The 41,249-nt window shown below is 61.5% G+C and carries 42 protein-coding genes; 6 read left to right on the top strand and 36 right to left on the bottom strand.

From position 1 onward, the window contains the following. Positions 1 to 418: GCN5 family acetyltransferase (locus tag AAF184_11860; GenBank protein MEO0423027.1), on the bottom strand; the 418-nt coding region annotated here is incomplete at its 3' end. 117 nt (positions 419 to 535) lie between these two features. Between AAF184_11860 and AAF184_11855 the strand changes: the two genes are divergently transcribed. Next, positions 536 to 1,270, top strand: a complete 735-nt coding sequence (locus tag AAF184_11855) for a hypothetical protein (protein ID MEO0423026.1) — start codon at positions 536 to 538, stop codon at positions 1,268 to 1,270. A gap of 55 nt (positions 1,271 to 1,325) precedes the next feature. On the opposite strand, the gene AAF184_11850 is transcribed toward AAF184_11855, so the two are convergent. From AAF184_11850 to AAF184_11730, 25 genes are all read right to left on the bottom strand, one after another. Continuing rightward, a complete protein-coding gene (locus AAF184_11850) occupies positions 1,326 to 1,802 on the bottom strand; it encodes a hypothetical protein (GenBank protein MEO0423025.1) in 477 nt (158 codons plus the stop codon). 219 nt (positions 1,803 to 2,021) lie between these two features. Beyond that, a complete protein-coding gene (locus AAF184_11845) occupies positions 2,022 to 2,531 on the bottom strand; it encodes a hypothetical protein (protein MEO0423024.1) in 510 nt (169 codons plus the stop codon). Between the two features lie 334 nt (positions 2,532 to 2,865). Beyond that, positions 2,866 to 3,759 carry a hypothetical protein gene (locus AAF184_11840; protein ID MEO0423023.1) on the bottom strand — a complete coding sequence of 298 codons (894 nt, stop codon included), beginning with the start codon at positions 3,757 to 3,759 and terminating at the stop codon, positions 2,866 to 2,868. 238 nt (positions 3,760 to 3,997) lie between these two features. Then, complete coding sequence (locus AAF184_11835) at positions 3,998 to 4,927, bottom strand: hypothetical protein (GenBank protein ID MEO0423022.1); 930 nt, start codon at positions 4,925 to 4,927, stop codon at positions 3,998 to 4,000. 167 nt (positions 4,928 to 5,094) lie between these two features. After that, complete coding sequence (locus tag AAF184_11830; protein MEO0423021.1) at positions 5,095 to 5,787, bottom strand: AraC family transcriptional regulator; 693 nt, start codon at positions 5,785 to 5,787, stop codon at positions 5,095 to 5,097. A gap of 57 nt (positions 5,788 to 5,844) precedes the next feature. Further along, the gene (locus AAF184_11825) at positions 5,845 to 6,297 is read right to left on the bottom strand and encodes a hypothetical protein (GenBank protein MEO0423020.1); all 453 of its coding nucleotides are present in this window, start codon (positions 6,295 to 6,297) and stop codon (positions 5,845 to 5,847) included. A 243-nt stretch (positions 6,298 to 6,540) separates the two neighbouring features. Further along, complete coding sequence (locus AAF184_11820; GenBank protein MEO0423019.1) at positions 6,541 to 7,050, bottom strand: hypothetical protein; 510 nt, start codon at positions 7,048 to 7,050, stop codon at positions 6,541 to 6,543. 77 nt (positions 7,051 to 7,127) lie between these two features. Then, positions 7,128 to 7,577 carry a hypothetical protein gene (locus AAF184_11815; GenBank protein ID MEO0423018.1) on the bottom strand — a complete coding sequence of 150 codons (450 nt, stop codon included), beginning with the start codon at positions 7,575 to 7,577 and terminating at the stop codon, positions 7,128 to 7,130. A 251-nt stretch (positions 7,578 to 7,828) separates the two neighbouring features. Then, complete coding sequence (locus tag AAF184_11810) at positions 7,829 to 8,230, bottom strand: hypothetical protein (protein ID MEO0423017.1); 402 nt, start codon at positions 8,228 to 8,230, stop codon at positions 7,829 to 7,831. 1,385 nt (positions 8,231 to 9,615) lie between these two features. Continuing rightward, positions 9,616 to 10,098: a YfbM family protein gene (locus tag AAF184_11805; protein MEO0423016.1), complete on the bottom strand. Its 483-nt coding sequence runs from the start codon at positions 10,096 to 10,098 to the stop codon at positions 9,616 to 9,618. Between the two features lie 172 nt (positions 10,099 to 10,270). Continuing rightward, complete coding sequence (locus tag AAF184_11800) at positions 10,271 to 10,798, bottom strand: hypothetical protein (GenBank protein ID MEO0423015.1); 528 nt, start codon at positions 10,796 to 10,798, stop codon at positions 10,271 to 10,273. 28 nt (positions 10,799 to 10,826) lie between these two features. Further along, positions 10,827 to 11,276 carry a hypothetical protein gene (locus AAF184_11795; GenBank protein MEO0423014.1) on the bottom strand — a complete coding sequence of 150 codons (450 nt, stop codon included), beginning with the start codon at positions 11,274 to 11,276 and terminating at the stop codon, positions 10,827 to 10,829. A gap of 32 nt (positions 11,277 to 11,308) precedes the next feature. After that, entirely contained in the window at positions 11,309 to 11,758 is a 450-nt protein-coding gene (locus AAF184_11790) for a hypothetical protein (protein MEO0423013.1), read from the bottom strand. A gap of 86 nt (positions 11,759 to 11,844) precedes the next feature. Then, on the bottom strand, positions 11,845 to 12,171 hold the full coding sequence (locus AAF184_11785; protein ID MEO0423012.1) for a hypothetical protein: 327 nt from the start codon (positions 12,169 to 12,171) through the stop codon (positions 11,845 to 11,847). A 126-nt stretch (positions 12,172 to 12,297) separates the two neighbouring features. Beyond that, positions 12,298 to 12,750 (bottom strand): hypothetical protein, encoded by a 453-nt coding sequence (locus AAF184_11780; protein MEO0423011.1) that lies wholly within the window; start codon positions 12,748 to 12,750, stop codon positions 12,298 to 12,300. A gap of 52 nt (positions 12,751 to 12,802) precedes the next feature. Next, positions 12,803 to 13,387 carry a hypothetical protein gene (locus AAF184_11775; protein MEO0423010.1) on the bottom strand — a complete coding sequence of 195 codons (585 nt, stop codon included), beginning with the start codon at positions 13,385 to 13,387 and terminating at the stop codon, positions 12,803 to 12,805. A 128-nt stretch (positions 13,388 to 13,515) separates the two neighbouring features. Next, positions 13,516 to 13,899, bottom strand: coding sequence for an ankyrin repeat domain-containing protein (locus AAF184_11770; GenBank protein MEO0423009.1), 384 nt, complete (start codon positions 13,897 to 13,899; stop codon positions 13,516 to 13,518). Between the two features lie 4 nt (positions 13,900 to 13,903). Then, positions 13,904 to 14,710, bottom strand: coding sequence for a hypothetical protein (locus AAF184_11765; protein MEO0423008.1), 807 nt, complete (start codon positions 14,708 to 14,710; stop codon positions 13,904 to 13,906). Positions 14,711 to 14,718: 8 nt separating this feature from the next. After that, positions 14,719 to 15,204 (bottom strand): hypothetical protein, encoded by a 486-nt coding sequence (locus tag AAF184_11760; protein ID MEO0423007.1) that lies wholly within the window; start codon positions 15,202 to 15,204, stop codon positions 14,719 to 14,721. 935 nt (positions 15,205 to 16,139) lie between these two features. Beyond that, positions 16,140 to 16,727, bottom strand: coding sequence for a hypothetical protein (locus tag AAF184_11755; protein MEO0423006.1), 588 nt, complete (start codon positions 16,725 to 16,727; stop codon positions 16,140 to 16,142). A 330-nt stretch (positions 16,728 to 17,057) separates the two neighbouring features. Further along, a complete protein-coding gene (locus AAF184_11750) occupies positions 17,058 to 17,471 on the bottom strand; it encodes a hypothetical protein (GenBank protein MEO0423005.1) in 414 nt (137 codons plus the stop codon). 734 nt (positions 17,472 to 18,205) lie between these two features. Then, on the bottom strand, positions 18,206 to 18,640 hold the full coding sequence (locus AAF184_11745; GenBank protein MEO0423004.1) for a hypothetical protein: 435 nt from the start codon (positions 18,638 to 18,640) through the stop codon (positions 18,206 to 18,208). 856 nt (positions 18,641 to 19,496) lie between these two features. Beyond that, the gene (locus tag AAF184_11740; protein ID MEO0423003.1) at positions 19,497 to 19,796 is read right to left on the bottom strand and encodes an integrin alpha; all 300 of its coding nucleotides are present in this window, start codon (positions 19,794 to 19,796) and stop codon (positions 19,497 to 19,499) included. Continuing rightward, a complete protein-coding gene (locus tag AAF184_11735; GenBank protein ID MEO0423002.1) occupies positions 19,771 to 20,298 on the bottom strand; it encodes a hypothetical protein in 528 nt (175 codons plus the stop codon). The genes AAF184_11740 and AAF184_11735 overlap by 26 nt, the downstream gene beginning before the upstream one ends. Positions 20,299 to 20,663: 365 nt before the next feature. Next, the gene (locus tag AAF184_11730; protein MEO0423001.1) at positions 20,664 to 21,086 is read right to left on the bottom strand and encodes a hypothetical protein; all 423 of its coding nucleotides are present in this window, start codon (positions 21,084 to 21,086) and stop codon (positions 20,664 to 20,666) included. A gap of 652 nt (positions 21,087 to 21,738) precedes the next feature. On the opposite strand from AAF184_11730, the gene AAF184_11725 reads away from it, so the two are divergent. Continuing rightward, the gene (locus AAF184_11725; GenBank protein MEO0423000.1) at positions 21,739 to 26,145 is read left to right on the top strand and encodes a VCBS repeat-containing protein; all 4,407 of its coding nucleotides are present in this window, start codon (positions 21,739 to 21,741) and stop codon (positions 26,143 to 26,145) included. 108 nt (positions 26,146 to 26,253) lie between these two features. On the opposite strand, the gene AAF184_11720 is transcribed toward AAF184_11725, so the two are convergent. The 9 genes from AAF184_11720 to AAF184_11680 all read right to left on the bottom strand — a co-directional run bounded on the left by AAF184_11720 (position 26,254) and on the right by AAF184_11680 (position 35,114). Beyond that, positions 26,254 to 26,697 (bottom strand): GNAT family N-acetyltransferase, encoded by a 444-nt coding sequence (locus AAF184_11720; protein MEO0422999.1) that lies wholly within the window; start codon positions 26,695 to 26,697, stop codon positions 26,254 to 26,256. Positions 26,698 to 27,272: 575 nt separating this feature from the next. Further along, on the bottom strand, positions 27,273 to 27,572 hold the full coding sequence (locus AAF184_11715; GenBank protein ID MEO0422998.1) for a hypothetical protein: 300 nt from the start codon (positions 27,570 to 27,572) through the stop codon (positions 27,273 to 27,275). A 126-nt stretch (positions 27,573 to 27,698) separates the two neighbouring features. After that, positions 27,699 to 28,253 carry a hypothetical protein gene (locus AAF184_11710; protein ID MEO0422997.1) on the bottom strand — a complete coding sequence of 185 codons (555 nt, stop codon included), beginning with the start codon at positions 28,251 to 28,253 and terminating at the stop codon, positions 27,699 to 27,701. 68 nt (positions 28,254 to 28,321) lie between these two features. After that, positions 28,322 to 29,065 (bottom strand): AAA family ATPase, encoded by a 744-nt coding sequence (locus AAF184_11705; protein ID MEO0422996.1) that lies wholly within the window; start codon positions 29,063 to 29,065, stop codon positions 28,322 to 28,324. A gap of 58 nt (positions 29,066 to 29,123) precedes the next feature. Next, complete coding sequence (locus AAF184_11700; protein MEO0422995.1) at positions 29,124 to 30,275, bottom strand: hypothetical protein; 1,152 nt, start codon at positions 30,273 to 30,275, stop codon at positions 29,124 to 29,126. Between the two features lie 562 nt (positions 30,276 to 30,837). After that, positions 30,838 to 31,092, bottom strand: a complete 255-nt coding sequence (locus AAF184_11695) for a hypothetical protein (protein ID MEO0422994.1) — start codon at positions 31,090 to 31,092, stop codon at positions 30,838 to 30,840. A gap of 341 nt (positions 31,093 to 31,433) precedes the next feature. After that, positions 31,434 to 31,835, bottom strand: coding sequence for a barstar family protein (locus AAF184_11690; GenBank protein ID MEO0422993.1), 402 nt, complete (start codon positions 31,833 to 31,835; stop codon positions 31,434 to 31,436). Between the two features lie 1,800 nt (positions 31,836 to 33,635). Beyond that, entirely contained in the window at positions 33,636 to 34,340 is a 705-nt protein-coding gene (locus tag AAF184_11685; GenBank protein MEO0422992.1) for a hypothetical protein, read from the bottom strand. A gap of 315 nt (positions 34,341 to 34,655) precedes the next feature. Beyond that, positions 34,656 to 35,114, bottom strand: a complete 459-nt coding sequence (locus AAF184_11680; protein MEO0422991.1) for a hypothetical protein — start codon at positions 35,112 to 35,114, stop codon at positions 34,656 to 34,658. Between the two features lie 961 nt (positions 35,115 to 36,075). Here AAF184_11680 and AAF184_11675 point away from each other — a divergent pair. The 3 genes from AAF184_11675 (at position 36,076) to pckA (ending at position 39,736) form a co-directional block, all read left to right on the top strand. Then, on the top strand, positions 36,076 to 37,332 hold the full coding sequence (locus AAF184_11675) for an MFS transporter (protein ID MEO0422990.1): 1,257 nt from the start codon (positions 36,076 to 36,078) through the stop codon (positions 37,330 to 37,332). 78 nt (positions 37,333 to 37,410) lie between these two features. Beyond that, positions 37,411 to 37,983: an NnrU family protein gene (locus AAF184_11670; protein ID MEO0422989.1), complete on the top strand. Its 573-nt coding sequence runs from the start codon at positions 37,411 to 37,413 to the stop codon at positions 37,981 to 37,983. 169 nt (positions 37,984 to 38,152) lie between these two features. Further along, positions 38,153 to 39,736: a phosphoenolpyruvate carboxykinase (ATP) gene (gene pckA / locus AAF184_11665; protein ID MEO0422988.1), complete on the top strand. Its 1,584-nt coding sequence runs from the start codon at positions 38,153 to 38,155 to the stop codon at positions 39,734 to 39,736. 49 nt (positions 39,737 to 39,785) lie between these two features. Here pckA and AAF184_11660 read toward each other — a convergent pair whose 3' ends face one another. After that, positions 39,786 to 40,058, bottom strand: a complete 273-nt coding sequence (locus AAF184_11660; GenBank protein MEO0422987.1) for a metal-sensitive transcriptional regulator — start codon at positions 40,056 to 40,058, stop codon at positions 39,786 to 39,788. Positions 40,059 to 40,132: 74 nt separating this feature from the next. Here AAF184_11660 and AAF184_11655 point away from each other — a divergent pair. Beyond that, on the top strand, positions 40,133 to 41,249 hold a 1,117-nt coding region (locus AAF184_11655; GenBank protein ID MEO0422986.1), incomplete at its 3' end, for a copper resistance system multicopper oxidase.

The following is a 41,249-nucleotide window of genomic DNA, read 5'->3' as shown; positions in this document are numbered from 1 at the left end:
GCGCCAGGCCGCGCAAGATGTCGAGGCGGTTGGCCGGCGCGTTCGGGCTCAAGAAATCTGGGATGGTCGATGGGGTGCGGCGGGGTCGTGACAGGAACTCTACGGGCCATTCGGTGATGCGCTCGGCGCGCACATGTTCGTACTGGCCGGGCGTTGGTTCATCGATGTACTCGCGCTGTAACACCAGTGCAAGGGGGGCGTCCGCGCCGGCGTTCTGATTGGCGAAGGCCTCTGCCTCGGGATACGACGGGAAGGCGTAGTAGTAGTCGCAACCCTCTTCCAGGTCATCGGCGCCCCTCGTGGGAGACATCCACACGCGGTACTCGAGCACCTCATCCCAGACGTAGCCGCCCCCGCTCTTGGTTAGGGCGGGATACTCGCCGACGCGAGCGGCGTCATGTACTGCGGGGTAGTCCATCGTGGCGACCAAGGCTCCGGTGGCATCGATCGTACCGCGTTCAAGCCGTTGAGCCAGCATGCATGTTGGGGCGATGCCTCCACGGCATCGAGCGTCCACACAGGCTACACTTCGATCATGAGCGTTGCCTACCCAGCACCCGTCTATCGGCGTGCCCACTGGTATGTCCTTGCCGTGGCGATTCCGACCTTGGCCGGTTTCCTACCCACCTACTTTGGACTGTTTCCCCGGATGCAACTGGCCCACCACGTGCACTTCTGGGCCGCGACGCTGTGGTTGGTCTTGCTCTTCGCCCAGCCGATGCTGATCGCCAGAGGAAACCTGTCTCTCCATCGTACGATGGGGATGGTGGGGATAGGCGTGGTCATCGTCTTCTATGCGACCAGCATGTACGTCGCGTGGTACTCCGCAGGTGACGCGGCCGCCAAGGGGCTTCCCCAGCAGTTGTTGCACTGGGTAGATATTCTCGCGGTCAACTTCGCGCTGATCGCTGTCGTTCTGGCCGTCGTGTGGAGAAAGACCGTTGCCGTCCACCAACGGCTGATGCTCGCGACGCTCTTCGCCGGCATCGTGCCCGGTGTGGGGCGAGCACTTGGTCAGTTCGTGCTTGCGCCCGCTGGTCTCCCAGGTGCCGTCTTTCCGATCGTCATCTTCGGCGGAATGATCCTTGCGGCTTTAGCCTGGGCCTGGGCCGACCGATTCAAGCACCCCGTCACGTTGGGCGTTCTTGCCACGGTCCTCGTGCTGAGCGTATCCACCTTCACGATCGGGGCCAGCGAGTGGTGGAGAGAGGTGCTGGCGACGTTCGGTATCCCTCAGGAGCTCTACACGCCCTTTCGCTTGGATCCTTGAGGGTGGGTTCCGCTCCCGGCGGGGTGGCTCGCAAGCGCGTACGCATCGGCGATCTCTAGTTCGATCCGCTCTGCCAGTTCGGTCGCGTCCAGGCCTTGTGGTACGAGATCGTTCGCTGCACCAGCCAACTGCTCTCTTGCAGATCGTAGATCTCCTCGGTGCCCACCACGTGTCCGAGGTTTTGGTTCAGCAGCAGGATGTCCTCCCCGAACCAACTCACCTCGAGGCTTCTGAAATCCTGCGTCTTCAGGCAGACGGTGCGACCGTCGAATGCACGGACGCGCAGCCGCGCTTGCGCTCTTTCGTAGGGGACGATCGAGCCGACGGTTCGCGTCAGCTCGGCCACCCAGGCACCTTGCGGTGATTCGTACTGGCGTACTTGCTCGGTGGGTTCGTCCTCGGGGATTTGGTCTGAGCAAGACGCCTCAAACCAATAGCGCTCCGCGAAGTTCGACCCGTAGCTCACGGGGCCCAAAGAGGGCGCCAGCCCGACGCCGATCACCCAAACGAGGGTGAGTGCGCTAGTTTCCATGTCGTTCCACTCCTGGCCTAGGGGGTTACGGCCGCTCGCGGGTTCAGGTCGTCACCCTTGAACTTCGATGGGTCCGGCGCGCCCCCATGCACGTCCTTCGTCGTCAGCGAAGATGCGAGCGGCATCTTCATTTCCATGAGCTCGACCGTCTACCTAGTACCCACCATGCCGCGACTGCTCATCCTGCGGTGTGTCTGCTATGGGGAACGATCCGTCGTGTTACTTGCGGTGCGGATCGCCCGGAAGTTGTACACCGAGTCGACTGGAAGTTTCTTCTCCATCACCGCTCTGCGCTTGTACGCGGTTTCGTCTCTCCAGCAGTTCCCGCAGGGCGCCCCCATCATTGTGGGCTTTGAGCGCGTTGGCCCACGGGGCGAGTTGACGATCGAACCTACTCAGCTCTCCGCTCCTAAGGTAGATGTCTAGCAACCTGACCCGAAACTCCATGCAGTTCGGTTCCGCTATGATCGCGGCACGTAGGTGGTCCTCGGCTCCGCGGAAATGCCCAAGCGCAAGCCGATGCTCCACCTCCTCCAGTACTTGTTCAGCGCTCCGCTGCGTGCCGAGACGGCGCTCGTAGCGAAGCTCGGAGAGGTTGGCTGTGAGCGCCTCCAGGGGGAGGTAGACGATCTCCGCTAGCAACAGCATCAGCGACAAATGAAAAGCAAGGCTTAGCGGCGGCAGCAGGATGGAGCCAGCTACTATTGCAGCGTAGACTGCCCCAGCCACTACCGCTATCCGGGGCCATTGCCGGAGCCAGCGCAATCTGGATTGGCACTTGTTGCAGTCTGTGTACAGAGCCCTGCGGCCACTAATGGGCCGCAGCAGGTCGAGAACAAATGGAGGGCGGGTATTGCCAAGGCGGGATCCGCACCGTGGGCATCTGTATGACCTCAGCAACGGCGCGCTCAAGCGATCGACGCCGATCCATAGCGCGATCGTGAGTAGAAGTGTGACGAGGAGTACTACTATGTGCACCGAATGTCGGAGTTCTCGTGAGCGATCGATGGGCGACTTACCGCTGGACCCGGCGGCTGGTGGAGCAAATCGAAATTATTAGCGATCATAGCCATGTGGCCTGAGCGTAAATAGCCTTATAGGACATCTCACGCACTGGCGTCACTCCCACGCCCTTTAGAAAGAACTCCTTGCCTTTGCTCAGTGGGTCACCCGAGTAGACATACCAAGCGTCCCGCCTTCTATCGGGGAACTTCTTGAAATAGCGAGCGCGCTCAATGAGAAGCCAGCGAAGGAATACTTCAGTTTCGTCAAGGCTCAGGCCGAATATGAGTAGGGAGCAGTTGAACACTGCGTTGAGCCATGTTCTGTAGCCCTTCCAACGAGACTGATTTTTGCCCACGAAGATGCGTCGTTCGTTCCCCTTGTGAATCCAGCTACGAGCCCTTTCTACCGAGCCCATATAGTGAGACAGCCCAAGGCGGATGCTCCGCTTGTAGTGCTGCATGCCATTGATGTGCCAGATGCCGAACTCATCAGCAGGGTTGGAGAGCGGGCCGTTCGCGTAATAGGACTCCCAAGGGTAGTAGTCGGTAAACCCGCCTTCCTTTGACCGATGCAGGCTGCAATCGCCAGCGGCGGACAGCGTTTCCTCAAAATTGGTGGTCAGGATCGGCCTATCCGCGCGTTGCGCCCACTCTACGATCCAGCCGTGATGGTCGTAGTGTCTCCAGGCCGACATCAGTTTGCAGAACTCCTTCTGCAAAGAGCTGCTAGTAATCGATGACGCTGATTTGAGGGCCAGTACGTCGTAGAACTCCGTCAGAGCAATGCCAGGGGGCACGGATCTTAGCGGCGCGGGGAGATGTGCTTTCGCCAGTTGAACTAGGAGTTCGTCCCATGAGTTTGTTGTGCGGGCTGTTCCATAGCGGTTGATGCCGTTACCGATGACGAGTGCAAGATCGGAGCTGTGGTGCTTAATGATCGATTTGGTGTTCATTACGGACTTACGCCCTGCGTGAGGAGGAACGGGTTGAGCGATAGATCCAATGCAGTGTTGAGCTGCCCTGCCAGGCGCTGATGTGGTCGTTGCAATCGAGCATACAGGGCGATCCCTGCGGTCACTAGCTCCCCAAGATACGACTCAACTCAGCGAATCCGGAAAGTACATTGCTCGATCTCAAGGAGATCGCTCCTCTGTGCGGCTCCAGGGATCCAACTTCTAGATCGGGGCGTGCCTACCGATCCCGCCTGGCCGTGTCTGCCAGAAACAACGAGTAGGCAGCTCCACGCACTACGTCACCCTCTGCCGATTCGATGGAATCCACGCCAAGGGAAGACAACTCCTCCGAGAGCCCCTCAAGGACTTTGCGATTCGCATAGGAGTGCGGTGACGTCGGATCATCCCCCTGATCTTCAATGAACTTCTGAAGCACCCTAAAACGAGTACTGTCCGCCATCGCTAGCTCCATCAGCTTGGCGCGGTACTCCAGCTCCCAAGGCGCCATGTCGGGGAATGCGTCGAGGTCGAGAAAGTGCTGCGTCTCATGGCCGAGGAAGGTCACCCGAAACTCTTCGCCTTCGAGATCGTCGTAGATGGGCACCACGGCGTACAGGGTTCGGTCCGCTACCCAGCCGCCAGCGCCTCGCATCTCGCAGGTGGCGTACTGGCCCCAGCCGAAGATCATGAAGTCATCGAGGAACGCGACGTTGGTGCGGTAGGTGCCGTGAGGCATCTCGACGGTTTCGGCCCTGCGCGTCTCTTGCCGCCAGATCATGAGCTCACGAAGGACACCGGTTTGGCCAAGCAGCACATGTAGTCCTTGGGCTTCGAGCTTGTCGCGCACGGCGTGCTCGATGGCGACACTGTCGGTCTTGTCGGGTAGTTCCAGGCGTGTGCGTAGCGTGTGTTCGAGTGCCCTGGTGTGGTCCTCCCGGCGCTCGGGAGCCCTCAAAGACGCGTGCCAGTAGTGGCGGTAGATCTCGATGATCTCAGCCGCGAAGGTATCGGCGCGCGGGGGCGCCGGCGGGACTGGTGTCGACCCGTCGCCAAAGCGCTCCAACATACAAGTTCGGTAGTCCCGGTCCTTCTCGCTCAGTGTGGTCGAGTCGACTGCCCGCAGCAGCTCAACGGCCCGACGGGCATCGCCCTGAAGCCCAGCACCCATGGCGTTGGATATGTCCTCAGCGGAGGAGGGGGTAGCCCCATGGGGTGTAGGCGGCGCGGAGGAGGGTGTGTGACCCGGAGGCGAGCAGGCCCCCACCGCTAGCAGGGCCAGGCTTAAGACGAGCAAACGCATGCGAGCAGACTCCAGAGGATGATCTGCCTGGAGTTCTAATGCGCGGTCGCCGCTGCGTCTTGAAGATTTTTGACCCGTCGCCAATGGCTAGGGGGCACCCCCGTCAAGGCGCGGATAGCGCGGGTGAAGTGCGCTTGGTCAGAAAACCGGTATTGATCTGCGATGTCGATAAGCGCGCGATCGCTGTGAAGCAGAGCCTCGTAGGCCTGCCGTGCGCGAGCCGTGGCGCGGTACTTCGCAGCGGATACGCCAAACGCACGCTTAAATCCGCGGCTCACGGTGCCGGGGGCCAGCCCGAGCGATTGACCCCAATAGCTCACCGGCTTGGCAGGGTCATCTCGAATGGCGCTGGCGATGATGTCCGGCCAGTCCGTGAGCGGTGGTGTCTTGGGCGTCATCGCGTTGAGCAGCGCAGTCTTCGCCGCGGTGCGATCCGAGACGGAGAGTCGCACCACTTCGTCCACATCGGTCGTTGTGCTCAGGGGTGGGGCATGAGGTGTCTCGCTTACCTCGAAGTTGAGCGTCTCGACGTCGCTTTGTGCGTGTGTCCAGTTTGCGTGGGACGCGTACTGCCCGTGAACGAGCACATCGCCCGGGCCGACGACAAAACGTCCATGGTCGCCCGCTTCCACGTAGGTGCCGCGCAGGATGAGCGTTACGTAGGGGGTGGCATGTTGATGGCGGGGCAGTACCGCGCCGGCGGGCAGCATTGCGGCGATGGAGGTCAAGGCGCTGCGGCTCCAGGTGACGTCTCGCAGCAGGATAGCGCTATAGTTGCGCCTACGTTACTGGAGGCCATGAGCCCTGTTCGCGCCATCCGACAGTGATTCGCCGGGCGCCTTCGGTGACACGTTGAGGCCGACGAGTCCCTTGTAGCTGCCGTCGTCAGGGAAGTTCAAGACGTAGAAGACCTCGGTGTTTTCGTGGATAGCGATTTTCGTCGACACCACGATGTTTGGAAGCTCGCCGAACGTGGAGAAGCCCCACTGCATGGGTTTGAATTCAACGAGAGGGCCGATGTTGCCGGAGATTCGCTCCATGAACGCCGTCAGCTCCTCCATGCTGAACACCTGCTGTAATCTGGGATCGAGCAGGGCGTAGACCGCCTCGGCGTCACCGCTGCCAAAGGACTCGACGAACTGGTTCGACACCTCGAGGGCAGTGGCGTACTTGCGTGCTGGGCCCGATAGGGGTTCCTCGAAGTAGTCGTTGTCGCCTTCGCTTGAGTTGAGGGTCATGTGCAAGTCGAACTCGCAGCTGGTCGTTAGTAGGAGTGTGGCGAGTACTCCGGCCGCTGCGGGTAGGCGCTGATGCTTTAGGGCGTGGCGTCTATCGGTGTTCAGTTGATCGATCGCTCGTGCTTGTGGTTTGACCATTCGTCTCATCGAGGCCTATCTGCGACTCGCCATGTTACCTCTCCACGAGGTGTTGGGCGTTGGAACGCGCCACCCGATGGAATACCGCGGTCGCAGCCATCCCCTTCAAGTCGCAGGTACTTGCCTACGGCGAATGGGCAAATCCGCCTCGCCTCTCAGTCCGCTCCATCGCCGCGTAAGGTAAACCAGCGCAGCGACACCGACCACGTTGGCGCCCAAGACTGACAGCTCCATCGCCTCTACGTCGGGTGTTGTATCAAGCGAGAAGTTTAGGTTACCGACTCCAATTCTGAACATGAGCTGCAGCTCCCACGGGAAATCCCAGGCGAGACCCGCCATGGCGCCAAGGGCGAAGTCATACTGGAACCACGGCAATGCCACGATGGGGATTTGAAGCCCCCAGACCCACTGCGCCCAGTACACCCCTCGACGTTCCTGGTTCCAAAGCCAGATTCCGCAGATCCAGATGGAGACTAGGCCAACAGACACGACCGCCATGAAGATCCCCGAGGACCATGTGAGACCCGGAAGGGCGCCGATCAGTGACTGCATGATGATGATGGCGAAGACTATCTGCAGAGCAGACAGGATGCGGGTAGCAATTAGTTGAAGCATCAGTTTTCCGCTGCGTCACGGGAATTCAGAGTTGGCTCGGACCAATGATAGCGAACTCGGTGATGGGTTCACCGAGATCAGTTCTCACCGCGTTCGACGGAAGCGCAGATCGCCCCGCAGAAGGCCCATAGACCTCCTGTGTCAAAGATCGCGAATGCACCATACTCAACGGTGATCGCAATTGCTTTCTCTGATGAGCCTGCAGCGACGGTAACTCGCAACTTGGTGGAGGCAGGTTTGTAGAGTGAATCCGCGATCCAAACGCCGCGTTCGAGCACAACTTCGGAGCTCCTTAGCTGGGCGCGGCTGAATCCTTCTGACTCAAGTGTCGATGCTAGCGCTGCTATCGCCTCGGAACCCTTCGCCGAAGCGGCTGCGGTCACTTCTCGACGGTACTTCGGAAACCAAGCCACTAGCGGTTTTCGAGCGGGATGGTCTTGGGGTGACTGCAGCTTGTAGAAGCCGAGGCACGCCAGCCAGGCAAGCGCCGCCACGGCTAGGCTTATGCCGAAAAACACCCAGAACATCAAGCGTTCCCGCGTCGACGAACGTCGCGACTGGAGTGCATACCGTTGCGCCTCTTTGTGCTGGGGCAAAGGTGTCCAAGGTCGTCACGACGCGCGACCTCGCGGAAGAAGTGGGATAGCCTCTCACGCGGGCTCGTCGAGTGGGTCACGCGCTTTCCCAGACGGAGCGAAGGCTGAGCGACGGTTTATGCGAGGCCGGAGACCTCCCAAGAGGTGGTGGCAGAATCGAAGTGCTACCAGCAGAAGTCCCGCTAGCAGTCAACGCTCAGGTACCATCGCAAACGTTCGTTTTCCAGGCGCTCCAGAACGCGTTCGAACTCCTCCAGGTCCTCTATGATCTTCTCTACGTTAGCGAACGGAGCTTCACCCGCTCTCAGCTTGCCCAAAAGCGCACGGACAGAGGTGAGACCCGTAGAGGCGTCGAACCACTGCAGGTCTGGCAAGTCGTCCGGGACATCCTCTCCAGCGTCCTCCAACATCTCGGCGAGATCCTCTGGGTCTATGCTGCAGAAACTGTAGAGGGGAGTGACCCCAATGGCCTCGCAGTACTTGTCGAGTACCTCAGCGTCGATGCCCCCCAACGACTTCCCGTTCACAAAGGTATCGAAGCCTGCGATCTCTCGCTCAGGAACGATGAAGAGTGCTGCTCCCATGTAAATCTCCTAGGTAGTATCGTGCTGCGTCGGTCTTACGTTGACCTCGCGGGGTTGGCATGGTCCCGGAGGGGCCCGTAGGCTTCGCGGCTGCAGGTCATCTGGGCTCCGGCGTGTCGAAGGGCTTCGAGCCGAAGCTCGCCGAGGCCTCACCCCACGCAGGCGGTCACGCTACCTAGTCCCACATCCGTGCCAGAGTATTCCGGGCAGCATCTCCGCTCGTCGCCCGCATTGTGGCGATCAGATAACCGTATCGTTCCGTTCGGTCGTGTAACCCGATCGCCTGAGGCGTAGCGCGCGACACGAACGTCTACGACACGAGTGTGATGTGTCGACATACTAGCTACCAAGCCGCATCAAATACACAGCTGGTTCGTGCGCTATGGGCCAGCTGTTTAGCGTAAGTCCCTCGAAAAAATGGTGATCTCAATCCTCGAGTTGCTCCACGACTGCGTTATGGAGCGTGAACAGCAGCTCACCCGCTGAGAATCCACCACCCGCGTCGGTCGTGAGGTCTGCGGCCCTTTCCATCTCAAATGGATGCGGCGCGTACACTACTCTGACGCGGAGAACGGGCAAGACGATAATCGAAGGATCCCAGCTATCGTTCCCCGAGATTTCCAGCTGCTCTTCTCTTACGTCAGCAAGAAAGTCCTTTCACTCGTGGCAATGCCGCCGGAAAACGCCCAGCTGACGCCTTCAAGCACCTTCTCGGGTAGCTCCATACCTCAAACCTCGCGAAAAAGTACACTGCATTGCCTCTGCGGCAAGTGCTTGACGGCGCGGACACAAGCCATTAGCCGGAATGCCGGTGTAGCGTCCGGCATAGACGTCTAGGCTCACGGGCCCGGGGCCCCGTGACAATGCCGGATCGCTACGGGCAGTCTCTAGACGCATTAGCTGAATTCCCATTGGCACAAGCCATCTAAGTACTCCGAAAACGAGGGATACCTTGTGATCGGCCGAGCAGAGCTCGGGTAGTGCAGTTCATCAGGGGACCAGAACTGAACCGGTAATGGACTGAGCGTATCGGCGATGTCGAAACACCAGCAGTGTTCATCGTGACCGTTCCTGAACATGACGAGATGCCTGGGAAGGCGGCGGGTTACGCGCCGGCGCCGCCAGAAGCTATTGACGCGGATGATGTGATCCGGGTCCGCGTAGTCAGGTCCGAGGCTAACAAACATCGCCCGATACGACTTGCAGTGCTGCGCCAAGTAGATAAGTTCATCGGGGATGGCAATCGAGAAATGGTGGTTGATACGACGAATGCTCTCCTCCGTTGGAGGCGCGTTCTGCGGGCATGAAGCCACGCCGCAATAGGCATCTAGTCGTGCTATGAAGTCTCTCATGGCGTCCGCGCGGTAGCACCCGCGCCACCAGCGCTACACCAGATAGGCCAATACGGCCGTTCCGTCAGCGGCAGCCGTGGAATAGACCTCAAGAAGCGTATCGAAGTATCCACGCAGGTACTCTTGCTCATCCTGAGAGAACTCGAACCCGCAATACAGCTTGGCTGCGGATGCAGCAGCCCGATCGAGGTTGGCGTATGCTGCGGCCAAATCCGCCTCCTGCAGGGCGGCGGCGACCCGAAGCACCTGCTGGTGATCAATCAGCCTGGCGGGGCCATAGCCGAGGTCGCCGCCGACCGGCGTACCACCGAGAATAGCGTCTCCGGCGGGAGTGCCGTCGGGCTCGGCTGAACCGGTCAGGAGATAATGGAGTGAGTGCCACGACTTATCCAGACCGTGCTGTCCTTCGAACGGATCGTCGACATCCTCGGGGAAGAGCAATTCTTCCACCGCATCTGCATCGCTTTTGATCATCTCGAGTTCGTCTTCGTCGAGGATCTTGAACATTGCAACCATGCCCACGTGAAGGACTCCTTTGTGTTGGCGAACTAAGAGACTGATTGGCTACCACGAAATAGATTGCGGGTAGAGAGACGCAAGCAGACTGAATTTTCCTTGCTCGTGAAGCGGGACGTTGGGACGTCTTACTCAGGTACGACAAGCTGCATGTTGCACTCCGCATGGACCCCTAGTTCTTGTGCGCGTGCCAATAGGCGGCCTGGTCACTCGTCTGCTGCAGAATAGTATCTGGCTTGTGATGTCCTGGCCAAAACTGGATCAAGTATCGCTGGCCCGGAATCGGGATGCGCTCGTGTTCCCACACTACCCCCTCATCGTACTCCTTCTCCAATCCGTCGATGCAGTAGCGTACGCGGTACGGCCCCGCCGGCAGGTCCAGGGGATACGTGTCTTCGTGTGCCCATTGGCATAGTAGGACAGGTTGGCTATCGCGACAGAAGGAAACCTCCACGATCTCGGAATAGCTCGAGTCAATCGGGGGCTCTGTCGAGAAGAGCACGACCTCGAGGGCGATCACCGCATCCTTCGGCCTTGCAGTGAAGAACAAACTCCCGGGTTGCGCCGCGCCGCAGAGCCCGTTGACCTGGTTAGCAAAGGCGCTATCGATGTCACTGTATTCATCCTCAGCCTCGATGTAGAACTGGCTGAATTCGATATCGATACGCCCGGAAAAGAGCGTCTTGGAGCTAGGGGGCATGTCAAGTCCTCGGAGTGATGCCAGATGCCTACACTGACGGCACACGAGTGCCGCGGATCGGGGAACGATTCACGCAGAAGCAGACCCCAGCTTCCCCTTCGATGGTGGGGCGCATCCGCGCGATGAAGGGCCATTCAAGCTCAGGGCCGTCGTCGCCGCCTACCCAGATCCACCGATCCTGCCACCAGACGGTGATCTCGCCGAGGTCATCGGTTGGGGTAGGAACGAGCGGTTCGGGATCGGCGCGCGTCGTGTAGAGGCCGACACCCATCAAATCGGTTCCGACGATATCGAATGGCACGAACACAGCTGCCATCCTGGCTTCGACATCTTTGGCGTACCACAGGGGCCTGCGCCAGGTCTCATCCTGGCCAGCCACCCCTTTCTCGTCTACAGCCATTTCCCAGATAGGGAAAAAGTCGTAGTCGTGGGGCGTGAGCGACTCGTACGGCTGCGCCTTTCCACGGATGAAACCCATCTCTTTCTCCTAACCGGGTTCGAGGCGAATCGCTAAAAGACCAGTCGCCACAGGAAGCGCACCGCCACGAGAAAACCAACGCATGCAAAACCTGCGAACCCCGAGAGAAGCACGCCGAGGATCAGCGAATCGCGACGGTCCTTCTCGTCCTGCTGATCTGCCGTAGGGGCAACCCGATACTTCAGCTCATCGTCGACGAGTAGCCCTCCGAGTCGTTCGCAGTCCCCACCGGCCAGGTACGCGAGGGCCGGTGTCGGAGCGCGGGAGAGCGCTTCCCGGTAGCTGGTTGACGGACCGGACGATGCCTTCAGGCACTCTAGTCCCAGAGCGAGCATGCCTGCTCGATTCGCCATCACGTAGCGGCTTGGATCATGGTCTGGGGAAAACCCGATTCGCACGAGCGCATCGGGCTTGTTGACGAGCGCTTCGAGTCGCTGCACTAGCAATGCTAGGTCCTGCCTTTGCCGTTCTTGCTCGGTCATGAGGTCTCTGATGTTGGAGGGGATCGATCGGCGGCGCTCGGGCTCGAGTATCTCGGCCCATGGCCCGCGTCTCGACAGGGCCATCGTCAAAAGGCAGTCAATAGCCAATGGAGTACCGTGAGAACGCCGATGGTTGCAAACCCGAGCGCGCCCCAGAGGAACATGTTGGCTAGGGCTACTGACCAATCGAAGGGTTCATCGGGCCTTGCGGGGGCTGCAGCTTGGTAGGAGAGTCGACTGTTGACCAAGAGCCCGCAGATGCCATCGCCGTCGCCACCGGCCAGATAGGCCAGCCTCTCAGCTTCAAAGGGGCGCTTTGATTCGCTGGCGTTCTCGGGCTGGGCAGCGGCCTTGACGCACTCTAGGCCAAGCGCGAGCATGCCTGACCGGTTGGCAACGATGTAGTGAGCCATTGGCTTACCCGGATACCGGACTTGGAGGAGGGCATGCGACTTGTTGAGCGACGCTTCAAGTCGTCCAACGAGGGGCAGTAGATCTTGAGGAAGGTGTTGGCTGGTCATGACGGAGGTAGGCATCACTCAGGTTTGCAGCCCATCGAACCGAAACGTCACCGCACGCTGGCACCAGGGAGGCATAGGGTGGCATGCCATCGCTTCGTCAAGCACCGCTGGCGTGCCCTTGATCGGCTCCTGCGTAGACGGTGTCCATGTGATGGCGGCATCCGAGAAAATCGCGACCATCACTTCAAACCTAGGCGCATTCGCGCCCAACTCGGGGAAGTAGGTGGGGTGCTCCCAAGCAGGTGTTCCCTTGCTGGGGCGGTCCTTATGCCCGCAAAGCCAATCTACGTTGGATTGGACGAGCGACCAGCCTTCTGAGGTTTTGGATTCCACGCGAGTCGCGCCCGCCCGCAGGGCGGTATCCACCAGCGCGGCAGCGATGCGCTCAGCGCATGCCCCGCCGGGACCGAAGTACATCTCGACGTGCTTTCGCACGTGCTCCTCGGCGCCAATGATGGGAATGTCGTTCATTGTGTATTGACGCATACTCTTCCATGCAGCCTAGTGCATTTACTCAGCCACGCTAGCAGGTGCTTGCGACCGCGTTGAATCGAGACCATATGCGGCGCTCTTGCTCCCGATCGAGGCCGGAGTCGCTTTTCCAATCGGGATGTTCGACCCACGCGATACAGGTGTCGAGCATGGCGTTGATGCTATCGAAGTGGGGGCTAATGTCCTGAAACACTGAGATGACAGGATATGGCACGGAAATATCGAAGCCGTGGCCCTTGCACGGGACGACATACCACGCGCCATTGAATGCAGCGAACGGAAAGCAATCGGACAAGTTCACGAGGTCGCGCGTCGGATCATTCTCGACACCGTAGGACTCCATCATGGATGAATACTCGTCCTTGGCTATTTCGATGCTGGAGAACCCCCTGTCGCGGAACCAGAAGGGAAATTCAGCGTCCCACGGGTCGGACGCCTGACCCGCGCGCCAGGCGTAGAGCTCTCGCAGCTCCTGCGGCAGAGTGCTTGGAAACCAGCCGAGCTGGGCGTCGAGGGCGTCGCCGGCGAGCCCAGGTAGCAACGAGTCAGGCGCCTTATGCCCCTTGGAATCGAACGCTTGCGAGAGACGGCCGAGTTTTGCGGCGAGGTTAGCCATAGGTATTCTCATTCGTGAGCGGGGTGCGGCCCGCGAGAGCATGATGTTGCGGATCATGCGGCCGTGCTTGGAGCGTTACCAATGTCGCCAACCACTCGCTGCCTGAGCCAGAGTAGGACGAGGGTGAGCTAGCCGCCTCCTTTGAGCAGTTTTGCAGTGTGCTTGTCTCCCCCTTTGTACAGATCGTTCGCTGTGACGCCGAACTCAGAGCGGAAACCGGGTGTTGCGCCGCTCTCAATCAGCGCTCTGATGATCTGCGCATCGCCGCCGCTTGCCGCGACATGCAACGGCGTTTCCCCCATATCCCCTACCGCGTTCGGATCCGCGCCGTGCCGAAGCAGCAGCTGAACGCCAAAGCGATCACCGCGACGAACAAGCACGTGAAGCGCCGTATCGCCCATACAATCGGTCGTGTCCACGCTTACGATGGCTCTACCCATTTCCGCGGGAAACAGCGATTCCGAAACGGAAGCCAGTACCTGCTCCAGCGTCGAGCGTTTCTTGTCGCTCACGCCGCTAAGGTGGTTCTGGTAGGGCCGGATCGGCGCGAAAACGCTCCACAAGCGCCCAGAACCTATCGGCATAGCGTGAGATACGAGCAGCATCCTTGCTTGAAGTCAAAAACGGCTTTCGTTTTCCTACCACCATGACGTCGTACTGCCCATCACCTAGCAGGCCGCCCGGACGCTCTACGTAGGGGGCCAGCCGATCAGACTGGACACGCTCCGGAAGTCGCGCGCGAAGCCATGCGACTTTTTCAGTCGAGAAATGCGAGTTGTTGAACTCCAGGGACTCAAGCCTTGGTATCTGCGTAAGTGGGCACGCTCGTCCATCCTCGATTTGCTTCGGGTTCATTTCGAGGTGGGTCAGCCCTTTAAGGCCCCCCAGTGGCTCGAGCGAGCTCACGAAGGCACTCCCAGTGGCGGCGTTCCCGAAGCAGAGGCGTTCGAGGCTGAGTGCCCCGGCCAGCGGCGAAAGATCGGTCACTGAGGTGAAGTTCGTGAACTCCAGTGACCGTAGCGTCGAGTTCTTGCTCACGTCCCAAAGGCACTTCGCTTGTCGGTTCAAGTAGTACGAAATCCGCTCGACGTTATCGAGATCCTCGAGGGGCGATAGATCAGGGACCCTCGGACACTTGAAGAACTCGATCTGCTTGAGGGCGACACCGTATCTGCTGATCAAGTACTCGAAGGTGTCTTGGCGCAATCCGGATATCCGGATCTTGGCGTCGTGCACGCCATCGAGTACATCGAGTGCGCTGGCGGCGATTTTCCCGCCGCTCATCTCCGGTTGGATGAGGTCAATCCACTCGTCGTCAGCCACAGTCGCTCTCAAGGATTTGAGTCATCGTCGTGAAGAGAAAGGTAGGTCTGCGCGTCTGCCAGGTTCTTCTCGTACTCCCGACTACTGAAAGCCCCGCCCCTAACCACCGTGGCCCCACAGTTTTCCATTGCGATGATCGTCTGCCCCAACAGGTCGCCGTGGGCGACGAAGTCGTTGACGGCAAGCGTCAGGCGCTCGTGCAGCCAGGGAAGGCGTTGCGGGTCCCGGAGCTGGCCTAGTGCATGGATCGCGGCCACTGCATTGTGCAGCCTTCCGGAGTCGATGTACGCAACCAGCGCCTGAGAGAGGGCGTCAACCTGCTCTGTGGTGAGAGGGTTCGCCTGATGGAGGGTCGCGTACGGCTCGATAACGCCAGTGGCGTCTACGCCGAGAGCGTAGGCTCGGAGCAACTCGCTTGCCCCCAGGAACGCTTCTGAGTCGTCAGAATCGATCCCCGCCACGATGGCGTTGACGTCTATCGGTACTCTCTCCATTGCCAAGCTCCAGAGCCATTCGCGCAATTGACTATCGTATCGGCCGCTGACCGGGGCCCACGGTTGAAGCACTGCCGCTAGCTACAACCAGGAGGACCAACTCACGACTCTGGCAGTGGCTTGATGATGTGGCGGCACCCTACCTACCAGAATTTCCACCAGGGGTTGTCTCGCGGCGTCTCCTTCAGCGCACGGTGGTAAGGGACTTGGTCGCCTCGCAGGGCGACGCCGCCAAGGGCATCTAGTTGAAGCCAATCCGGAAGCAAGCCGAAAACATCACGATCAGTCCACTCGCCAAGATATGCCGGCGCGCCCTGGTGCTGCTTGGTGATTCCGTCACAGCTAAGGTGGCACGCTACCAGATCTCCACCCCCAAAGCGTTGGTACCAGACTTCACCGGAAACATCGTCGACGCAGACACCTATCAGTGCTCCTCGGCAGTTTTCCGAAATCTGAGCCAGGTCGCGCCCAATACTCCAAATAACTTCCGCTGGAAGCACGAGAGCGAACCACGAGCATTCGCGCACCTCGAGGACTGTGCCAGGGAAGAGCTTACCCGGAAGGCGAACCGTGCATCGAGAGCTTTCACCGGCGCGCTCCAGCCCCGCTTCGGCGAATACGAGTTGCTTCAGATCATCGGGCGCGTGTTCAGCAACAATGAGTGCGTACCTATTTCCCATCGCGCTAGCGTCAGTGGACTTGCAGCGACAACGCAGTTAGCCAGCCGGCGCCTATCGCCGGCTGGCTCACCCCCAACGCATTTAGGTACGGTTCGACGACAGACACTGGTGCTGGATTGCACATCGAGGCCAGCTCGGCTCGTTCCTTTGCTCGACGACCCATTTTCGCGTCTCGCCCGGGCAAACGCGTTACCTCCGCAAGGCTTGGGGAGGCATAGCTGCGGCAGTAGCCGGAGTGGTGCGAGGAATCACTCGTTAGGCGGCGCTACCAGCAGACCGCCGAAACCTGAACGCCATACCTGCCAGACCAGAGAGCAACAGCACAGCCGTCGCGGGGGCGGGTACCACCCTCGGCTCGACGTCGATGCTGTCGAGCGTAAGGCTTGCATTGTAGGTTTCGTTCAGCTGCGCATTCCCGAAGACAATGACGAACCCCGACTCCGTGAGGTCGTACAGATCGATGTCATAGAGGTCTGCGGACAACGGGCCAACCCCGTCGAAGGCATCTCCGCCGGCCGCCTCGAGATGCAACTCAAACGACTGCATCTCGAAGTTCTCCGCCTGAGCATTGGGACGCCACTGCGTTGCGATGCGGTCTGTATCTACGACGTCGCCAGCATCGAAAAGGGCGATACTATAATCCGGAGTCGTAACAGCGAAGTCGCCAACGGCGCCGGTGAACCCAGTCGGGGCCAGGTAGTAGGCCTGCCAGTCAAAGTTGCCTTGGAGTTCATCTTCAAGGGTATCGTCCAGCGTGAACGTGATGCTCCACGGATCACCGGTTTCGAAAGGAACATCGTCTGGATCGAGACTTGGCGCTGGTGTGGTGTAGATGAAATCCACTACCCCAGTGAACGTAATATCGAAGGTCGCCGCGGGTGCCGTTATCGGTAAGGTGATAAGACCGAATACTAAAGCAGCTGGGATTGTCTGTGTTATTGGTTTCATTGTAGTCCCTCTACTTCGAAAAGCCCGTTAGTTTACCAGACTCCTTGCTCGTTGCAGGGGCGCTGCGTCGAGATGGCTTTCCGTGTCAGCAGCAGCCTCCGAGTGGTTAGCGGATACCATGACCGGCCGGCGAGGGCGCGCCATGCACACCTAACGGGGTAAGCAACAGAGGGATAGCGATCAGCAGGCGTATGGATTACCGGCTATCGCGGCGCTGGCAGTCGGTCACCAGCACCCGGTCGGCCGCTCGACGACGGCGCGGAAATCCAACACGAGCTGGTGAGTGCTATCCCCGCACTGCAGGCTCCCGACGACCAACCGGTCTTCCCTTAGGGCGAACGTGTGCTCCGCTTTGAGAGGCTCGCAGGCAGCGGCCTTGTCGACGAGTTGCGTGTAGAGCGTGATCGTGCCGTCCGCCGCCATGGACGTGTGGAATGAGGCCACATGATCGATGCCGCGCCCGCCAGGGAATCGTCGTGGCGCGTCAGTCTCGAGGGGTAACATCAGACTTATGGCGTGGCCGGGCCAGCCGTCGGTCTCTACCGACGCCCACACATCCAGGCATTGCTCCGCCGGAGCGGCGAGTGGCATCAGTGCCACGGCGAGGGCCGCGCCGCTGATCTTCTTCCAACACAACATGCCTTGCTCCCATTCTGGGTGGGCCGTTTCCGCCCGTAAGACACCGAACTTATTGGCTCTGGAGGTGGCTAGCGCGCAAGCGCTTACGCCACCGTGTGCCGGTGCCGCACGCCCTCGGGGCGAGCCTCACAGCGGACAGTCCTGAGAGTAACCGATAACCTCGTTCGCGTCGTCCGACTCAGACATATGCCGAAGGCACGCAAATAAACTGGGGCGTCGGCTCGGCCTGACCTGCTCCTACGACCGCCGCTGATGAAGCTCAACGGGTCCATGTTCTGATCTCTAGCACGACTGGTACCTCAAACTACGCCTCATCGAATCTATCGGGTTACCTCACGTGTCAAACGCTGAGACTTCGGGATTGTGTGGCTTGACCCTGTTCTCCCCGCTTCAGCCCCTGTTTCGAAGCGACCTCAATTCCCACGAGCCCACAGGGCCGCTAGGCCGAAGAAAAGGGCAGCCCCTCCGGCAGCAAGCACCAGCTGTCCGACCAAGCCGACATGGGGTGCCACCAGATCGGTAGCAACGCCGACGTACGCGAGCGCTGGGATGAGCAGCGCGACGCTTAGTCGGGTGTTTCTTCTTCGTGTCTCCACTGCCGCCGCTCTATCTCTCCTGTCATCTGGTCGCTTCATAGTCGCTCAACATAGGCGTTCAGGGTGGTCTCGTGTTCCTGGAGCTGTTTGACGATGGCAGCCGCTGAGACTCCGCCGTGGAGGTCCACGCTTCGTCGCTCACAGGTTAGGTCTGCCGATCTCTCCCATGATCTCCTTCAACGGGAGTCGGGCGCCGTCAACCTCAACGCTTGCGACTCCAGTGCCGACACCATCTACTTCGTGCCAGCGCCCGCGGAAATAGACCTGAGCCGATCCCGCTTGGCGGTTGAAGATGAAGTCCGGTTGGCCATCCATCCCGTAGTCTTCGACATCGACCAACGGTTCGCCATCCGCCGAGACAGCGGAGTACGTTAGGAGATCCACCACACCATCATTGTCGTGGTCGCGCAAGGTCAGGATCGGTGCATGAGTGCCCGCTTGGAAAACGCCAAGGTTGAGGCTGCCGTTCGCGTGGGTTAGCAGTACCGAAGGAAAGCGGGGGGCATCGATTGTCAGGGCAACTTCCCCAGGCTGTCCGCCTCGCAGGTGCTCACCTTGGAAGGTCTGGGGCACGTCTCTACCTGAGCAGGCGCCAACACACATCAAGGCAACGGCCGTCACCACGACAAGTGGTACGAGCTTGTGCGCAGGTGGCATCCGTTTCGGCTGCATTAGCTCAATGGGTATGGAGGCACTATGGGCGCTCGCTGTGCTGCGCTCGAGAGCGAATCTCAGCGCGATATCCTGACAAACCCGAGTTCGATGAGTTTACCGATCGCTTGGTCACCGGCAAGCCTGAGTATCCGATTATCGGGGGCGTCTGTTGAGTATAGAGTAACTGTAATGCTCAAGGCGCCATCATCATCGAATCGCGTAAGTGCCAGGGATGCGTAGTAGCTACGCCAGGGCTGATCCCAACGCGATACATGCAAGTGGTGGCGCGCCAATGCGCCATGGACGTAGATGCCTACCCGTTCCCGGTCGAGCATCTGGAGGGCAGCTGACACGTAGGACTCTCGATCCGAGAAATCGCTCAGGTGAGTACTAATAGGACCCTCGGTGGCTATCAGTTCTGAAAATTCGCGTTCGGGCGTCGAGTGCGATGGGCTGAAGAAGTTCATGATTGGTGCAAGGAGCGCATGCTTCCAGAGAAGGCGATCGACCTTTTTTGAATACGTCTGGCGAAGGCGCGGGTCGTCGAAGCACGTGCGCGCGTTCGTGCTGATGGAGTGTGTCCATTGCTCGAAGCGCTGGAGCGCGTCACAAGCATCCGAATGCTCGGTAGCTGGGGTTCTATCGGTGCGGTCGAGCTGAGCAGCGAGTGAATACGTTGGGAGCACTTGAGTCTTGGAACCTGCGGTTAACCATTGCGGGCCGCGAGCATAGAGATGGCATTGCCCCGGAGGAGGGGCGTTAGGAGAGCAACTCGTCAGTAGGTTGCTGCGATTGCGGTATCCAATGCAAAAGACGCGTTTGATATGCCCTCGCCGCGCGCGCCGATGAGCAAGTCGTCAATGCCGTCGCCGTTGAGATCGCCCGCGCCGCTGACCGATGCGCCAGCGTAGTCGAAGCTTCTGCCATGATGGCGAAGCCGATGCTGACCTCCGGGTCTGCATCGACCGTTGCGCTGGCAAGCAGCATCCACACCGCGACACCCTCGCCCTCGCGCCGGGCTATCGGCAGAGCAGCCATGCGGACCCGAGTCACCAGCTCGTTTGCACCCAGCCATGGTGAAGCCACGTGGTCGCAGCTACGGCAGCCGCGACCCAGCAGCTCCACGCCGTGAACCGCGCCGTTCGAGCCTCACGATAGAACAAAAAGGACGCGATCGACACCAGGAGCGCCAAGACTGGGAGCTCGAACACGCCGCGCGCCACCTTGTGGGCGCCTGGAAACCAGGCCTCTTGGGCGAGGATGAGCCAGATGGTGGCAGGGCTCACGATGAACGGGACAGTGCCCCAGCTCATGTGGAGGCGCCGGCCGACAAGCTGATGGCCGAGCACGGTGATGCCGAAGACCCACAGCACGACTAGCAAGTAGAACAGGGCAAATCCCGCTGTCGCGCTGGGCACCACCGGCGGAAACCAAGATGGATCCGAGTCCACCCACGGGGGTCTGGTCGGTAGCACCTGGGCCAGGATGAAAGCGCCTACTGCCAAGGCGAGGAACACTACGTAGATACTCGCCGCTTCGACCGAAAGCACAAAGAGCTTGAATCGACTCATGAGCATCTATTCAGTCTCCACACCAAAGCCCCTAGTACCGCTCTAATAGTCGCGTTCAGTTCTTCCATCAGTGCATCCCTCTCCGCGCGCAGATCGCCGTGACGCCTGAGTCCCTTTGCCATCGCGTTGAAGTCGCCTGCGCGAAACGGCTTGCCCGGTTCGGTCTCCGAGATCTCGTTGACCTCCCGACAAGCCTCGTAGCTCTGGAGAAGCGTCTCCAGGCCAAAGAGCGACTCACCGCCTAGGTACATCCCGGGTCGTGACCGAATGAGGTCGAGGTACGTGTAAAGACCAGCCCTCTCCCTCCCGACCCGAACCGTCCTGGCAGCTGCTCAAGCGGCAGCACCGATGCGGGTGGCCCAACACACACGCTAGTGTTGACGTGGGCCCGCCCACTGGTTCCGGACAGAGAATGGCTCGAAACAGTAGTCCAACACGCGGGTGGCGCGATCGACCCAGCGCAGCCCCGAGTGTACGTCACCCTCACCGGGGTCTGCGGCATCGACCAACAGCTCGATGGTGAGCTCGTCGACTGCCGTTCCATCCTCGCGGCGCAGCGAAACATCCCCAGTCACAAACGCTCGCTGAATGGCAAGCTCGAGCAAGCGAGACGCGGCAAGTCGCTCCTCATCGGTCTGCGAGACGCGCACGCCGTCGATAACCTCAAAGCCGCTATGCGTGCCCCCTCGCAGCGCCTGCTGGACGGTCGCCGCATCAACCGGGGGCTCGGCCTCATAGAGTGCTTCGTTGAGCGCGTGCCTCGAACTCGCCAAATACGCGGCTCCCTCGATCACCTTTGCCAGACTTCGTTCCAGGGCGGTCCGATCTAGGATGAGCGTATGGCCACTCGAGAGAGACTGCGTGAAGAAGGGGGTTCGAACGGTAGGTAAGGCGGTCGATCGGGTCTCCTTTACGGTGAGCCGCTCAGGGCACTGTGCTGAAGCTACCGAGCTGAGCAGGAGACCAACGATGCTTGCGATGATTGTCGTTCGCATATCAACCCTCGATCGGTGTCTCTGGCGCTTATCAGTCTAGTTTGCTCGCAGCGTGCTGGCGTCCAGAACGGGTTCCTGATGCCAATTGAGCGGATCGTGCACCGTGCCGTGGCCGAACGTCGCTCGGCCGGATACCCGGCCTTGCCATCGTTGAGGGCATTGAACCAGCAAGTTCCGCAGCAATCAGATCCGCCGTTCGGCACCTTCCTTTCCTGTATGGCGTTAGCTTAACACCTTGATGAGCGGAGCTTGATGTCGACTGACCGGAGCGTGGGCACAGAAACGTAATCTCAAGTGTCGGGCTTCCTGGCGTGGTAGCGCGAGCCAGTGGGGCGGTATCGCAGACAACTCACTGCAGCTCGCCCGGGGCAAAAGGCCCCGGGGCTGACTCCCCCATTCACAGCGGTTGCCGCGGCCACCGCGTGAAGTCATCAGGGCAAGGAGGGCAGGGATGCCAAACGCGCGAGCGACCACTTGGTCAACATCCATCGTCGTCAGCGGGGCGATCCCGTGTCTTATCGCCACTATCGCCGTGGCCCAGGTGCTCCCGCCCGGTGACGAACCCCTGCTGCAACAGGCGACGCTCGGAGCGGGGGTGAGCGACATCGAGGAGTCGCGCCTCGATCTCGAGGTGCGCAACACCTACACCATCGCCAGTGCCGACCTCGACGACGACGGCGATGAGGACCTCATCTACGGCTATTTCTACCTGTTCAACCCACCCCTGCACCAAGGGCAGGCCCCCTACACGCCGGTGCAAGGCAGCGGCGGTATCGCCGTGTTGGCGAACCAAACCTCCAGCCCCCTCACAGCGGACACCGGCAAGCTGAACGACGGCGCGCCGCTGCAAGACCTCCCGGGGTCGCAGGCGCCTACGCCACCGGCGAGTGCGGGTGTGTCCCACTACAGCAACGTGCCCGGTGGCTTTCAGGACGCCACGAGTGTGGACTGGAACGGCTTGCCGCCGCCGTCCGTGCGCACCATCCTCGTCACCTACATCAACGACGATGACGTCCCGGATCTGGTGATCGCCGCTGGCGTGGGCGTGGATCCCATAGATGTTGCGTCTTTCTGGTCGGAGGATCATCAGCACATCGCGCAGAACCGGATCCTGATTCAGCAGACGGAGACCGGAGAGAACGGGCCGGTAGGCACGCTGCACTTCGTGGACGAGACCTACGGCGCTAACGGCGTGCCGGGCGATGAAGACGATCGCCTCGCGCCCGATGCCGCCAACTCCTGCGGCGTGGATGGCGCTGATCTCGACGGGGGCATGTTCGACGATCTGATCTTCGGCATGTACGGGCCGAACTTCACGGGCGCACCCAACAAGTTCCTAAGTAACGACGGGACAGGGCGCTTCACCGTGCAGCCAGACCCCTTCGGCGGTCGGGCCGGGGCCACGGCCGACATCGCCCTCGAGGACGTCGACGGCGATATGGACATCGACATCGTGGTGGCCAACGCCAACCCCCATCGCGCGCCCGTCGTGGATCCCGTCACCTACGCCGACACCCTGCCGGAGGAGGTCATGGCGGTGCGGCGCAATGAGCTGTGGCTGAACAACGGTCACGCGAACTTCACCTTCGTGGCTCTGCCGGACCCGGAACTGGCATTGGCTGCCCCGGCACCGCCGCTGGTCACCGAGCCCTATTCGGATCCCGGGTTTGGTCACGATACGCGGAAGGTCACCGTGTTGGACGTCGACAGGGACGGTGACAAGGACCTGCTATTCGTCAACAACGGTTGGGGCGCCGGCTTTGCCCGCCGTCCGGACGGGCGTTCCGCCTTCTATATGGGGTCGTTGGTGAAGACGCTCCCGGGGCAGCAATCTCAGCTGTTGATCAACATGGGCGGGACGCAGCAGGCAAACGTGCCCGGGGCGGCGATGAACGTGTTTGCTGATGTGTCGGAGTACGCGTTGCCCCACGGCCGTCACATCAACGCGATCCTCGAAGATCCGAGCACCAGCCCCGTTTGCCCGGGCCAGGCCTTGTGCGTGGAAGACGGCGGTTGGCGTCCCCTGCTCGACATGGTGCCCGCTGATCTTGGCCAACCGGCCGATCTCGAGATCGACATCGGCGAGTTGGACGCGCCCGTGGAGACGGTCAGCCTACCGAACACGGATGAGTACCCCGATCTCTACGTCACGGCAGGACCCAAAGCCTTCAACGAGGTGTGGATCAACAGCGGACAGTGGGAGTGGATCGCGCCGCAGACCGAGCAGCCGGACGCACCCTTCGGCGGCTGGAGCACCAAGGGGCGGTTCCTCCATGGCGCGTACGGTCTGAAGCGATCGGAGGACGGGCCGCCGCCCACGCTCGCGTGGGACGTGCTCGCCGAATCGCCGGAAAATCGCCCCTTCCACCTAATCGACTTCGGCCAATACCTGCCGCGCACGCGGTTCGATGCCATCACTCAAGGCATCCACGACTTCTACACGCGCACTGCGGTGGTGGCGGATCTCGATGGCGACGACTTTGCCGATGTCGCCACCGCCGACGGCGATCCCGAACGCGGCGAGATCAACCAGCTCTACTTCTACAAGGGGCTCAACGAGGATCTGGCGTTCCGGTGGGCGGGCACGTCGGATGAAGGCCACATGCTGCCCCATCGCAACACGATCCTTGCCTACGGCGGCATCGCCCGCGACCTGGACGACGACGGTGACATGGACATCGTGGTGCCCGGCGCGCCCACGGCCCTGATCCTCATCAACGACGGTACGGGGGTGTTCACGGAGCAGACCTTCGCCGATCGCCCCGAGGGCGGCCTGCTGCCCTTCACGGGCTATAACCCACTCTTCACGCCAAGCGTGACCGAGGCGGTCGAAGCTGTCGATTTCCGCGGCAACGACGGCCAGCTCGACATGATCATCGGCGGCTACGCCCCCTACGACTCCGAGGGCTACGCCTACGCTAGCCGCGGACTGAAGCCGACCAACTTGAGCCGCGAGTGGCACCTGCCCGACGACAGCGGCGCCTACGGCCATCCTTGGGAAGCGCCCCTGGCGGCGGATGAGATCCCCGTGCGCGTGCACACCACCTTCTACCTCGAGTTCGACCCGGCCCTCGGGCGCTACCGCGACGTCACCCTGGGCCAGGACGCCCAGGGCCAGGAGCTGTTCGACCCCGCCGGTCGCCGCGAGCATGTGATGGATCGCATGCGCGCAGGGGACCTGGACGGCGACGGCGACCAGGACGCCGTGACCGGCTATCGCGACTTCCACCTCAACAACCCCAACGTCGAGGCGCCGCTGCCGAGCGGACCCGTAAACAACGGCAACAACGCACCCAACCCAGCGGACTGGCAGACGGTGATCTCCCTGTGGATCAACGAAGACGGTCGTTTGGTGGATGAAGCTGCCCGCTTCGACGATCCCACCCTCGTGCCCGCCGCCTACGATCGCCTGCCCGAATGGACCGAGCCCGACGAGCCGGACGACTTTTGGAACATCTGTGAGACGGATCAATACGAGAGCATCTCGATCGCCGATTTCGATTCCGATGGCGATCTGGACATCTTCCTGGCCCGCAAGGACACCGGCAGCGCCACGATGAAGCAGGCTTTCCCCTTGCGCAATCGTCTGCTCATCAACATGGGCGGTGCGCAAAAGGACCACCCAGGCGCGATGGGCGGGTGGAAGACCGGCGAGTTCCGACCCGTCGCCGACTTCGGTGGCCCCCTCTCGCAGTGGTCTGGAAGCCTGGGCGCACCTATTGACGACGGTAGTTTCGCCGGCGAGTCGGGCGCGGTGGATTCGGTCGCCGTCGACCTCGATCGCGACGGCGATATGGACCTGTTGCTCAACGGCACCATCAAGACAGGCGTGACCAGCGGGCCAGGCCACCCCGTGGTGTGGCTCGAGAACCCGGGCAACGCCGAGTTCGAAGCGCGCAGTCTGCCGGGGCTCAAGGTGGACAAGTTCATCAACGGCGTGACGTCCGACCTGTCGCAGGGCGATGGACCCGGGGCGAGTTCCCTGGCGGTGGCGGCGGGGGACTTCGATCACGACGGTGACTACGACGTGGTCACCACCGGGCGCCTGTCCTTCACCCCGCGCTACTTCGAGAACGTGGGCAGCGCGGAACAGCCGAACTTCGTCGACCGCACAGCCCTGCGCAACGTGTCCGGCTTCGGGGAGGCGATCGAGGACGGCATCACCTGGACCGAGCAGTGGACCCACGACGGGTTGATCGTGGCGGATTTCACCGGTGACGGTCGCCACGACCTGTACATCCCGAACTTCGTTGGGGTGGCGCAGGATGAGCTGTACATTTCCACGCCGCTTAGCGACCAGGTGGCCGGCGTCCCCGCCCTTGCCGATTCCTACCCGCCCACCGCTGCGCAGGTGAGCGGCGGCGAGATGATTCTCTACGGCGCTAACCTCGCCGAGGTCATCGAACTGCAGCTGCGCCGGCCGGGGGCGGCGGAGGTACAGACGGTGCTGCCGACCAGCACTGAGCCCAAGCGCCTGCGCTTCGATATGCCCCCGCGAGCGGCCATGGGCGTGTTGGAAGTGGTTGCCATCAGCGCTCAGGGGGCGTCGCACCCGTTTACGGTGACCCACCTCAACGCGGCGCCTGCGGTAGAGGTGGACCAGGCGACGCTGACGGATCTGGAGCTGCTGATCACCGATGCGGATGGACGGGGGGATATCGATCCGGAGTCACTGTCGATCGTCTTGCTGGGTGAGCCTAATGTGGATATCAGCGGCTTGGCTCAGGTGGCGCTGGCAAGTGGTGGCTACCAGGTTGTCGTGTCGAGTGACTTTGCGTTGCCTCCGGGTACGCAGATCGTGGTGGAGGTGGGGGATCAGTTGGCGGCTTACACGTCCGCGCGGGTGGTGCTGGAGTGATCGGGTCTGGAGGAGTCATCTCTGCGAGAGGTAGGCGAAATGGCGGCGGGCTGCAGGCATTCAGGGGCGATCATTTGAGTGTCAGTGCCGGCCCGGTGCGCGCCCGTCTCAGAGCGCAAGGCGCATGTCCACCCTGTGCATCCCGTTACCCCAGCCGTGCTCTTGGGTGGACTCCACGGTTGCCCCCAACCTCTCAAAGAACGGACAGGATTTGTGGCTAGCGGCAATCTTCATGGAACGAGCCCCGAGGTCCCGGGCGTCTGAGATGACTTTCGCCATGATTTTCGATCCAATGCCGCGGCCTTGTGCGGCTGGGTCTATCAGGATCCAATTCAGATGAGCATCGCCCGAGCCGTCCCGGGATAGACCGAATGCACCGATCACCTTATCGGCGGTAACGCAAACGCGATATCGGGCCGATTCAGTGTCTAGAAAGGCTAGATACTGTTCTCTTTCATTGGTGGCGAAGAAGCGTGGTGTGTTTGCGTCGAGAATGCGCATGCATACCGCCCGATCTGTTTCTTGGTAAGCGCGAAAACGCACGTCCTCCATCTCGGACTACCTGATTCCAGTGTTAGGGCTGCGACACGCCCGATTGGCTGGACGGCTCGTCGCGGTATGGGCATGGATCTAATGCCATGCTGTGCGATCGCGCTGGCTTTCGAAGGGTGGTCGCACTTAGTTTGAGCCCATCAGTATCGAGCGCGGGCGCCTCTGCATGTCACCGCTCACGGTGGGGCAGTTTGAGTCTGCGCCTACGATCTAGACTGCGCTAGTGGTGATCACCTCTGTACTGGCGAATGATCTGCGATTCGTTGAATCTCAGCTGCTATTTCAAGGCGATCCTAGTTCCCACGCGCCCACAGGATGGCGATTCCTGCGAAGAGGCCAGCCCCTCCGGACGCAAGCGCGACCTGTGCGATCAGGCCTACGTTGGGCGCCAAAAGATCGGCAGTGACGCCGACATACGCGAGCGCTGGGATGAGCAGTGCAAAGCTCAGTCGGGTGGTTCTCCTTCGCAGCCCCAATTGCGTGCCCTCCCTGGTTACACTGGCTGCTGATACCCGAGACGGCTGCCGGCGCGAGCTGGCACGGAGTCAATGCTCGGCATCAGCTGCTACGCCAGGTCAGATCGAATATCGATCGAAGCTGAAGTCTGGCGCAGCCCCATAGTTGGACTCCCGCCAGGCAATCAGCTTTTCCGCGAGAACGACCTCGTGCTCCGTGGGCTCCGGGTTGCCGAAACTCATGGAGCGGGTTCGCAGAGACGAGAAGTGTCTGGATAGCTTGTAGGCGTCGGCACCGTTCTGGAGCTGCGTGAGTAACCCGATGGCGTATGAGTCGTACTCATCGTCCCCTGGCGCTGCCCCATCGACTCTGTCCTCGATGACGCCAATCGGATCCCAGTAACGGAGGGCGCGTCGCACATGCTCTAGCCGCCTTTGAAATCTCGAAGCGCCCATTCCAGCAACACGCGTTCTAGGCGCCAGCGCTGCAATAGCCACTGCGGCGAATTGATCCGTACGCGCTACAGGCCCTAGGCAAAGCAGTCATCATTCGCGAGCACCATACTCGGCAAGCAACTTCGCAACATCCTCTTCTAACCTCGCTTGACTACTCGCGTAGAGGCTCGGACTGCGGATCGTCGTAACGAGCCGAGCCGCGTCATGAAGGCGGAGTTCGGCCAGCTCAGCCCCATAAATCGTCCGTGCCACCGTGCCTAGTCCGTCTACTGTCCGTCCGTCTTGGCCAATGAAGAAGTAGTAGTGACACCAAAGCGCGAAGATCTCTTCATCAGAATACCGTAGACCCAGGAATGCCGACCAGACCGGCGTTTTGATAAGCCGCTCAAGACTACCTTCTGGCTTGTTCTCCGGGCCCGCTGCCCTTTGGTAAGCGACCCAATATCGAATGCCCTTCTTGCCCTCCTGTAACTTGGCGAGGGCATAGACGGGCTCAGGGAGCCCGCGGTGCTCAAGGGGAGAGGATGCGAGGATTTCTTCCGTCGCGACTTGAGCAGGAAGGAGCCAGGCGATAGAGGTAAAGCCTGCGGCACTGACCACACCTAGTGCGATGCAGAGGGCAGACACCCTTACAATACGTTTCACTTGGTCATCAGCGCAGGAGTGCTGCGCTCTGCCAGCAGTTCACGTCTTCGGTTGGTTCGGCCACGTGTCTACTCATCGCTGAACAGCTCGCCGAGCAAGCGCTCGGGGGCGTCAAGGAAAGACTTCGTCACAGCGTAGTGTTCGGTATCGGTATACGCGACCTCCGAGAACCCGCCAGCGTCCAGCTGATATATCGTGCTGCCCGGATAGCCCATCAGAATTGGGGAGTGCGTTGCAATAAGGAACTGCGAGTTCAGCGCTACAAGCTCCCGCATACGGCGCAGGACCGCCAACTGCCGAGTAGGCGACAACGCGGCCTCTGGCTCGTCCAGGATGTAGAGCCCGGTACCGCCGAAGCGCTCGAGCATGAGCGCCAAGAAGGATTCACCGTGCGACTGCTCGTGCAACGAGGCCCCACCATAGGAGTTGATGATGGGCGGGCCGTTGGCAGGTTCCCGATCGAGTTCTTCGATGTTGGTAGCCACGTTGAAGTAGCTCTCCGCTCGAAGAAAGAACCCATCACGACATCGTCTGGGCGATCGGACCGGACGGAGGTACTCGAACAGGCTCGAATGGGATGCACGAGTGCTGAAACTGAAGTTGCGAGTGCCGCCCTCCGGATTGAAACCCAGAAGGACCGCTATTGCCTCTAGTAGCGTGGACTTACCGCTGCCGTTCTCGCCGACGATAACCGTGACGGGACTCGGGAAGCGGAGAGACTCCAACGCACGGATCGCGGGGATATTGAAGGGGTACTCTTCGAAGCTGGGCACTTCGGAGCGCTTGAGTATCACTTCTCTCAGGTAGGGCAACGTCCTATCTCAGTTGTGCGCCTGGTGGCTTGCTGGCATGACTTGCGCACTGCAGGCATTAGGGCGAACCCGCGATCGGGGAATGGACCACAGCGTGCCTTACACGGTCCATTGCCGATGTGAGAGACCCGACCGTTTCCGCCGCCGGTACGCCCGCCTCGTACGATCCGGATACCATGACCACCAAGATTCTCCCTGAGGAGAACGCGACCGTTGCCGACTGTCCCGGGACCTCGCGCGGTGCTCTAGCGGCGAGCCACTCAGCATCTTCCTCGCTCGGGAACTCCGCTATGAACAACAAATTCAGCTGCTTGTCCAGCGAGTCCTCGCCGCTCCCGGTTGATGACCGGCGGACGAGGGCGGTGCCAGTGCTCCTCTGCAAGGTCTCACTCAGGTGCGGATCTTGCGTACCAAACCAAACTTCTGGGATAGCCGTGGCCACTTCGAAGGCGACACGAGGGTATCGCTCCGATGCGAGTTCATCACACCCACGGACCGCAACCGCTAGCAGATCGATACCGGGAGCGTAGTCATCATAGCCAGTCTCGACTAGAGCGGGGCCATCGCTCGTTTTCACGACACGGTAGCCCCAATCCTGCAGGGACACACCCTCGCGATGAGCCTCACGGATCGCTGTGAGGTGCTCCGCCATCGCAGGGAGTGCCAATGCTATTGACTCGTCGTAAAGCTGATCGCGATCGGCGGCCAACTCGGTGAGCGCAAAGCCAAGAACGGCTGCCGCCCAGGTGACGTCTCTCGGATCCATTCGAGCAAGGTCGAGTGCGGCGAGAGCGTTCAGCCCAATGCGGCAAGGCTCGGTCGACCTCTCTCTGAGGGCGAACACGGCGCTGCGCTTTGCAAGCTGAATCAGGGAGTACTGGTCTTCGATGCTAAGGCGTTCCGTGAAGCGCCGACGTCCCTCAGCCGAGAGGGCCCGAAATTCCTCCACTCGGAGCTGAATCTCAGTATCGACACGATCGCGTGAGAGGCGAAAGAGGCTCGCGCCATCAGGAAGATCCCTGTAGGTCAGTCCCGCGAGCGGGGAAGGGCCGGGATTGGTGGCCAGACGCTTCTCTTCTTCAGCCTGAGCATCCGCTAGTGCTTTCCCCAGTACGACAGTGGAGGAGCGAGTGCCGGCGGAGCGTAACCAGGCGCCCACCGATACGAGTAGAAAAAGCGCAAGAAGTAGGAGAATCACTATTGGTTTCATGGCGCGTCGTAGCGGCTCGCTTCAGTTCGGCAATCGCCTTCTCAGCTGCGAAACAGCATCGAGAACTGCATCTCGGTTCTTTGCGGACTTTACCCATCTCGGGAATCTACTGGCTAGAGAACGGTTCATCCAGCCATCGGCATTCGCCCCTCGAGCACGCTCCCGTAGCCGAGCTGTAACGAGATCTTCAATGAACTGAAGGTGGGCCCCGTTGTAGGCCCACAGCGTGGAGCCGCAGCATGCGGTCTGCAGCCAGAGCGGCAATTCGAAGTGATCGTCGACTGCGTGATACCAGCCCCGAGCGATCGAGCGGGCGTTCCAGCGAGCTGTGTACGCACACTGGGTGCAGGTCAGTCGTCGCGGCGAAAACCAATCGGTGGATGCATCGGTGTCGAGCTGGCGCGAAACCGCACATCCATCGCACCGTGGAAATACCAGCAGGGCCTCTTCCGCAAAGGAGTGGGCCCTCTCACCGGTGTCTCTAAATCGCTCGCTCATATCGCCGAAAGACTTCGCTCAGCTGCGCCGAAGGCGACTGTTGTTAGGCCGCAACGCGACGGAGTCAGCTCTCGCTCATGTCTCCTCGAGGAGTCACCCGATCGACGCCCAGCTCCGTAAACCAAGAAAGCTGCTCCAGGAAGCTCAGGAACCTACCCCATGCTTGCTCCGCGGGCACCGTCCGTGCCCACTGCTCGGACTCACACGGCGTGTCGATGTAGCGGAACTCAAGTTCCATGGCGTTCACCGCGCGGATTCGCAGATAGGGACCGCTGTATGGATAGTAAGCGAGGGCCTGCGTAAGGCAAAGGTCGTGCATGGAGGTCCATCCGTGGAGCCCCGACACGAGCTCCGAACCGCTGATCCGCTCAACCAGCGCGCGCAACGCTTGGTAAGCGCCATCCCTCGGTGCGGACTCATAGTGCGCCATGATTTGCGCCCACGGCTTTGACAGTAGGCGGTCAGTCATCGTCGCCGACGATGCTGGCGGGTTCGAGCAATTTCCAACTTTCGCTGCTGGGACTTCGACAGAGAAGGGAGTTGCTCGAGCACTCGAACTGTCGTGCGGTAGTCCACTGCTCGCCACAGCGCAATGCTCAAGCTCAACAACAGCCCCGGGTTCGGCTGCATCGAAGACTGCTGTCCTGGTTCTGTTGCGACCTAAAGCAAAACCAACTCAACACGGCTTCCACCCTCCCCACCACCGAGCTCATGCATCTTGAGGATCTCGACCAGCCAGTCGAAAACCGTCGGGCCTTCGCCGCGCTCCGCAGCCGCTATTGCCGTTCGAGCCTTGGCGGTAGCGCTCGGGTGACAGCACTCGAGCCGCTTCCTGAGCTGCCGGATTGTCTCTGTATAACCCAGGGTTTGACGGGAGTGCTCCGAGTTTCGCCACTCTAGAATAAACCCTTCTTCGGGAGTACCGAAGCCGCCTCGGAGCACGTCGCTGAAGGCATCGAGGTTGCGACCCCAGTGCTGACCTCCCAGTACCTCAGACTGGAAGTGCGACCAAAACTCTTCAAGAGTTTGGAAGTGCGTACCGTCGATGACGTATCGCTTCACAGCAGCACAATACCTCTAGCGCGCTATCCTCGTCTTCACAGGAGAGTGAAGGCGTCCTCTGCCTCGACTCGATCAAACGCACGCTCCGCGCCCGTATAGACGTAAATCACAACAGCGTGACAATTCGACGTAGGGTGGCGAATGATGGCTTGGTAGCGAGACTGAAACTCGTCGAAACTGAAATCGATCGAGTGCTGCTTTAGGTAGTCCTCAATAGCGGCTGCAGGCGACCCTACCGCAACCGCGCTTTCCATCTCTTCGACGAAGCTCGTTGGGGTAACGGACACACGCGGGCAAACTAGCCTATTGACTATTCCCGCGAGCACGCCAAGTCCAGCAAACAGCACAATCGTAGTCAGCGCAACACGCATCCGTGCCGCCTAATGCTCAGCCGTCGGTTGCTGCGGCGGGTTAAGTGTCGCTCGCAAGAGCGTATGCCTCTGCGTTTGGTGCCAGAGCGGACTGGCGCATCAGTTCCCTAACCAGAGCGCCGGACTGTGGGCATTCGGCGGTGTCTCCGCAGCTACCGTCCAGCACCCATCTCAGAACCCCGGCTGGCGAGGATCTCTCGAGAATATAGATTTCGCCATCTACTTGTGGGCCTTGAGCTGAGATCTCAGCCCCCCACGTCGTAGCCGCTTGCGAAAGCGCTCTGAGCTTATCGCCCACTCGGCTATCAAGTACTCCACTGAATTCGTTCCGCACCGTAGCGGGTTCACCCGACATGAGATCCGCAGCGATAGTCGTCGATGACACAAGGCAACGCTGGGAGCAATCCACTCGCACCAGTAGCAAATCGCGAAACGGTGGCATCCAGAGCAGGCGCAGGGTCTCGCCACTAGCACGGGGGCTTAGCGCTGGCTTCTGCTGGGCCGCGGCGTAAAGGGAGTCTCGGTAGTCCTGTCCGCCCACGAAATCGAACGGATCGTAGCTAGCGGGGACCTCTCTGTGATTGGTCGTTTGAGTGCCCCCATCGCGGTACAAGAGGACGACCATTACGCTAACTGCGCCAGTCACGACGGCGGACACTCCCAAAACCATCAATCTTCCGAACATGTCTATCAAAGACGGCCTACTTGCGACAGTTGATACCGATGCATAGCCACAGCTGCTGCTCATGGTTGGGCGGTGTTCGCAGCGGACCACATCCTAGCCATTCACCACTATACCCCTTGTGTGGGTATGGGATTAACGGGTGCCCTCTGAGCTACGACAACGCACTCTCGCGAAGGCTGAATTCAGGTTCAGAACGTGTGTCTCGATACCTAGCGAGTTCAGCCACGCAATCACCGCGCGTACCGCATCCGGACTTGCGTCGGTACAAGCCTCGATGAGTACCGGGAACTCTGACCAAGTGCGGCCGGATCAGCAGCGAGTTCTCACCTGGTTCATCCAAGCCAAGCTTCGTGCGGACGAGAACCGATTTCGCCAGATCGAACTGGGACTCCTAGATACATCTACATTTATCCCGCTCGGAAACAACGGAGTCTATCGTCTCCCGTTCTTCGCTGAGTTCTGGGCCTTGAGGTCCACCGAATTCGCCGAGGACTTCCGTGAGGTTGTGGAGAGAGTCCTGTCTCTCGCGGGCAGCCAGATCCCACTCCCGACCCGTTCTTGTGAGGGAGACTGACTGAGCGCTAAGGAGCGGCTACTGGCGCCGCCGGGGGCAGCTACCCGGCTGAGGAGATTCCCGCCCTGCCTGGTGTGTAGCCGGTGCAACCCCCAAAACCCAACACAGCCGCTAACTGCAATAAGCTCGCCCGTCCCCCTCCATCGCCCCGCCGCGGCTGGCCTAAGCGTTCATCCTCCTGACCCTTGCGGCCCCTGGGGTCCCAGCATCGATTCGAGCAACGCGATCCACTCCGGCGACTCGCTCAACAGCACGATGGCGGGCGTAGTCAGCACCAGCAGCAAGGTGCCCACCCCGGTCGCCCGGTGAATCCGCTTTCTGACGAGGCCATCGTAGGCCAGAGGCGTGAAGATGAAGACCAGAGAGATGGGCAGGGCCAGGAAGATGTTGGCATCGAGGGTCTCCGGGATGCGGCCCGCCGCCGGGCCGATCAGCGCCAGCGACGCGAACATCATGAGCCGTCGATGGGTGGCCGTGTGCCGATGGCTCAGGATGGCGGTGAGGTAAAAGCCTAAGAACATGAGCACGTTGATCGAGTTGGCGGTGACGATGAGGGGCTCTCCCACCCGTCCCCAGTTCAGCTTCGAGATCACCGCTGCAAATGAGACGAAGGCGATCACCAGCAGCGGGCTCAGCCGTCCCAGGGTCCGGTGGAGGCTGCCCTTGCCGCGCGCGATCAACGATGCCTGCACCGCACACAGCACGAACCAGCTGCCCATGGTCACTGCATGGAAGTGGTGCATGAGAGTGATGGGCGGCAGGTCCTTCGTGTCGAAGAGGGCCTTGGCGCCGAAGGCGACGATGACGAACGCGAGGATCGTCCATGCGAACAGGCGGAAGAACCGCGTGTCCGTACCTGCAGATATTGCTTCCAATGCCGTGTCCCTATCCCCCGATGCGGTCTGCTTCCATACGCAGGGCCCCGCCGATGCCGGGTTCCCCATCAGAGACGTGATGTCGCCAACCCACAGCTGGCCTGGCCCAATCAACCCTCAACCAAAGCGCCGTGCAATCCAATCCAGCGAAGAAGCTACGCAGTGTGGTGCTGGAGTGATTGCGGTTAGTGGCCAGTCGCGTCGTTCGGGGTGAGCCTCGATGTCCACTAGAGTACCGACTCCTGAGCCGATCTTGGCGACGCTGGCGCCTCTCGGAAGTTCACCAGGAGGTCGTACTCTTGCTCCAGGGCGTGCTCATGCCTGTGCCGAATTGCCGCTGGCGGCGAAAAACTCATGGCGCTTGCGGATGAGTGCCCCCACCAAGGTCGCACTGATCCCCGTCGAGAGGAGCATGGCGACACCTATGAGCGTCAGCCCCGCCCCCAACTTCAGCAGCGCCAAGCTGGTCGCACCCCATACCACCACGTGGAGGGATCCCAGCAACAACGACGCCCAGAAGTACCAGCGGGCGCGCAGGCGAGAGCCCCAAATCAGCGCAAGATTGAGCGCCAACCCAAGGGCGCCGGGCACGGCTGTGATGAGCATGGGCACCAATGCCTGGCTGATGCCACCAGCGACGACCCTTGGATCCCCCGTCCCTGTGGCCTGGATGTCCGCCAAGAGCTCGAGGAATTGGATCACGAAGGTCCCGATGCCGAGAAGCAACAAGCTTTGCAGGGTGAGGGCGATCAGCGCCATGAAGATCACCAGCAAAGCGGTCTTCCGCCTGCGAACTCACCACGCCCGAGGCGCGACGGCCAAAGTCTCTCGCCGCGCATGCGTTCGGTCGAGATTCTCACTGTGATCCCCATGCACCGAGTCGCTCAAGACCAGCCCCTGATGCCACGCTGTTGAGATGCAGCATGCTCACCGCTGGCCATCGACGAATCCTTCAGTCCAATGGTCCACGTTGAGCTGGTACCGATCAATGGTGAACTGTCCGTTATCTGTATCGGAGAACCCGGGCAACAGCAGTGCCAGTTCTCTAGCAGATATCGCCTCGTCTTGGGACGAGTAGGCGCCTATCAACTTGGGGTCTTCCTCCGTTTTGGAGGTGTGCCAGAGGATGAACACAGCCTGGTCGATGACGTTTTCTCCTGACGTCCATAATGCGCTAGCTGCCGCGCCTGTCTAGGCAGGCTTACGCCGCAAGCTCCCTCAAGCTAGGCTCAATTGCTTTGCTTAGCGATCGGGGTGGGCGGCGCAGGCGTATCGCGCGTCCAAACAGCTAGGATTGCGAGGTAAAGCGGTCACTGCAACACCCGCGCTAGTTCTTCTGCCGGCGTACAAAATCCTAAAGTCTCTCTTGGTCTCGTGTTCAGCTTGTGAGCCACCGCGTCTGGGAAGGTGATCTGATCGCGGGTGACCAGCTCTTATCACCGCTCGTTCGGCAGAGCACGGGCGAGCAAACGTCGCAGCCGCGACATATCCCCGAAAGCAGCCCAAACGCTGTGGTTGGTGATCCGCGAGAGCAAGGACGGGGCAGGGCAGCCGCATGGCCTCTCCCGAAACCCATCCAAAACTAGAGCAACCGAGCCCCAGTCGCGCCCACCCGAGACGCTCCCACGCCGATTTCCTAGTAAGCTCCCTGGGCCCCAACCCCCTCGCGCCAGCCGCCTGGCCCGAGACCCCAAGCGCAACCCCGCACCGCCCAACGCGACCGGAGCCCCGCCGAGTGACCACCCTCAACGCCACCGACCCAGCCGCAGAGGAGCCCCAACCCGCCCCCCAACAACAAGGCGCCATCGTCTTCCTCCTCGCCACCGCCTTCATCAACTCCATGGGCATGGGCCTGACCACCCCCGTCATGCCGGCTCTCCTCGAGGAACTCTCCGGTGGCGACATCTCCGACGCAGCTTTCTGGGGCGGCATAGCCCTCCTCAGCTACGCCCTTATGCAGTTCATCTTCTCCCCCATCGTCGGCGCCCTCTCAGACCGCTACGGCCGCCGCCCGATCCTGCTCCTCTCCCTCATCGCCTTCGCGGCGGACATGCTGCTCCTGGCCGTCGTCAACGCTCTCTGGATGTTCATCATCGTCCGCGCTATCGCCGGCATCTTCGCGTCCACCTTCTCCACCACGGCGGCCTACGTGGCGGACGTGACCCCGCCGGAAAGGCGCGCCCAGCGCTTCGCCATGATCGGCGCGGCTTTCGGCGCAGGCTTCATCTTCGGTCCCGCCATCGGCGGGGCGCTGGGGGACATCGACACGCGCCTCCCGTTCTTCGCCGGTGCGGCGGTGGCGGGGGCGAATGCGGTCTTTGGCGCCTTCGTGGTCCGCGAGTCCCTGCCGGCGGATCGGCGCCGCGCCTTCAGCTGGGCCCGCGCGAACACAGTGGGCACGATCTGGAGCCTCACCCGCCTGCCGGGGGTGGGGCGCTTGCTGCCGGTGTTCTTCCTGGCCACCTTGTCCACGTGGGTGTACCCGACGGTGTGGTCCTACGTGGCGACGGCGAAGTTCGCCTGGACGGAGGGGGAGATCGGCTGGTCCATCGCCTACTACGGGGTGATCGCCTTCGTGGCGCAGGCCCTGGTGCTGCAGCTGGTGTTACCGCGGATCAGCTTGCACGTAGCGGTGTGGGCGTCCCTGCTGGTGGAGGCGCTGGCGCTCACGGGCATTGGCCTCGCGTCGGTGGGGTGGGTGGTGTACGCCATGATCACTACCTCCCTGTTCTCGGCGATGCAGGACCCGGCGATCCGCCAGGAGCTCTCGGCGCGCGTGCCGGCGGACGCCCAGGGCGAGCTGCAGGGTGGGCTGTCGGCGCTCACGAGCATCGCGATGATCCTGGCGCCACTCCTATATAACGGGCTCTTCACCCTGTCCTCGGGGGTGGATCCGGTGCTGTCCCTGCCGGGTTCGCCGTTCCTGGTGGCGGCGGTGTGCTCCCTGATAGCGATTGCGTTCTACGTGCGGGCGATGGGGCGGCCTGAATAACGGTTGACCACGGTGGTTGGGGCGCTTCGCGGCGGCTAGACTCGGGATCCAACGGCCCTCAGGAAACGGACTCCGCTCATGACGATCTTGGTAATTGGACTGGTGCTCTTTCTCGGCGTGCACTCGGTGTCGATCTTCGCCTTGCCTTGGCGCGACGCGATGGTGGCGCGCAACGCGGTGCTCTTCAAAGCGGGCTACGGCGTGCTCTCCCTGGTGGGCCTCCTGATGATCATCGCGGGCTACGGCGAGGCCCGCATGGCGTACCCACCCCTGTGGCCCACGCCGGGCTTCCTCCGCCACCTGGTGGCGCTGCTGATGCTGCCGGTGTTCATCTTCTTCCTGGCGCCGTACTTCCCGGGCCGCATCAAGACGGCGCTGAAGCACCCGCAGCTGGTGGCGGTGAAGGCCTGGGCCTTCTCGCACCTCCTGGTGAACAGCGCCCTGCCGGACCTGCTGCTCTTCGGCTCCTTCCTGGCCTGGGCGGTGGTAGATCGAATCTCGCTGAAGCGTCGGCCGGTGCGCGAGCCGGTGTTGGCGGCGCCGGCGAGTGGCATGAACGACATCATCCTGGTAGTGGTGGGCCTCGCGGCCTACGCGGGCTTCGCCTTCTGGGCGCACCTCGCGTTCATCGGCGTTTACCCCTTCGGTTAGGCGCCCCGCGCCCGCGGCGCTGCGCAAGTCGGCACCCTTGCGCAGCCTTCCGTCGCCAAACGAAAACTGATGGTCCTTGAATTCCTGGGAGTTTCTCTCGCCATCACTTTTCGCTGTGTAGTTTCAGGTGTAACCTTATCCACCTCACCGATCCGAAGGGCATAAGAACATGAGCGCCAATCCCCTCGAGGCCTACGAGATTCACGTCGATCACGTGCTGCACAACGCGGCGCCGGCGGTGCTTTACGAGCAGGCCCTGCGCAACGAGCCGGGCAGCGCCATCACCTCGGCGGGGGCCCTGGTCGCCCTGTCCGGCGAGAAGACCGGCCGCAGCCCGAAGGACAAGCGCGTGGTGCTGGAGCCAGGCTCGAAGGACGAGGTCTGGTGGGGCTCGGTGAACATCGAGCTCGACGAGCACTCCTTCATGGTGAACCGCGAGCGCGCCCTGGATTACCTCAACACGCGCCAGCGCCTCTACGTGGTCGACGGCTTCGCCGGCTGGGACCCGCGTTACCGGATCAAGGTGCGCGTGATCTGCTCCCGCGCCTACCACGCCCTGTTCATGCACAACATGCTCATCCGCCCCACGCCGGAGGAGCTGGCGGACTACGGCGAGCCGGACTACACCATCTTCAACGCGGGCGAGTTCTCGGCCAACCGCTACACCACGGGCATGACGTCCAAGACCTCCGTGGCCCTGCATTTCGCCCGTCGCGAGTTCGTCATCCTCGGCACGGAGTACGCCGGCGAGATGAAGAAGGGCGTGTTCACGATCATGCACTACCTCATGCCGAAGCGCGGCGTGCTCAGCATGCACTGCTCGGCGAACGAGGGCGCGGACGGCGACGTCTCGATCTTCTTCGGCCTCTCGGGCACGGGTAAGACGACCCTCTCCGCCGACCCCCAGCGCGAGCTTATTGGCGACGACGAGCACTGCTGGAGCGAGCAGGGCGTCTTCAACATCGAGGGCGGCTGCTACGCCAAGGCCATCGACCTCTCCGCCGAAGACGAGCCGGAGATCTACAACGCCATCCGCTTCGGTGCCGTGCTGGAGAACACCCGCTACGACGAACTCTCCCGTCAGGTGGACTACGGCGACGTCTCCATCACCCAGAACACCCGCTGCTCCTACCCCATCGAGCACATCCCGAACGCCAAGCTGCCCTGCATCGGCGGCCACCCGAAGAACATCGTCATGCTCACGGCGGACGCCTTCGGCGTGCTGCCCCCGGTGGCCAAGCTCACGCCCGAGCAGGCCATGTACCACTTCATCAGCGGCTACACGGCCAAGGTGGCGGGCACGGAGATGGGTGTGACGGAGCCGGATGCCACCTTCTCGGCGTGCTTCGGCGCCCCGTTCCTGGTCTGGCACCCCACCCGCTACGCGGAGATGCTGGCGGAGAAGATCCAGCAGTTCGGCGCCGAGACCTGGCTGGTGAACACGGGCTGGACGGCGGGTGCCTACGGCGTGGGCCACCGCATGTCGATCAAGCACACCCGCGCGATCATCGACGGCATCCACTCGGGCGAGCTCTCGAGTGCGCCCACCCAGACCGATCCGGTGTTCGGCTTCGACGTGCCCACCCAGTGCGAGGGGGTGCCCGCCGAGGTGCTGATCCCGCGCAACACCTGGGCCGACGGCAACGCCTACGACGCCCAGGCCCGTCGCTTAGCGCGCCTGTTCGTCGAGAACTTCGCCCAGTTCGAGTCTGAGGCGAGCGAGGCGGTGCTCGCGGCGGGTCCCCGCATCTGATCCGCGAGGCGCCGGCTAGGAGCAATCCCCGGTCGGCGCCAGCGCTGCCCTAGCGGCGGTACTTCCCCAGCAGATCCACCAGCTCGGCGAACTTTCGCTGTTGCTCGTCCTCGTCGCCTGAGGCGATCGCCGCCGCCACGCAGGTGGAGGTGTGATCCTTGAGCACGGCGTCCTCCACCTTGCCCAGGGCGGCCTTGATCGCCTGCAGCTGCTGCAACACGTCGATGCAGTAGCGCTCCTCTTCCAGCATTCGCGTGATGCCCCGCACCTGTCCTTCGATGCGTTTCAGGCGCTTGATCGTGGCGGGTGTGCTCTCGTGCATGGGTCCTTGAGTTCCGTGTTGTACTTCGATTAGTTTATACCCCTTACGGGTATAGGGTATCAAGGAATTCGCGGGTGAACAGACGGCAATGGCTGCAGAGCGTGGCGGGGCTGACGAGCCTGGCGGCGCTGCCGGCGTGGGCCCGCAGCGGCCACGGCGCTGATCTTCGCGGTCTGCGCGCCCTGGACGGGCAGGAGTTCGACCTGCGCGTCACCTCGGCGCATCCGCGAATCGACGGCCGCCGCGGCCATGCCGTATTGGTGAACGGCCAGCTGCCCGCGCCGCTCCTGCGCTGGCGTGAAGGCGATGAGGTCACCCTGCGCGTGACCAACGCCCTCGACGAGCCCACCTCCATCCACTGGCATGGCCTTCTCTTGCCCTTCCAGATGGACGGCGTACCCGGCGTGTCTTTCCCCGGCATCGATCCCGGCGAGACGTTTACCTATCGCTTTCCGATACGCCAGGCGGGCACCTACTGGTACCACAGCCACTCGGGCCTGCAGGAGCAGCAGGGCCACTACGGCCCCATCGTCATCGAGCCGCGCGGCGGCGACGCCGTCGACTACGACCGCGAGCTGGTCATCGTCCTGTCCGACTGGAGCTTCGAACACCCCCACCGCATCTTCGCCAAGCTGAAGAAGATGAGTGACAACTACAACTTTCAGCAGCGCACGGTGGGCGACTTCATCGCCGACGCCTCGAGCCAAGGCTTCGACCGCGCCTTCGCCTCGCGCACCATGTGGGGCGCGATGCGCATGAACCCCACGGACATCGCCGACGTCACCGCCGCCACCTACACCTACCTGATCAACGGCCACTCGGCGGACGAGAACTGGACGGGCCTCTTCGCCCCCGGCGAACGCGTGCGCCTGCGCCTGATCAACGCCTCGGCGATGACCATCTTCAACGTGCGCATTCCCGGCCTGCCGCTCACGGTGGTGCAAGCCGACGGCCAGGACGTGCAACCCGTGGAGGTGGACGAACTGCAAATCGGCACGGCTGAGACCTTCGACGTGGTCGTCCAGCCGACGGAAGACATGGCCTACACGCTGATGGCCGAGACCAACGACCGCAGCGGCTTCGCCCGCGCCACGCTGGCGCCCCGAGAGGGGATGACGGCGCCCGTCCCGCAGCGGCGCCCGCGGCCCACGCTGACCATGAAAGACATGGCCATGGACCACGGTGAGATGG

It is taken from the genome of Pseudomonadota bacterium, assembly GCA_039815145.1.
Classification (GTDB): Bacteria; Pseudomonadota; Gammaproteobacteria; order Steroidobacterales; family JBCBZW01; genus JBCBZW01.
The sequence above is the reverse complement of the archived record's forward strand: the minus strand, read 5'-3'. Positions and strand labels throughout refer to the sequence as shown.

Coding starts and splice junctions, on each gene's coding strand:
- AAF184_11790 (MEO0423013.1), bottom strand. CDS start 11,758: ATGACCGAGCAAGAACGGCAAAGGCAGGACCTAGCATTGCTAGTGCAG.
- AAF184_11800 (MEO0423015.1), bottom strand. CDS start 10,798: ATGCCCCCTAGCTCCAAGACGCTCTTTTCCGGGCGTATCGATATCGAA.
- AAF184_11695 (MEO0422994.1), bottom strand. CDS start 31,092: ATGCACGACCTTTGCCTTACGCAGGCCCTCGCTTACTATCCATACAGC.
- AAF184_11795 (MEO0423014.1), bottom strand. CDS start 11,276: ATGGGTTTCATCCGTGGAAAGGCGCAGCCGTACGAGTCGCTCACGCCC.
- AAF184_11820 (MEO0423019.1), bottom strand. CDS start 7,050: ATGCTTCAACTAATTGCTACCCGCATCCTGTCTGCTCTGCAGATAGTC.
- AAF184_11805 (MEO0423016.1), bottom strand. CDS start 10,098: ATGGTTGCAATGTTCAAGATCCTCGACGAAGACGAACTCGAGATGATC.
- AAF184_11815 (MEO0423018.1), bottom strand. CDS start 7,577: ATGTTCTGGGTGTTTTTCGGCATAAGCCTAGCCGTGGCGGCGCTTGCC.
- AAF184_11660 (MEO0422987.1), bottom strand. CDS start 40,058: ATGCACGAGAGCACACCCGCCACGATCAAGCGCCTGAAACGCATCGAA.
- AAF184_11855 (MEO0423026.1), top strand. CDS start 536: ATGAGCGTTGCCTACCCAGCACCCGTCTATCGGCGTGCCCACTGGTAT.
- AAF184_11725 (MEO0423000.1), top strand. CDS start 21,739: ATGCCAAACGCGCGAGCGACCACTTGGTCAACATCCATCGTCGTCAGC.
- AAF184_11850 (MEO0423025.1), bottom strand. CDS start 1,802: ATGGAAACTAGCGCACTCACCCTCGTTTGGGTGATCGGCGTCGGGCTG.
- AAF184_11810 (MEO0423017.1), bottom strand. CDS start 8,230: ATGGGAGCAGCACTCTTCATCGTTCCTGAGCGAGAGATCGCAGGCTTC.
- AAF184_11780 (MEO0423011.1), bottom strand. CDS start 12,750: ATGAACGACATTCCCATCATTGGCGCCGAGGAGCACGTGCGAAAGCAC.
- AAF184_11700 (MEO0422995.1), bottom strand. CDS start 30,275: ATGAAACCAATAGTGATTCTCCTACTTCTTGCGCTTTTTCTACTCGTA.
- AAF184_11825 (MEO0423020.1), bottom strand. CDS start 6,297: ATGACCCTCAACTCAAGCGAAGGCGACAACGACTACTTCGAGGAACCC.
- AAF184_11720 (MEO0422999.1), bottom strand. CDS start 26,697: ATGGAGGACGTGCGTTTTCGCGCTTACCAAGAAACAGATCGGGCGGTA.
- AAF184_11840 (MEO0423023.1), bottom strand. CDS start 3,759: ATGAACACCAAATCGATCATTAAGCACCACAGCTCCGATCTTGCACTC.
- AAF184_11735 (MEO0423002.1), bottom strand. CDS start 20,298: ATGCTCATGAGTCGATTCAAGCTCTTTGTGCTTTCGGTCGAAGCGGCG.
- pckA (MEO0422988.1), top strand. CDS start 38,153: ATGAGCGCCAATCCCCTCGAGGCCTACGAGATTCACGTCGATCACGTG.
- AAF184_11740 (MEO0423003.1), bottom strand. CDS start 19,796: ATGGCTGGGTGCAAACGAGCTGGTGACTCGGGTCCGCATGGCTGCTCT.
- AAF184_11750 (MEO0423005.1), bottom strand. CDS start 17,471: ATGTTGTGTTGGAAGAAGATCAGCGGCGCGGCCCTCGCCGTGGCACTG.
- AAF184_11775 (MEO0423010.1), bottom strand. CDS start 13,387: ATGGCTAACCTCGCCGCAAAACTCGGCCGTCTCTCGCAAGCGTTCGAT.
- AAF184_11835 (MEO0423022.1), bottom strand. CDS start 4,927: ATGGGTGCTGGGCTTCAGGGCGATGCCCGTCGGGCCGTTGAGCTGCTG.
- AAF184_11760 (MEO0423007.1), bottom strand. CDS start 15,204: ATGGAGAGAGTACCGATAGACGTCAACGCCATCGTGGCGGGGATCGAT.
- AAF184_11785 (MEO0423012.1), bottom strand. CDS start 12,171: ATGGCTCACTACATCGTTGCCAACCGGTCAGGCATGCTCGCGCTTGGC.
- AAF184_11670 (MEO0422989.1), top strand. CDS start 37,411: ATGACGATCTTGGTAATTGGACTGGTGCTCTTTCTCGGCGTGCACTCG.